Origin of the sequence: Cryobacterium sp., from assembly GCF_026786305.1 — a bacterium.
In the GTDB taxonomy this organism is placed as follows: Bacteria; Actinomycetota; Actinomycetes; order Actinomycetales; family Microbacteriaceae; genus Cryobacterium.
Map to the genome: position 1 here is coordinate 1 of NZ_JAJAYI010000057.1, position 48,856 is coordinate 48,856.

The following is a 48,856-nucleotide window of genomic DNA, read 5'->3' on the forward strand; positions in this document are numbered from 1 at the left end:
CGCCGCGGGGGCCCGGCGGCGGCGGGGGGCGGGCGGGCGGCCGGTAGACCCGAACGCGGCCCCCCGCCGGGTGCGTGGCCTGCGCCGCGACGAGGTCGCGGCGTTCGCCGGGGTGAGCGTGGATTACTACGCTCGCATGGAGCAGGGTCGTGTGACGCAGGCATCCGATGCCGTGGTGAACGCGCTCGCCGAGGTGCTGCACCTGAATGAGTCGGAGCGCGCCTACTTGTTTGCCCTGTTGTCGGCATCGACCGGTGGGCGCGCGCAGCAGCGACGGCGCACGCACACCGTTCGGCCGTCGGTGCGCACCGTCATGGACTCGCTCACCGCGCAGCCCGCATTCGTACTCGGCGTGGGGATGGACGTGCTCGCCATGAACGATCTCGCGAAACTGCTGCTCAAGGACTTCACGCAGGGCGCAGGACTCCAGCGCAGCTTGGCCAGGTGGACCTTCCTCGACCCGGCGGCGCGCACCCTCTACCTGGACTGGGAGGACGTAGCCTGCGACGTGGCGGCTATGCTGCGCCACGACGCGCATACCCACGCCAACGACCGGGCGCTCAACGAGCAAATCGACGAGCTGACCGTGAAGAGCGACGAATTTCGCGCCTGGTGGAGCCAGCACCGGGTCTGGGAGTGCACGTTCGGACTCCAGCGCTTCATGCACCCGATCGTCGGTCGCATCGACGTGGACTACGAGACCTTCCCGGTGCCCGGCGAACCCGATCAACGGCTGTTCGTCTACAGCACTCAACAGGGGTCCGCCTCGAACGACGCCCTGCGCATCCTGGCCTCCTGGCGCACGGATCAGACGGATGACGCCGCCCTCCGCCTGCGCGTACAGGGTCTGTCCAAACAGGTCCGTCTCTGTGCGAGCGGTCGTCTCATCCCAGTCGCGAGTGAGCTTTCCGCGCGCGAGCGGGCTCCACGAGCGGGCTCCACGAACGGGTCAAAGCGATGCACGATGTAGAGGTCCACGTAATCCAGATCGAGGCGACGCAGGCTGTTGTCTATTTCCTGCAGAACAGCCTTGCGTGAGAGGCCGCTCTGGTTGGGGCCATCGCCGACGGACCCATGTACCTTGGTCGCTACGACGACCTCGTCACGGTGGGCGTACTCCCGGAGAGCGCGGCCGAGGATCTCCGCGCTGGAGCCGGCCGAGTAAATGTTGGCCGTGTCAAAGAAGTTGATGCCGGCCTCGAGAGCCCGCCGGATGAAAGGCCGACTGATCTCCTCGTTCAGGGTCCAGGCATGGTTGCCACGCTCCGGCTCGCCGTGACTCATGCAACCCAGGGCGGTTCGTGCCTGGTCTTTATCGACTTGCGGCGCGGACCGCGAGCGTCAGAGCGTCCTACGCGTTGGCGCGGGTCTCATTTGCGAACGTGGCGACGTCGATGACGAAGCGGTAGCGCACGTCACTGCGGATGACCCGCTCGTATGCCTCGTTCACCTGATCGACGGAGATGACCTCGATATCGGCGCCGATACCGTGGGTGGCACAGAAGTCGAGCATCTCCTGGGTCTGGCGGATGCCGCCGATCTTCGAGGCGGCGATGGAGCGACGCTGGGCGGCGAGCCAGAACATCTTGATCTGGTCGGGCTCGGTCGGGATGCCCACGTGAACGAGCGTGCCGTCGAGTGCGAGCAGCTGCAGGTAGCGCTCCATGTCGAGGTTTGCGGCCACGGTGTTCACGATGAGGTCGAAGTGGTTCTCGAGCTCGGTGAACGTGGTCGGGTCGCTCGTGGCGTAATAGTGGTCTGCGCCGAAGCGCAGGCCATCGGCCTGCTTACTCAGGGTCTGGCTGAGCACGGTGACCTCCGCGCCAAGCGCGTGGGCGATCTTCACGCCCATGTGCCCAAGGCCACCCATGCCGAGGATGGCGACCTTCTTGCCGGGGCCGGCCTTCCAGTTCTTGAGCGGGGAGTAGAGGGTGATACCGGCGCAGAGCAGGGGAGCGGCCTCGGAGAGTTCGATACCCTCGGGAATGCCGAGCACAAAGTTCTCGTCGACAACGACGGCGGTACTGTAGCCACCATTGGTTGCCGTACCGTCGTAGAAGCGGTCGTTGTAGGTGCCGACCTCGCCCTTCAGGCAGTACTGCTCCTCGCCGGCCAGGCAGTTGGTGCACTTACGGCAGGAGTCTACGAAGCACCCCACGCCGACGCGGTCGCCCACGCGGTAACGGGTGACGTCGCTGCCGACGGCAGACACGATGCCGGCAATCTCGTGGCCGGGAACCATTGGGAACAGTCCCACGGCCCACTCGTCACGGGCCTGGTGGATGTCGGAGTGGCAGATGCCCGCGAACTTGATGTCGATTGCCACGTCGTGGGCGCCGGGAGTGCGCACCTCGACCGTGGAGCGTACGAGAGGCTGGCCGGCCGCGGGGGCGGCGAGGGCGGGAACGGTGGTTGTCATAAGAAACTCTTCCAGTACCGGTGATGGATGGCGGGGGGAACCCCGTGCCGAGGCACGTGTCGACGGTGACATCCGCTTGCTCAACGCTACGCCGTTACAGCTGCATTGTCAGGAGCCAAGGGTGGCACTGATTGACCCACCCACGGCCTCCGCTTGTCGCAGCGGTCGTGTGATCAGCGTGAGACAGCTACGTGAAATACGGCGACCCGATGACACTGGGGCAGATTGACAAGCTGCTCACCGTGGTGAGGGCCTGATCGTTTCGCGTCACTCACATCGCTCTCGAGCATTCTCGGGTAAGGCCTGTTTTAAAGCGTACGCTGTGCCGCATGAGAGCTGCCGTGTACCGCCACTACGGACCACCGAGCTTTGTGCACGTCGAGGATGCGTCGCCTCCGGTGCCCGAAACCGGCGAGCTGCTCGTGCGGGTATTCGCCAGCACGGTGAACCGTACGGACTGCGGGTTTCTGAGCGGCAAGCCGCGCCTGGTGCGGCTGTTCAGCGGGCTACTGGCCCCACGGGCGACCATTCTGGGTTGTGAATTCGCCGGTGAAGTCGCCGATATCGGTGCCGGGGTTGGTTCTTTCACGGTCGGCCAACGTGTCTTCGGTTATAACGGCGTCAAATTTGGTGGTCACGCTCAATACCTGACCATTTCCGAAACGGGCCTGGTGGCAGAGCTGCCGCCGCGGTTGTCGTACGACGAGGCCGCACCGATCGTGGAGGGTGCCCACTACGCGCTCGCTATGATCCGCGGGGCAAAGGTCACGGTCGGGCAGAGAGTTCTGGTCAACGGCGCGACGGGTGCAATCGGTTCGGCCGCCGTGCAGCTGCTCGTGCACCTCGGGGCTCGCGTCACGGCGGTGTGCGCCGGCGCGCACCGCGCACTGGTGGAATCGTTCGGCGTAGACCGTGTCGTGGATTACACCCACGAGGACTTCACCGCACTCGACGACACGTTCGACGTCGTGCTCGACGCGGTCGGTAAGAGTTCTTTCGGTCGCTGCCGTCGGCTGCTTTCACCGGGCGGAATCTATGTTTCCTCGGAACTCGGCGCTCTGTGGCAGAACCCGGTGCTGGCGCTGATCACGCCGCTGCTGCGCAAGAAACGGGTGCTCTTTCCCATTCCCAAGGACACGCGAGCTGACGTGCTGTTCCTTCAGGGTCTGGTCGAATCGGGCGAGTTTCGGCCGGTGATTGACCGAAGCTACCCACTCGAGCAGATTCGCGAGGCGTACGAGTATGTGGCGGTCGGTCAGAAGATCGGCAACGTCGTCATTCGCGTGCGCGAAGTGACGTAAGTTACGGGCGGGCGTTCCAAAAACCGGCGTGCACTTCGGCGGCCTCAGCGAGCAGGGCGGGGCCAGCCACGGTGACACTGTTGCCGCCGCGGGCAAATACCTCGCGGCACGGCAGGTCCAAGGTTGCTTCGCCATCTTGCCGGGGAACCATCGCGGCAAGCTGTTCTTCCGGTAGCGCGTAGACGACGCGACCGATACCGGCCCAGTAGATCGCTCCGGCACACATCGCGCAGGGTTCCGTGCTGGTGTACAGCGTGCTCGAATGCAGGGCGTCCCGGGCCAGGAGTGTTGCGGCGATGCGCACCAGATTGGTCTCCGCATGCCCGGTGGGGTCACCGAGGGTGACGACCGTGTTCTGACCCTCGATGATGATGTCTTCGCCGGTCACGAGAACCGCTCCGAAGGGATGGTTGCCGACCTCACGCGAGGCGCGGGCCGCCTCGATCGCGTGCCGCAGGTGAGTTTCATCGGTGCGTGAGACAGTGGTGAGGTCAGGCATGATCGTCGCTTTCTCAATGGGGGAAAGATTCAAGCCTAACCGCCCCGTGTTATCGGTCGGCGGACTGGCGCTCCCGGAAGGCGATCATGTTCACGCGGTTGCCACAGCGCACACTGCAGAAACGCTTGGACCCGTTGCGGGACAGGTCAAGAACCAGGCCGGTGCAGGTATTCGCTTCGCAGATTCTCAGGCGCCCCATTTCGTCGCTGCGGATCACGTCGATCAAGGCCAGGGCCGCTTCGACACGCATGCGCTCGCCGAGTGGCGCCTCGGACACAGTCGCGTGCAGATGCCAGTCCGACACGTCGTGGCGCGCGAGCTGGGGCAGCGCTTTGGCGTCGCGCAATATGCGATTGACCTCAACCACGGCGTCGTCGCGGCCCAGGGTCCAGACCCGGCGCAGCAGGGCTCGGGTCTGCTGCACGTCTCGCAACTCGGCATCATCGCCATCGATGCGTCCAGTGAACGGGATCGGAGCGAGGAGTGCCGCGAGGTCGGCAAGCGTTTCGAGTTCGTCACGGCCACTGCGCGAGGCCCCGGGGTCGGTATCGCCGAGCGCCACCACGAATTCAAGCGCCCCCTCGGTGTCAGGGGCAAAATGCAAGTTGACTCCTTGCGAGTTCGGTCGTACTGTCAGTGGCATAGGCCAGTTTAGACCATCACAGGCCCAACCGAAGGGGTCACCATGAAGATGGTATCGATGCCGGGTGGCCTGGTCGTAGCCGTGATCGCGGCGGTCTCATTTGGCACCTCGGGCGCGCTGGTCAAACCGATGCTGGAGGCCGGCTGGTCGCCGACGGCCGCCGTCACCGCCCGCGCCCTCACCGCAGGATTTGTCTTGCTGCCGCTTGCGCTGATCTCGCTGCGCGGACGCTGGGCCGTGCTCTGGCTGGGCCGCTGGCGGGTGCTCGGCATGGGGTTGGTGGGCGTGGCGTGCACGCAGCTGGCGTATTTTGCCGCGCTGCAGACCATTCCGGTTTCTACCGCACTTTTGATTGAATTTCTTGCCCCGCTGATTCTGGTCGCCTTCGTCTGGGTGACGACGAAACGGATGCCGCGACGCACGGTTCTGATCGGCTCGACTCTCGCCGTCGCTGGCCTCGTGCTCGTGATCGGTCCCGGAGCGCTTCAAGCGGTCGACCCGGTCGGTGTTGTGTTCGCCTTTGCCGCCGCTATCGCCTGCGCGGTGTTCTTTGTCGTAGCGGCACGCCCGGCGCAGGGACTGCCGCCGATTGCGCTCGCGGCTTTCGGACTGCTGGTCGGGGGCGCCGCTCTGGGTTTGCTCGGCTCGACCGGTTTGCTGGCGTTCACGGCATCCTTCACGGACTTATCGTTGCTCGGAGCGCAAGTGTCCTGGTGGGTGCCATTGCTGGCGCTCGCAATCATCAGCACCGCGATCGCCTATGCGGCCGGCATCACCGCGGCTGGCGCTCTGGGGTCGAGACTGGCGTCATTCCTGGGGCTGCTCGAGGTGATCTTCGCGTCGCTATTTGCCTGGCTGCTGCTCGGCGAGTTGCTGACACCACTGCAATTGCTCGGTGGTCTACTCATCCTGGGTGGCATTGCAGCCGTGGGAGAAGAGCGGGTGGAGCTGGCCGTCGAGTCGTTGCTCCCGGACGAGCCCCTCGTGCACGAAGCACGAGCGCACGAGCCCCAGCCGACCGAGACATAACTTTGCTGTACAGCGGCCAGACTTCTAAACTTGCAGGCCTGAGCCTCTAGTGAAGGGTTGCTCGTGCCCGACACCGTTGGATCGCCCGCGAAGTCACGCCGCAACCGGTTTCGCGGGGTGTTCGCCTCCCGGGGGCTGCTGCTGGTGGCATTCGCCTTCTCTGTGATGGCAGACCCCGTGTCGTCGGTCGCCTACGCGGTTGAGGCGGCGCTGCGCGCGCTCGGTGGTGATCTCTCGCTGCTGCTGGCGACGATGGGCCTCGTGATGGCGATCATCGCGCTCGTGATCGTAAATTACCGCCAGCTGATCAATCGCTACCCCAAGGGCGGCGGTGCGTCGGCCGCCGTGGGTGAAGCGTTTGGAGACGGTTGGTCCTTCATTCCCATCGGTGCTCTTGTCGTGGACTTCGTACTGACGATCGCCGTGAGCGTTTCGGCTGGAGCATCGGCTGCTATCGCCTACTTTCCTTCGCTTGCTCCGTGGCGAGTCGGCATAGCTATCGCTTTGTTGCTCCTGGTTGCCGGGGTCACGCTGGTCGGGCATCTCGGTCGCGTTATCTTCGCCGGAATGACACTTACCTTCATCGTGCTGGCCGCACTCGTGTTGATTTATGGTCTGGGCGTGGATCCCCAAGACAGCGGAATGATCGCCGACACTGCTCCGCATATGCCGATCCTGGCCGTGCTTCTTGCCTTCCCGGTCGCCATGGCCCTGGCCACCGGGGTGGAGGCACCGTCCACGGCCATCGCCGAGCTCGGCCAACTCGACGATGCCGGCCGGCGGCGGTTCGGAAGGCTCACGCTCTGGCTCACGCTGGGCGTGGTCGGCACCATCACAATAGGGCTCGCCCTGGAGCTGGTTCACCTCCAGATCGGCGTTCCCGGGCCGGACACAACGCAAATCGCTGAACTGGCCCGGGTGGCGGCACCCGCGCCGGTCTTTGCGGCCTTCCAGTTGGCCACCGCCCTGCTCCTGCTCGCTGCGGCGAGTTCCTCCTTTCAGGCTGGGCCGGGGATGCTCAAGGCACTTGCTCGGCATGCCGGAGCGGACGGTGAGCTCGTCGGCATCCTCCCGGCAGCCCTGGCGCGCACCAATGGCCGGCATGCACCGGTGTGGGGAGTGGTGCTCTTTACCGTGTTGGCGGTGATTATCACGATCATTGCCGGCGCAAACGATCAAAATCTGGTTTTGTACTATGCCGTGGCCGTGTTCTTGAGCTTTCTGGGTGGGCTGCTGGCCATGGCCAGGTTTTCATTTCAGGAGGGCCACCGAGCCTCCCTGGTATTGAACCTCGTGGGGGCCGTCGTCGTGCTGTTCACGCTGATCATGAATCTGTCGCGCGGCTTGCCGCTGCTTAGTCTCGGGGCATCCTTGCTGGTCTCGCTCATTGTGCACCAAATTTGGGTGCGGGCGGGAAAGCCCGAGGGCGCGCGCAGCGTTCAGGCATCGAGCAGCCTTAAGCCCTAGATGCGCCAGACTGGGTGCATGCCCGATCTCACTCTGCACGGCGGCGATGGCAGTCGCGTTGATGCCGAAATTGAGGTCAAACGGTCTCGGTTTCTGTGCCGCCTGGTCAGAACAGCGACCGAGGATGCCGCGCGCGCCGTGATCGACGACGCGCGCAAGGACCACTGGAATGCCCGCCACCATTGCTCGGCGTTCGTGCTCGGGCCCTCAGCAGCCCCCGATCAGGTGCGTCGCTCGAATGACGACGGTGAACCGTCGGGCACAGCGGGCCGACCCATGCTTGAGGCGCTGGCCGGACGCGGCTTCGTCGATTGCGTGGCCGTCGTCACCCGCTACTTCGGAGGCACACTCCTCGGTGCCGGAGGCCTCGTGCGCGCTTACTCGGAGGCTGTCCTGACCACGATCGACGAGGCACAAACCCGCGGGCTCGTCGTGGCGCGCGAACGCCGCGAGCTGTTCACGCTCGCGCTCTCCCACACGGATGCCGGACGCATCGAGGCCGAGCTGCGCCAGCGCGGGGTGCTCATCCTGGGTACAGATTACGGGCGCGATGCAGTGCTTCACATTGCAGACGACGACGCCGAGCGGCTGGCCGCGATGGTTGCTCAGGTCACTGCTGGAGGCGCTGTTCTGGCAGCGCTCGGCCACGAATGGGTCGATGTCAAAGCGTAGTACCGTTCTTCCCGACGAGACGGTTGTCGACATCCACTCGATTCCAGAGCCACGAAAAGGGGACCTCGATTCGCGGCAGCCTCGAAGCTACGAGTGAACGCACCGCGCCAAAGTTGGTGGAAACATTTCGGCGCCTCAGGCGTTAGGTCTCACATGAAAACCATTGTGTACCGAGAGACCGGCGACCCGTCCGTACTGCAACTCGTTGATCGGCCGGTGACTGATCCCGGTACCGGCGAGGTGCGCGTGTGCATCGTCGTGAGCGGGGTGAACCCGACCGACTGGAAGTCGCGCCGAGGCTCCGCGCCGGGGGAGGCGCTCCCGTTCGCCGACGTCGTACCGAACCAGGATGGTGCGGGGATCATCGATGCTGTCGGCACCGGAGTCTCGAACGTGGCCGTCGGTGACCGCGTCTGGCTGGCACTCGCCGCGTATCAGTTGGCGCACGGTGGTACCGCCCAGGAGTTCGCGGTGCTCCCGGCAGAACGTGTCTTTCTGCTGCCCTCCGCCGCGAGCTTCGACCAGGGGGCCAGCCTGGGCGTGCCAGCGATCACCGCCTACCGTGCGCTGACGGTGGCTGAGGACGGGCCGCGCCGGTTACATCCGGGGGCTCTGGACGGCAAGTTCGTGCTCGTCGCGGGCGGAGCCGGTGCCGTCGGTCACGCAGCCATTCAATTGGCCCGCTGGGCAGGGGCCACCGTGATCACGACCGTGAGCGGTCCTCAGAAAGCAGCGCTGGCGACGAACGCTGGCGCCCATCACGTGTTCATCTACACCGACTCCGATGTCGTCGCTGAGATTCGACGCATCGCACCGGGCGGCGTGGATCTCATCGTGGAGGTCGCTCCCGCCCAGAACTCGACTCTCGACCTCTCGGTTATTCGCAATCGCGGATCGATCGCGGTCTATGCCAATAACGGCGGCGACCAGATGACGCTTGACGTTCGCAAGCACTTCAGCCTCAACGTGCGGTACCAGTTTGTGCTGCTGTACACGGTGGGCAACGAAGTGGTGCGGCAGGCCGCCGCCAGCATCAATGAAGCGCTCGTGGACGGCGCGCTGGCGGTCGGTGACGATGCGGGACTGCCGCTCCACCGCTTCGATCTCGCTCACACCGGAGATGCCCACGCGGCCGTCGAAAGTGGCGTCACCGGCAAGGTGCTCATCGACGTATCCGCCGGCTGACGAGATGCCAGAGAACACCCCCGTCAGAAAAGACGGGGATGTTCTCTAGCCTGCGGTTCTAGTACTCGCGGCGCGGCGCGCGCGGCGGGCGATCGCCCTGATCGGCGGAGCGCGAGGCGCCGCCCTTGTCGGCGCGCAGTTCGATGAGCTTGCCGCTGATGCGGGTGTTCTCCAGCTTGGAGAACACGTCGCGCGACAGATCAGCGGGCAGTTCGACCAGTGAGAACTCCGGCAGAATCTTGATATGGCCGAAGTCGTCGCGGCTCAGCCCACCCTCATTCGCCAGGGCGCCGACGATCTGGCGGGGCTCCACCTTGTGACGCTTGCCGACCTCGATGCGATACTGCGCCATCGGCTTGCCGCTCGAACGCACCGGGCGTTCGCTGCGCACCGGCCGGTCGTCGCGGGCGCCGTAGCTGCCCCGGTCATCGCGGCTGCCCCGGTCATCGCGCCCAAAGCGCTCTGGGCGGTCCGGGCGGTCTGAACGCCCGCCACGTTCGGGGCGATCGCCGCGCTGCTCCGAACGTTCGACCCGCTCGTCACGTTCGATGCGCTGCTGTGCCCGAACATCCTCGGCGGAGAGCAGTAGGGGAGTCTCGCCCTGGGAAACCACGGCGAGTGCCGCCGCCACATCAACCTCGGGCACGTCGTGGTGGGACACGTAGTGCGCGATGATGTCGCGGAATTTGCTGATGCGATCGGTCTCGTCGAGTGCAGCGGTGATGGCATCGTCGAAACGGGTCAGGCGCGTCACGTTGACGTCTTCCACGCTGGGCAGCTGCATCTGGGTGAGTGGCTGGCGGGTGGCTTTTTCGATCGCGGTGAGCAGGCGACGCTCTCGCGGGGTGACGAAGCTGATCGCTGCGCCGCTTCGGCCGGCGCGGCCGGTGCGGCCGATGCGGTGCACGTAGGACTCGGTGTCGATGGGAATGTCGTAGTTGACCACGTGGCTGATGCGCTCCACGTCGAGGCCGCGAGCGGCGACGTCCGTTGCAACGAGAATGTCGAGCTTGCCGCTCTTGAGCTGGTTGACCGTGCGCTCGCGCTGCACCTGCTGCACGTCGCCGTTGATCGCCATCGCGGAATAGCCGCGCGCACGCAGCTTCTCGGCGAGCAGCTCGGTCTCGTTCTTGGTGCGGGCAAAGATGATCATGCCCTCGAAGTTCTCGACCTCGAGAATGCGGGTGAGGGCGTCGAGCTTCTGAGGGTACGAGACCATCAGGTAGCGCTGGGTCGTGTTCGACGAGGTCGTGGTCTTGGTCTTGACCGTGATCTCGGCGGGGTCGTGCAGGTATTTCTGGGAGATTCGGCGAATCTGCGCCGGCATCGTGGCCGAGAACAGGGCGACCTGCTTGTCGTCGGGGGTGTCGGCGAGAATGGTCTCAACGTCTTCGGCGAAGCCCATTTTGAGCATCTCGTCGGCCTCGTCGAGCACCAGGTACTTGAGCTCCGAGAGGTCGAGGGTTCCCTTTTCGAGGTGGTCCATGATGCGGCCGGGAGTACCGACGACGATGTGCACCCCGCGGCGCAGGGCCGACAGCTGCACGCCGTAACCCTGTCCACCGTAAACCGGCAGCACGTGCACGCCTCGAATGTGTGCGCCGTACTTCTCGAACGCCTCACAGACCTGCAGAGCGAGCTCGCGGGTGGGAGCGAGCACGAGTGCCTGCGGGTTCTTCTGCGACAGGTCGAGACGGTTCAGAATGGGCAGCGCGAACGCGGCCGTCTTGCCGGTACCGGTCTGGGCGAGTCCGACAACGTCGCGACCTTCCAGCAGCGGGGGAATAGTGGCGGCCTGAATGGCCGAGGGGGTTTCGTAGCCGACGACTTTAAGGGCCTTGAGCATGGCGTCATTGAGCCCGAGATCGGCGAATGTCTTGGTTGCAGTGGCATTTTCTGCCTCGTTCTGCGCAGTGGTGTCTGGTGCGGTCATAGTTCAACGGTAGTCGAAGAGTTCGCAGCCGGCGTAAAGGCGCGTTCGGCGACCTTCACAGCGGATGCCTCGGCGATCGTCGCCCGGGCGTGGCGGGTAACGGAAACGACAGACCTGCTCGCGCGCATACATCTTTCACGGACACGTCACCGACCGAAGCGGCGTCATCTTGGGGTCGCGCGCAATCCGGGTTGGCATGACGACGACGGAACCGTTTCGCTCGGCTGACGCCGGGCAACTACGCCTTCAGGAATGCGATCGCCGCTTCTCGGAACGGCCGCGACGTCGGCGCGTTGAAGTGGTTGCGGCTGGGAATCTCGAAGAAACTACCGTTCGGCGTCGCCTCGGCGAGGGCCCGGGACGCGTCGAGAATGCTGTCCTCGCTTCCGGTCGCGAAGAGCAGCGGCTGGGTCGGCGCATTGGCGGCACCGGGCTGTGGGCCGCCGCGCATGCCTTCGACCAGGGCGACGAGCGCCGAGAGGTCGTTGCCCGGCAGTGCCCTGGCCATCTCGAGGTAGACGCCGGTGAAGCGGTCGGTGACGTCGGCGCCGTGCTCGAGGTGGGCGCGGGCATCCGCTATCTGAAAACTTTTGAGCGGATCGCCGTCGGGGATGCCGCCGAGTACCGCCTGCGTGATGCGGCCGCCAAGTTCGCGGGCGGCCTGCCAGCCCACCCGGGCACCGAGTGAGTAGCCGACGTAGCGCACCTCGGTGAGCAGGTAGGCGTCGAGCACCGACTCGACGTCGGCGATGAGCAGTTCCATCGTGTATGCCTCGCCCACGTGCGGTTTGTCGCTCGCGCCGTGGCCGCGCTGGTCGATACCGATCACGTGAAAGCCGGCCCGGGTCAGGTCGCGGGTCCATCCGGTGGCGTGCCAGTTCGCGATCGCGCTCGAGGCGAAGCCGTGCACCACGAAAACGGTCGGATGCTCCGGGTCGCCGAGCTCGTAGGTGGCGAGTTGTACGCCGTCGAGGGACGGGACAAAACGGTGCTCGGGAGCGCTACGGTGCAACATTCACCCATTTCACCACGGATGCCGACCCCCGCCTCGGCGCGCACAGTGGCGCAGCCATCGCCGACCAGTTCGGTCTGCCGCGCATGCGCGAGATCGTCGAGTCCTACCCGCGCGCCTGATACCCAAGAAGGGCGCCTCCCGAGTGGGAGGCGCCCCAGCTTTTCGCCGGACTGGTTAGCGGCCGAGTCCGACGCCACCGAGAGCATCGTTGACGATCGAGTCGACGTGATCGTCTTCATGAGAGCTCCTATCCGTTGTTTTGTTCCGGGCCGATGTTTACCCGGGCCGATGTTTACCCGGGCCGATGTTTACCCGGGCCGCACTGATGCTCCGGAGCCCTGGCCTGTCCGGTTTGGTAGGACTGCCCCCGATGGGTGTCGAAGGAGGTTGTGGGCGCGGATCGCGCTCGTGGCGCCGCGCGCAGATCACCGCTGTGCGGGGTTTCCACCGGTTGCCAGGTCTAAACCTGAGAAGAGACGGGCAACCCGTGCTCGATGGCACCCGGGCACGCTGAGTCAGACCAGAAGGCTCACGACACGGTCGCGCAGCACATTACTGCGCTCGGTGAAACCGCGCTGGCGACGCACATACTCGGCCTTGCCGGCGGGAGTCTCGATCTCAACCGGCGCGTAGCCCCAGTCACTCAGGTCGTAGGGGGAGGCCTCCATGTCGAGCCGGCGAATGTCGCGTGCGAGCTCGAAGGCGTCGAGCATAACCTCGCCGGGAACCAGCGGGCCGAGCTTGATCACCCACTTGTAGATGTCCATGCCGGCGTGCAGGCAGCCGGGCTGCTCCAGCATCGGCTGATTCTCCCGGGAAGGGTGCAGCTGGTTCAGCCCAATCGCTGCCGGGGTAAAGAATCGAAACGCGTCGAAGTGGCTGCAGGCTATGCGGTTACCGTCGACGACGGCGTCGGTATCAAGCTGGCCGAGCCGCAGCGGCGCGACGTGACGGTGCTCACCCTGGCGGTAGACCATTGCCCACTCGTGCAGTCCGAAGCAGCCGAAATGGGCGGGTCGTTGCCGGGTCGAAGACAGCAGTGAACCGATAAAGCGCAGGAGGCGCTCATTCTTTTCGGAGAAGGCGGCGGCATCCACTTGGCTGTCGCTGCCCACGGTGCGGTACCACTTCCAGCTTGCGCGGGGGTAGTCGGCGGCGCCCTGCAACCGTACGCCGGCGCCGGGATGCCAGCGGCGCAACAGCCCGGGACGAAACGGATAATAGGTGAACAGAAAATCGTCAACCGGATGCGTCAGTCCGGTTGCCGCGCGCTGCCGGCGGCCACGGGTAAACGTATCGGCGCGGTGTTCATGGGCCTGCTCGAGGCGCCGCCATTCGGTGGCCCCGAGCACCCGGGTCTGCTGGGTAAGGTGCACCCAACGAGGATACCCGCGCACACCGCCGTGACGATTCTCCACACGCCGTGCACTGTGAACGGCGGGGGTGACGACAAGCGCCGACAGGTGAGCACAATGCTCAACGCCAAGCGGTCCGGTTGCGCAGACCGGTAATCAATGTTGCACTTTCACGTGTGCGATGTGCGCCGCCGCCCACCGTCACGTTTCGAGGGAGAAACTATGGAACCGGTCGACCAGCTCCAGTTCGACCCGGAGATCGCCTACGGTGACCCCCAGCTCGACACGCTTGCCGCGGTCGAGAAACGGGTGCTCTGGCTGGCCACCTCCATCGTGCACCACGCGAACCGCGTGCGCACCAACAGCTCGGGCATCAAGGTCGGTGGCCACCAGGCTTCCAGCGCGTCCATTGTCACGATCATGACCTCCCTCTGGTTCGGCCAGCTGCGCGCCGAAGACCGGGTGTCGGTCAAGCCGCACGCCTCGCCCGTTCTGCACGGCATCAACTACCTGCTGGGCAGTCTCGACCAGAAATACCTCACCACGCTCCGCGAATTCGGCGGTTTGCAAAGCTACCCCAGCCGTTCCAAAGATCCTGACCCGGTCGACTACTCCACCGGATCGGTGGGCATCGGCGCGACAGCCCCGATCTGGGGTGCCATCTCCCGCCGCTACACCGAGAGCCTGACCGGTGTGCTCAACCGTGGCCGCCAATACTCCCTGGTCGGTGACGCGGAACTCGACGAGGGCGCCGTCTGGGAGGCCGTGATCGATTCGAGCGTCGCCGATCTGGGCGAAATTGTCTGGATCGTCGACCTGAACCGGCAGTCTCTCGATCGGGTCGTGCCCAACATCGCCGCCGGCAAGATCGAGGCTCTGTTCGCCGCGGCCGGCTGGCAGGTCATCGTGGTTCGGTTCGGGCGACTGCTCGAGAGTCTGATGGAGCGCGCCGGCGGTGACGTGCTGCGCCGGCGCATCCTGGATATGTCGAATCCGGAGTATCAGCGTCTGATTCGCTGCTCGGCCGTCGAATTGCGCGAACGGCTTCCCGGCGACGGCGAAAGCCGCCAGGCGATCGTTGATATTCTCACGGCCGTCGATGACCACACGCTGGTGCAGGCGATCAAAAACCTCGGCGGGCACGACCTCGGCGCCCTGCGCGCGGCGTACGCGCAAATCGACGACACCAAACCCACCGTCATCATCGCCTACACGGTGAAGGGACACGGGCTGCCAACCGAGGGGCACCCACAGAACCACTCGTCCCTGCTCACGATCGACCAGTACCGCGACCTCGCGGCGCGTATGGGCGAGAATCCGGATGCCCCCTGGCAGCGTTTCGACGCGACCAGCGACGCCGGTCGGCTCTGCACCAGTACGGCGCGAAGCCTTCGCCGGGAGCCTATCGAGGCCGTCGCTCCGCCGGCCATTCCCACGGATTTTGGCCGCACACCGTCTGGAACGGCCACCACGCAGGCCGCCCTCGGCCGGGCCCTGCTCGATCTGACCAGGGCTGCTCCGCAGGCGGCCCGCCGCGTCGTCACGGTCAGTCCCGACGTGAGCTCCAGCACGAACCTGGGTGGGTGGCTCAATAAAGTGGGGGTCTGGTCGACCGAGGAACGCCACGACTGGTTCGGCGATGACGCCGAGACGATCATGCACTGGCGGGAAAACCCCACCGGGCAACACCTTGAGCTCGGCATTGCGGAGGTAAACCTGGTCGGTCTGATCAGCGAACTCGGCGCCACCTGGAGTCGGTGGGGACAGCCGTTATTTCCCATCGGCGTACTCTACGACCCGTTCGTCGAGCGGGCACTCGAGCCATGGTCCTACGGCATCTATGCGGGCGGGCAATCGATTCTGGTCGGCACACCGTCGGGCGTTACGCTCGCACCGGAGGGCGGCGCCCACCAGTCGATCAAAACGCCGTCGATCGGTCTTGAACAGCCCGGCTGCACGAGTTACGAGCCGGCGTTCGCGATTGACGTGGAGTGGACGCTGCTCGCGTCGATGGCGCAAATGGGCCGGGAAGGCGGCAAATCGGCCTACCTTCGGCTGTCGACCAAGCCAATCGACCAGCTGCTGGCGGCGGTTCCCATCGACCCGGCCGCTCGGGAACGTCGTCGTCGCCAGACCGTCGCCGGCGGGTACCTGCTCGCCACAGCCCTACAAGCGGATGCCGTGATCGTCACGATGGGCGCCATGGTGCCCGACGCGCTCGCCGCCGCCGATCGGCTGGCCGCGCTCGGAACGCACGTCGACGTGCTGTGCGTCACGAGCGCCGGCCTGCTCTTTGAGGCTCTGCAGAGCCGGAACGGCCAGGACGATGCGCCCACCTGGATCCTCGACCAGATTCTGCCGGCGGGGCGTGCCGTGCCGATGGTCACCGTTCTCGACGGACACCCGCACACCCTGGCCTTTCTCGCCGGGGTGAACCAGGTGAAAAGCCGCCATCTGGGGGTGAGTCGGTTCGGCCAGGCCGGTGACGTTGAGGACGTCTATCGCTACCACGGCATCGACGTGGACAGCATCATGCGTGCTGTGCTGGACCTGACGGCCTAATCGCCTGCCGGATGGCCCAGCCCGACGGCGGGCAGCACGACCCCGTCGATCAGCCGAATAAAGAAGTCCCGGTTGACTGGTTTCTGCAGCACGAACACCCGGTAGATGGCCATCGACTGGCTCAGCATCGCCAGGTTGTCGATGTCGCAGTCCGCCGAAATCTCACCACGGTCAACGGCCCTCTGCAGCAGAATACGATTAGCGGATGCCCGCGGCTCCACGATCACCGCGCGCGCCGCCTCGGCCAGTTCCGGGTTGCGGGAGATCATCGACATGAGCCCGGCCATGATGCGCATCTTGCGGGCGCCATCTTCAATGGCGTGCGGTTTGATCATGGCCACGAGGTCGCCGCGTAACGTTCCGGTGTCGGGAAGGTGGTCGCGGTCGAAGTCGCCGCGTTTCATGTTGGCGACGGCGTCGATGACGAGTTCGCCCTTCGACGGCCAGCGGCGATAGAGGGTGGCTTTGCCCGCCTTCGCACGGGCAGCCACCATCTCCATGGTCATTCCGTCATAGCCGGTTTCGGCGAGCACTTCGAGGGCGGCGTCGAGAATCTCGGGGTCGCGGGTGTGGTCGCGTTTGCGACCCAGTTTTGGGCTCACTTCAGTGATCGTGTCGAGCTGGCTCGCGTTGAGCGTCATCGCTGGGCCCTTCGGTTCGCGTTTGTGAAATCATCGCATATTCAGGAACTGTTAATATCCGGAACTGTTTAGTTTCGTATAGAGTATCCGACATGTCACAGACCTCCTCCGTCTTGTCGCCCGTGGTCGTCGCTGCACCGCCGACCTCGCGCCGCTGGTGGACCCTCAGCGTCGTCGCCCTCGCCCAACTCATGGTCGTGCTCGATTCGACCGTCGTCAACATCGCCCTGCCGTCGGCTCAGGCCGACCTTGGCTTCTCGAACGGCGACCGCCAGTGGATCGTCACCGCCTACTCGCTCGCTTTCGGCAGCCTGCTTCTGCTGGGCGGTCGTCTCTCCGACCTGATCGGCCGCAAGCGCACCTTTATCATCGGTCTGGTCGGGTTCGCGGCAGCCTCCGCTCTCGGTGGAGCGGCCGACAGCTTCGGTATGCTCGTCGGTGCCCGCGCCCTGCAGGGTGCGTTCGGTGCACTGCTCGCGCCAACCGCACTCGCGGTACTCACGACCACCTTCGTCATTCCGAAGGAACGGGCCCGAGCCTTCGGGGTGTTCGGCGCGATCGCCGGCGCCGGCGGCGCCGTCGGCCTGCTCCTTGGCGGGTACCTCACGGAGAACTTTGACTGGCGCTGGAACCTCGATATCAACGTCGTCATCGCCGTTGTTGCGATCGTCGGCGCGGCGATCTTCGTCAGTCACACCACCCGCACCGGTCCTCGCCCCAAGCTCGACATTCCGGGCACCCTGCTGGTCTCCGGCGCCCTGTTCGGTCTGGTCTACGGATTCTCCACCGCCGAGACCGACGGCTGGGACTCCATTTTGACCTGGGGTTCTCTCTCGGTCGCCGGCATTCTGCTGGTCGCCTTCGTGCTCTGGCAACGCAAGGCGGCGCATCCGCTTCTGCCGTTGGCCATCGTGCTGGATCGTAACCGTGCGGCCGCCTACGTGTCGATTCTCATTGCCGGCGCTGGCATGTTCGGCATTTTTCTGTTCGTGACCTACTACCTGCAGACCTCCCTGCAGTACTCGCCGATGCAAACCGGTGTGTCCTTCTTGCCGATGATCGCCATGCTCGTGCTGGCGGCCCAGCTGTCAACGAACATTTTTGTGCCCCGCTTCGGACCCAAAATTCTGGTACCCCTCGGAATGAGCCTCGGCGCGATCGGCATGATCTATCTCACGCACCTCGATCTGAACAGCGTCTACGTGCTCGACGTGCTACCGCCCCTGATGATTCTCGGGTTGGCGATGGGAACGATCATGCCCGCATCGATGCAGACCGCCACGCTCGGCGTCGACGGCCAATTCGCCGGCGTCGCCTCGGCCATGGTCAACACCAGCCAGCAGGTTGGCGGGTCCATCGGTACCGCGCTGCTCAACACCCTCGCGGCCACCGCGGCAACCAACTATGTCACCGCCCATCTGCCGGCCACGGCAGCGGTCGCCGCCCAGGCCGCCGTGCAGAGTTATGCGGTCGCTTACTGGTGGGGAGCAGGGTTCTTCGTCGTCGGAGCCATTGTGGCCGCGTTCCTGTTTCGCCGCATCGGGCACGGAATCTCGCTCGCGCACTAACCGCCTCAGCAAGCGGATGCCGTCCTCAGCCGTCGAGGCCCAGCTCGTGCAGGGCCGCCTCGAGTTCGCTGCGGGAGACAGGGTCTAGGCCGAGCAGCGGGAGTGGCAGGTTGGGCGACGCCACGAGGTTGAGCGCCTCGGCGGCGGCGGACATGACACGGAGGCTGCCGTGCCGGCGATAGAGCGCCCAGAGCGGCTCGAGCCGGTCGGAGGCTTCGACGGCCGCCGCCGTGTCGCCGACCTGGGCCGCGCGGGTAATCGCCAGGGCGGTCTCGGGAAAAAGCCCGCCGAGCACGCTGTACCAGGCGTCGGCGCCGCCGGTCAGGGCGCCGGCGGCCAGCCAGTCCCCGGAAACGCCGATCGTGACGTGCGCGGGAACGAGTGCGCGGAGGGCGGCGACTCTTGCCGGGGCAGCATCGGCGGCCATGCCCGGAATCTTGATCGAGCCGATGTTCGGCAGCGCGGCAATTCGGCCGTGTAACTCGTCGCTGAACGTGACGTGCGTGGTGCCCGGGTTGTCGTAGACGACGAGCGGAATCGCCAGCTCGGCGGTGACGTCTTCGTAGAGTCCGAAGACTTCATCGTCGGTGAGTGGCTGATAGGTCATGGGCGCGAGCAGCACCGCGGCGGCGCCGGCGGCGTGGGCATCCGCTGCCAGGTGGAGTACCTGCCGGGTGCGGAGCGCGCCGATGCCCACGATGACCGGGGTCGTACCGGCCGCCTCGACCGCGGCCCGTGCCGCCCAGGCACGCTGCTCACGGCTGAGGTAGGCATACCCGCCGGTCGAGCCGAGGGCGCCGATCGAGTCGACACCGGCCGCGGCGAGCCGGGAGACCAGACGCACGAAAGCACGTTCGTCGATGCCGGTCTCGTCGGTCGGGGTGAGGGGAAATGCGCTGAGCCCCGTGAACATGGCTGTGCCCCTTCGTCGGTGAGCGCGCGCATGCGGCGCTCCCACCATCCTCGCGCACGCTGCGACGCCAGAGGGCACCCGGCCGCACGACCCGCAGAGCATACGCGATCGAAGTTGCCAATTCCGCTCACCCGGTGGGGCAGCTACGCAGCCAGGGGAGTGGCGCCGGTTGTCCACCGGATGGCGCGCACGCCGGTCCGGGTGCCGTGTGTGTCGTCATCGTGGCCACGCAGGCGGCGGCATTGAACGAGGTCCTCATTCGGCGTGATGTGCGGGTCACGGCATGCGCTGGCGTAGTCGGTGTAGTCGATTTCAAGTAGGAGTTCGTCGTCGGTCATAGGTGTTGTTCCACTTCAGCCGGAGCACCTCGAGGTGAAATGTCCTGGCGAACGCACGTGCCGGATCACAGTGCTTGCCCCGAATCGATCGTGCGCGAATTGGTACGGCGCGATCTGGTTCGAAGCCCGATGTCACTCTCCGGCGGCGTCGGCGGAGCTGGTCTGTGCCTAAGAGCGTAGGTCGAGGGTTGGCGAAATGCACGATTAAAGCGAAAATGTTTCATTGTGTTACACGGTGGTGATCTGCGGTTGACCGGCGTTGGTCTTCCTGCCGCATGGGTTGCGCGGTTCGGGCGCTTCGTGCCCGGAGTCGGCCGACTGGCTGAACCGGCTGCAGCGCACATCTGAGTTGATCCGCTGAGTTCCTTTCGGGCGCCGGGTAACGATTTGCGCGCGCGTGTGTTGGCCCCAGTATGACTATGCCGCTCTCCATTCTTGACCTCGCCCCGATTGCACCCGGGCAGACCGCCCGGGAGAGTTTCGCGGCGAGTGTCGCGCTCGCGCAGACCGCCGAAAAACACGGGTACGAGCGCGTCTGGTATGCCGAGCACCACAACATGCCCACCATCGGTTCGTCGGCGACGAGCATTCTGATCGGCCACGTCGCCGGGCAGACCAGCACCATTCGGCTCGGTTCCGGCGGCGTCATGCTTCCCAACCACTCGCCGCTGGCGATAGCCGAGCAATACGGCACGCTGGCGGAGCTCTACCCCAACCGCATCGACCTGGGCCTCGGCCGCGCGCCCGGCAGCGATCAGAACACGGCCCGGGCTATGCGCCGTGACCCACGCGCTTCCGACCAGTTTCCGCAGGACGTCATGGAACTGCAGGCCTACCTGCGTGGCCAGTCGATCGTGCCCGGCGTACAGGCCGTGCCCGGTGCAGGCACTGATGTGCCGCTGTACATTCTCGGATCTTCGCTGTTCGGCGCCGGGCTCGCCGCTGCGCTCGGCCTGCCGTACGCCTTTGCGTCGCACTTCGCGCCCGACGCGCTGCACGAAGCCATCGCACTGTACCGCCGCGAATTCACGCCGTCCAAGCAGCTCGATGCGCCGCACCTTATCGTTGCCGCCAATGTGATCGCGGCCGATGAGAAAGCGGACGCCGTGCACCAGTTTGCGACGACCCGCCGCACCCGGGTGCGCGGTATGCTCTCCCGCGGGCCGGCCACCCCCGAGTACAGCGACGACCAAATCGACGTCTTTCTGTCCACGCTGGAGGGCCGTAACATCGCCAACATGATGCGGTATTCGGCGGTCGGTACGGCCGACGAGGTGCGCGACTACCTCGACGAGTTCGCCGCCGCAACCGAGGCCGACGAGCTCATTCTCGCCCACCAGTCACCGTTCATCGAGGGCCGTTTGCGTTCGGTCGAGCTCACGGCCGAGGCGATGAACCTCGTCGCGGCCTAGGTCGGTCAAAGACCCCGCTGGTCGAAACTAGCAACGCTCCCTGCTGCGAACAATCAGTTGTCGAGCGGTTCGCCCAGGGGATCGGCGGCACTGAGGTCGGCGAGGGCCATTCCGCCCACCGGCAGGCCAGCCCAGGACAGCAGGGTCCAGCCCTCCTCGGGGGAACCAATGAGTTCGACCACGCCGGTATTGTCGAGTTCGTTCTCGCCCGCAAAGGTCGCCGGCACGTTCTGCGCGCGCGCCGCCGTCCATATCCGAATGGCCGCACCGTGGCTGAACACCGCAGCGACCTCAGAGCCCGCAGCTGCGACTGCGATGTCGGCGTCGAACCGCCGGAAGAAGTCGTGACCGTCGTGAGCACCCGGCATCCTCTTCTCGAGGTCGCCGGAGCCCCAGGCCACGACAGTCTCCAGGTAGGTGCGAACGGATGCCCGATCGCGCAGCCCCTCGAGCGACCCGGCTTCGATCTCGTGCAACCCGGTCGCGACCTGCAACTCGAGGCCGCGATCGGCGGCGAGCGGATGCGCCGTCAGTTGGGTGCGCAGCAGCGTCGACACGAAGATGGCGTCGATCGGGTCGGAGCGCAGGGCATCGGGAATGGCGGTGGCCTGGCGCAGGCCGAGATGGGTCAGGCCCGGACCGGGATGCGCGGTGTCGAGCCGCCCGAGAACGTTGCCGGGAGTCTGGCCATGGCGGATCAAGAGAAGTCGCATATCCCCTCCAGCATAGGGAACGCGGCCGGGCAACGGGAGAGCGATGCGCCGACCGCGCTGCGGCATTGTGCGGCGGAATGAATGATGGCGCGGCCATGCAGCAGACAGTGGCAGCATGGAGGATATACCTACCTGCGTTCGAACAGAAAGAAGCCCCATGACGATCATTAAAATCAACGCCATCACCGTGCCGAGCGACGGCGGCGACGAGCTGGCCCGCCGGTTCGCCGCCCGCGCCGGCGCCGTCGACGACCGCCCCGGTTTCGAGGGGTTCGAGCTGCTCAAGCCGACCGATGACCGCCTGATCTGGCTCGTCGTGACCCGCTGGGCCGACGAGGAATCGTTCCAGGCGTGGCTGAGCTCCCCGTCCTTCTCTCACGGGCACCGCAGCGAGGCGCCGAAGGAAGGCGAGCCAGCCGCGCGCCCGGTCGGTGTGGGCAGCGAGTTGTGGTCGTACGCGATCGCCGGCGGTACTGCTAGCTAAGCCGAAGTGACGACGGGGTTTGAACCGGTTCGCTGTTGTGATGGGCTCTTCTGGAAGTGTGGTGTGAGCGGTCATGGTCGGTGACCGCACGCACATCCTCGAGTCCAACCGGCCCCCGAACACCACGCGGAAGACGACCCGCAGCTTTCCCGGAACGATTACTCACCCTCGACCTCGATGGTCTCGTCGGAGCTCGGTCGAGCCCCCCGTGGAGGTCGACCAGAAGGTCATCGACCGATTCGATACCCACCGACCGGCGCAGCAATCCCGCGGTGATGCCGAGGCGTTTGTTGAGATCGGGGGCAAACGACGCGTGGGTGGTGGTGTGGGGATGCAGCACCATCGAGCGAGTGTCGACGATGCCGGTCATGCGGCTGAACACCCGCAGACCGTTCGTGACGGCGCGGGCATCCTCGGTGCCGCCCGTTACGGTGATGGCGCAGACCGATCCGGTGTGCCCGTTGTAATATTATTTGCGCGATCGCGTTGTCGACGTGGCGTTCCATGCGCAGCCACCCTGGAGGGACGCAAGCCGCCACTCGGCGACCGCTTTGGTGGGGTTGCTTTGCCGGGAGTAGATGTGTTCGCGTGACCCGCCGTTGAACCGGGCGGCCCCGTCGTCGAAGGAGTCGAAGACGTACCCGGCGCTCAGGGTGAGCGGCGGAATGCGCGCGCCGCGGTTCTCATCGGTGTATTCGCCCACGTGCACCTGCGGGAAGCGAAGCTGACGCCGTTCCGGTCGGTGATCGGCGCCACGACGTCGCGAGCGTCAGCACTGCGCGACGAGCGCCTCGATGCGAATGACGGCATCGCGCAGGGTGTCGGGCGAGCAGGCCAGGTTGAGGCGGGCGAAGCCCCGGCCGCCGAGGCCGAGGCACTCGCCGTTGTTGAGGGCGACGCGGGCGTCGTCGAGAATGCGCTGGTACGGGCTCTCGCCGAGACCCAAATGGCGCAGGTCCAACCAGGCGAGGTAGCTGGCGTGCGGCCGGTGGTAAATCACGGCGGGCAGGTGTTCGCAGGGTAGGGAATGCAACAGAGAATCGTTGTCGACAATTTGGTCGATTGTCTTGTCGAGCCAGTCGGTACACGAGAACGCGGCGATGTTCGCGTGCAGGCCGAGGATGCTGGTGCGACAGGCGACCTCGTCCGGCAGCCGGCCCAGCAGCTCATTGGTGGCATCATCGGCGGCGATGACCAGCGCACACCTGAGCCCGGCCACGTTCCAGCCCTTGCTCGCCGAGGTGACGGTGACCGCGCGGGCGCCGGCGGCCAGGGCCAGCGGTGCGAACGGCGTGAACGCAACGCCCGGGTAGGTGAGCGGCGCGTGGATCTCGTCGGAAATCACGAACACGTCGTACTGCGCGGCGAGGCGGGCGAGCGTCTCGAGCGTCAACGTATCCCAGACGATGCCGTGCAGGTTGTGCGGGTTGCAGAGCAGAAAAGCGTCGATGCCGCGGGCAAAGCTGATCTCGAGCGCGGCGAGGTGATCGCCACCCGACCAGTGGTCGGCACGGCCAGGCGGAGCGCTTCGACGATACCGACGCTCACGTCGGTCGCGAGGTGTACATGGCGCGGCTCGACATGCCAGCCCCACCGGCTCAGCGCAAACTGCGCGACGGCTGGAGCGAGCGGGCCGGGGCCGTCCAGATAGCCGGTGTCGGAGGCCTGCACGCGCTCCCCGAGGGTGGCGACGATGGCCGGAGCGAGGGGGTAGTCCATCTCGGCGACAAACAAGGGAAGTACGTCGGCAAGAAAGCGAGTCCACGTGATGCTGCTGCGCTCGCGCCGGATATGCTCCAGCGGCGCGACCTTGATCACTGACATGACCACAGCTTGTTCCCGCCGCCGATAGTAAGCGAACACGTGCGAAAATATTCGACACGTTCGGTACCCGAGCGGATGCGAACGCACAGCAACGCCCACACTGACCGCGACTAAACTAGGGGCTTCGGTTTAAGGGGTGCGTGCGTGATCGACCAGGAGCTTGTTCGGGAACAGAACTATGTCCGGGCGCTGTATGCGCGGCTGGACGCGCTGGCGGAAGAGGCCGAATATCAGCTGATTGCGGTGCGCCGCCTCGACGTCGGCGGCAACCACCAGTCCCGCAGCGAACGCGACACCTTCGCTCGCCTCTATGAGGACCGCATCGTGCAACTGCGCGAAGTCGACGACCGGCTCGCCTTCGGTCGGCTCGAAACCGTGCCCGATGACTCCGGCGACTCGGTCTACCGTTATATCGGCCGGGTCGGCCTGCGCGATGAGGACCACAAGCCGCTGCTGCTGGACTGGCGGGTGCCCCAGGCGAGCGCCTTCTACCAGGCCACCGCCGCCACGCCGCTCGGTGCCCGGGCTCGCCGCCACCTGCTCTCCAAAGGGCGCAGCATCATCCGCATCGAAGACGAGATCCTCGACGCGTCCCTGCTTTCTGAACCGAATGCGATTAAGCACCAGGGCGAGGGCGCCCTGCTCGCAGCGCTCACGGCGCAACGCACGGGGCATATGTCCGACATCGTGTCAACCATTCAGGCGGAGCAGGACCGCATCATCCGCTCTGAGCTGGCCGGTGTTCTCGTCGTGCAGGGCGGCCCCGGCACCGGCAAAACCGCCGTGGCGCTGCACCGCGCCGCCTACCTCCTCTATACCCACCGGGATCGGCTGCGGGACAGTGGCGTGCTCATCATCGGCCCGTCGCGCTCGTTTCTGCAGTACATCGAGGCGGTGCTGCCCTCTCTCGGTGAGACCGGCGTGGTGCTCGCTTCGGTCGGGCAGCTCTTTCCCGGCGTCGAAGCGACTCGAGAGGATGCCCCCGCGGTCGCGGCACTGAAGGGCCAGGCGTTCATGGCCGACGTGATCAAGCGGGCCGTGCATTCCCGGCAGCGCACCCCGGCCGCCCCTAAGCAGCTGGTGGTCAACGGCGACCGCATCGTGTTGCAGCCCGAGCTCGTGTCGCAAGCGATCGCGCGCGCCCGCAGCACCGGTAAAACGCACAACGAGGCCCGGGTCACCTTCGTGAAGACCGCCATCAACGCGCTCTCCCGGGTCTGGCTCGAGCAGCTGCAGAAGCAGGGCCGGTCGATGGACGACACCGACCTGCCGATGCTGTGCGAAGACCTGCGCCTGGCCGACGATGTGCGGGTCGCGCTCAACACCGCCTGGCTGCCGCTTACTCCCGAGAAACTGTTGCAAGACCTGTACGCGCGGCCGCAGTGGTTGGCCGAGCTGACCCCGCGCTGGCGGTATGCCCAACGCAAGCTGCTGGCGCGCCCGCGGACGGCCGAGTTCACGATTGCCGACATTCCGCTGCTCGATGAGGCGGCCGAGCTGCTCGGGGAGTACAACGCGGTCGACCAGGCGAAGAAGCGCGCGCTCAAAGAACAGCGCAAACGCGATGTGGAGAACGCCGAAACGGCCATTGAAAACATGCAGGTGAAGGGCCTCGTCAACGCGAAAGACCTCGCCGCAAGTTTCGCCGAACTCGACGAACGGTCCACGACCAGTGAGCGCGCCGCGAGGGACCGTAGCTGGACCTACGGCCACGTCGTCGTCGACGAAGCGCAGGAGCTGTCCCCGATGCAGTGGCGGCTGGTGTTGCGGCGCGGTCCGCGCCGATCGTTCACGATCGTCGGCGACATTGCGCAGGCGGCGAGCGCTGCAGCATCGGCTAGTTGGAAAGAGGCGTTGCAACCGGTCCTTGACGGCTCGCCCGAAGCCGGTCGCTGGCGCCTTGAAGAGCTCACCGTGAACTATCGCACGCCGAGCCAGATCGCCACGGCGGCCGAGACGGTCGCGATGTCGCACCGCTTGCCGATCACGCGGTCCCGCACGGTGCGGTCGAGTGAATGGCCGGTCGACACGGTAGCGGATGCCGCGGTGGCGGTTCGCCGCGACCGCGCGCTCGGAGTCGGCGGCACCCTCGCCGTGATCGTCGTCGACACCGGCCTCGACGACCTCGAAACCAGACTGCGCGCCGAATTCGGCGACCTGCTCGGTGTCGGAGCGCTCGGCCTCAGCCGCCAGATTGCCCTGCTCACGCCGCAGGACGCCAAGGGACTCGAGTTTGACGCGGTCATCGTCGTTGACCCGACGGCCATTCTCGCGGCCTCCGAGCACGGCGCCGGGGCGCTCTATGTCGCCATGACCCGGGCCACGCAGCGGCTCTACTTGGTCGGAGACGCGCCGCTCGGGGACGCGCTGACCTGACGCTTCGGGTCGGCGCGTACGGGCTGTTTTGCGTGACTGTGGAAACCTTCGCCGTCGCTCCGAATTGACTCTGGAAATGACTGCGCTATTGCGCGGGGATTCAGCCGGGGTCGATGACCTCGTTCAATGTGCCGGTGGCAACATCGAAGACGAAACCACGCACCGAATCCTTCAGCGGAATGAAGGGGCTCGCCTTGATGCGCCGAATGGACTGCGCGACATCGGCGGCCGGGTCGGTGAAGGCCTCGGCGGCCCACGGCGGGCGAATGCCGGTGTCGGCCACGATGGATTCCTTGAAGACATCGTCGGTGAAGGTGAGCATGCCGCAGTCGGTGTGGTGGATCAGGATGATCTCGGTCGTGCCGAGTAGACGTTGGCTGATCGCGAGCGATCGGATCTCATCTTCGGTGATGACGCCGCCGGCGTTTCGAATCACGTGGGATTCCCCCTCGCCGAGACCGAGCACCCGGTAGACGTCGAGCCGGGCATCCATGCAGGCGACGACCGCGAGATGCTTCGACGGCGGAAGCGACAGCGGGCCGTGAAAGGTCGCCGCGTAGACGGCATTGTTCTTCAGAAGCTCATCGGTGACAGACATTGTTTACCTTGGGTCGATTGGTCAGGGAACCTGCATGCAGCCAGCGTGCCACGACTTACTCCTGCTATCCAGGGTTGCGTCATCCGTTGTCACATTCGTCCCTGGCTGCCGCCGGGGCCTGAACAGGGAATCCGTCGGTTGCCGTGTCCCGGCCACAGTGCAGTGCGGCGCGCGAACGCTGGCCCTCCGGATCCCCAAAATAGCCGGGGGCGACAGAGTTCCCCGGAGTGCGCACCCCGGTCGGCTAGCGTGGAACCATGACATCGGAGTCGCACCCCACACCCTTTTCCAGCCTCGACGACTACATCGCGCTGCCCCGCGTAGAAAATCTCGCGCTCTCGCCCGACGCTCGACGGGTTGTGCTCACCGTCGCCACCCTCACCCGGGATCGCACCACGTATGAGCGGGCACTCTGGTCGGTGGCCGCCGACGGTACGGGCGTTCCGACCCGCCTGACCCGGTCGGCGATGGGCGAATCCAAAGCGGCCTTCACGGCCGCCGGCGACGTTCTGTTCGTGTCGTCCCGTCCCGACGCCGCTGCCGGCAGGGGCGTCGACAAGGGCGCTGACAAGGACGCCGAAGTCGCCCAACTCTGGCTGCTTCCCGCCGCCGGCGGCGAGGCTCGCGCGATCACTCGCCTCAGTGGGGGAGTATCCGGCATCGCCGCGGTGGCCGCCGCCGCCAACTCGCTCGTGATCAGCGCCGATCTGCTGCCGAGCGCCGCCGACCTCGAAGCGGAAGGCTCGGTCCGCAAGGAGCGCGCCGACAAGAAAGTCGCGGCCATTCTGCACGAGAGCTACCCGGTGCGTTTCTGGGACCACGACCTCGGCCCGGCCGAGCCGCACCTGCTGGCACTCGACCTCGCCGACCTGCACGACACGATTGCCGACCGGAGGGCCGAATCTACTGCCCCATCCACAACGGATACCCCCGCTCCCTACCCCGCCGATCTCCCGCGTCCCCGAGACCTCACGCCGACGCCCGGCCGCACCATGGATACGGCCGGGCAGGCCTTGACTCCCGACGGATCCACGCTGATCGCCGCGCTGCGGGTCGCCGAGCAACGGTCCGGCCGCTACGTTCTGGTGTCGATCGATGTCATGACCGGCAGGCAGACCATCCTGTTCGACGAATCGAAGGTCGACTTCGAGTCGCCGGCGGTGAGCCTCGACGGCCGACAGATCGCCTTCGTGCGCTCCTTCGTCAGTACCCCGGAGGGTCCGGCCGACCAGGAAATCTGGGTCGCCGACCTCGACGGCGGCCACCCGCGTCGTCTTGCCGCCGATTGGGACCGCTGGCCGTCGAGCCTGGTCTTCGACTCCCCGCGCGCTGGCGGCACGAACGCGCTCATCGTCACCGCCGACCACGACGGCCGCGGGCCGATCTTTCGTGTGCCACTCGACGGCGGGGCCCCCGAACAGCTCACCACCGACGACTTCAGTTACACCAACGTCTGTGTCGACGCCCTAACCGGTGACCTCGTGGCGTTGCGCTCCTCCTGGATCGCGCCGGCGCATCCGGTGCGCATCAGTCACACCGGCTCGAGCGTGACAACCCCGCTCGCCTCGCCGGCCGCGCTGCCCGATGTTCCCGGCACGATCACGGAGGTCGAGACCCGGGCCGAGGACGGAGCGCGGGTGCGTGCCTGGCTGCTGCTGCCTGCGGGAGCCTCGGCAGAGCATCCGGCCCCGTTGTTGCTGTGGATTCACGGCGGCCCGCTGAACAGCTGGAACGCCTGGAGCTGGCGGTGGAGCCCGCTGCTCGCCGTGGCCCGCGGCTACGCGGTGCTGCTGCCCGACCCCGCGCTGTCGACCGGCTACGGCCTTGATTTCATCGCGCGCGGCTGGAACGCCTGGGGGGCCAAACCGTACACCGACCTGCTCACGATCACCGATGCCGCCGAAGCCCGCCCCGAGATCGACGAGACCCGTTCCGCGGCGATGGGCGGATCCTTCGGCGGCTACATGGCCAACTGGGTCGCCGGGCACACCGACCGGTTCCGCGCCATCGTCAGCCACGCGAGCCTGTGGTCGCTCGACCAGTTCAACGGAACGACCGACAACTCCCACTACTGGCAGAGCATTTTCTCGAAACAGGGCATGATCGACAATTCGCCGCACCAGGCAGTGCGCAACATCGTCACGCCGATGCTCGTCATTCACGGTGACCACGACTACCGGGTGCCGATCGGTGAGAGCCTGCGACTGTGGTCGGAGCTCGCTGAACACCACGCCACTGCCGACGGAAGCACCCAGCACAAGTTCCTCTTCTTTCCCGATGAGAACCACTGGATACTCAAGCCGCAGCACGCGGTGCTCTGGTACCAGACCGTGTTCGCTTTTCTCGACCAGCACGTGCACGGCACCGACTGGAAGCGGCCGCGCCTGCTCGGCTGAGCGCGCTCGGGTCACGGGCGGCCCGCGCAGTCCGTTAAAGTGGAGAGCTGGAGAGGAACCAGCGAGTGAGTGATATTGCGGGCGAATTGGCGTGGGTGCGCGAAGCCTTCGACAAACCCACCCTGCGCCTGCTCGACCGCAAATGGGCGCCGTTCGTGCTCGCGGTGTTCAAGAGCTCGTTCAGCCGGGACCGCCGCAGTGTTCCCTGCGAATTGCTGCACACCCAAGTGGATGCCTACCTCGCCGACCTGCGCAGCACCGGCATCGACGCCCCCGAGAAAACCGGCCGGGCCCTCTGCGTGCAGTGGATGAACGATCTCTGGCTGTACCGGGAGATTCGCGACGCTGGCGACGGCAACGAGGAGCACTACTCGCTCACCAGCCACGCGCTCGAAGCGCTGCTGCTCGTCGACGGTCTCGCCCGCGATCGGGCGCTGATCAGCGAATCCCGGCTCAGTACGATCGTCGACACCGTGCGCCACCGGGCGACCGAAGCCAACCCCGATCGTGAGGAGCGGGTGCGCCGCCTCAACCAGCAGATAAGCGAGCTGACCAGTGAACGAGACCGGCTCGCCGGTGGGGGCGACATCGAACCCGCCTCGAACGAGCAGATGCACGAGGGCTACGCGAACCTCACCGACCTCATCCAGCAGCTGCCGAGCGACTTCAAACGGGTCGAAGAGTCGGTCGCGGCCATGCACCGGCAGATCATCAACGACTTTCGCGGCGAGGAACGCCCGATCAGCGAGGTTCTCGACGATTACCTGGCCAAAACGGATGCCCTCATGTCGTCGACCGCAGAGGGTCGCGCCTTCGAGGGGGCGTTCACCCTGCTGCGAAACGACGCGCTCATGCAGGGGCTGAAGGCCGACCTGGAGACGATTCTGCTGCATCCGTTCGCCCTCGAACTGAGCCTGAACGAACGCCGGAGCTTTATGAGCACGGTGACCCTGCTGCGCAAGGGTATCGACGACGTGCTCACCCAGCGCAAGGGGCTCACGACCACCCTGCGCGAGCACATCGTCAACCACGACGTCGTGAAAGACCGCGAGTTGGAGCGGGTACTACGCGACGTCAACCGCGAACTCGCGACTTGGATGCAGACCGCAAGGCCCCGCTCCACGGTTACCGCCGAGCTCATGCCCGGCACCCTCGAGGTGGAACATCTGCGCGAGCGCTTTTACGACCCGGTCGCTCACACGGGGCCGCCCGCGCTGGCCGACGTCTCCGGCGCCGCACCGGCAGCCCCGAGCCTCGGCGACCTGCGCCAACAGGGTGGGCCGCTGCTCGAAGAGCTGCGCGACGCCCTCGTGGCGGCTTTCGGGGCGGGGGAGGCGGCATCCGTTGGCGTCGCGTTCAATGGTTTCGACGCGAGCCTGCGCCGGCCGGTGGAGATTCTCGGCCTCCTGCAGCTCGCCGCCCAGCTGAGCACACCGATCGGCCCGATTGGTCTGGAAAGCTTCACAACGGTGCGACCGGATGGCTCGGTGCGGCTTTTCGACGTGCCGCGCCGCATTCTGACCGACGACGACACGGCGGCCCTGGCCGCCCAGGATTTGGGTTCCCAGCATGATTGACGACGTGACCGACGACCTCCCCGCCGACGATACGGCTATCGACAGCGACCCGGCAAGCCTCTCGCTGTTCGAGGGCGATGAGGGCGGGCTCAGCGTGGAGCAGCGTCGCACCCTCGTGCTGCTGCTGAAGCACCGCTATATCTCGGCGGCCCTGCAGCCGGCGGAATGGCGGACCCTGCTCACGTCGCAGGGCCTGCTCAAATCGCGCCTCAACGATGTCTTTCTCGACCTGCACGTTGACCTGCACTACGAGGTCGCCTTCAAAAGGCAGGCCCTCGCCGAGGGCGGCGAACGGTTTCCCACGCTGCTGCACGACGTCGCCTACACCCGCGAAGAGACCATTCTGCTGGTGCTGCTGCGCCAACGCTTTCGCAGCGAACGGGCCAATGGACAGGACATCGTGCTCGTCGATCGCGACAATCTGGTCGAGAACGTCGCGCACTTTCGTCCGGAGCACGCCACCGACCTCTCCGGCGACGCTCGCAAGGCGGCGGCCGCCGTCGACAGCCTCGCCAAGGCGCGGGTGCTTCTCAAAACCAGCGACCCCGACCGCTTTCGCATCTCGGCGGTGATCGAGGTGATGTTATCGGTCGAACGCCTCGGCGAACTGCTCGACTGGCTGCGCGAAGAAAACAGTGAACCGCTCGCCGCCTCGCACCTGGAGCCCCTCGTATGAAAGATTCCCCGCTGTTCTACATCGACGGCGCCACCGAGGGGACCACCCAGTGGCGCGCCGAATCGATGCAGCTGGTCAACTGGGGCGGTTTTCACGGCCACCACGAGATCAACTTTGCCGCGGCGGCCACGCTCGTCTCCGGCGCGTCGGGCACCGGCAAGAGCAGCCTGCTCGACGCCTACCTCGCATTGATGATGCCCTCCGACACCCCGTTCAACGGCGCCTCGAACGACGCCGGCTCCGGCCGGGCCCGCAGCGTCGACCAGCGCAACCTGATGACCTACCTGCGCGGCAAGACCGACGCCAACCGGGAGGCCGGCACCGGGGAATTGACCGATCAGGTTCTGCGCGGCGCGCACGAGGCCACCTGGGGCGCCATCGCCATGACCTTCATCGACGACAACCAGCGCCGGTTCACCGTGCTGCGGGCCTACTTCGTGCCGCGCGGCGCCCACAGGTTCGTCGACGTCAGCATGAAAATGGCCACGACCGACGGGTGCCTTGACCTGCGCGACCTCGCCTCCTGTGCTGACAGCCGGTTCGACAAGCGCGCTCTCAAAGCCCGCTTCGTCGATCTCGATGTGTTCGACACCTACGCGGCGTTCGCCCAAACGCTGTACACCCGCCTTGGGATCGGCGCCAACGGCGAGGGCGGCAAGGCCCTGCGACTGCTGGCCCGCATCCAGGCCGGCCAGCAGGTGAAAACGGTCGACGGACTGTACAAGTCCATGGTCCTCGAAGAACCCGCCACCTTCGCCGCCGCCGACAAAGCGGTCGACCACTTCGAAGACCTCGAACGCTCCTACGGCGCCATGGTCACCGAGGCGCAGAAGGCCCAGGTGCTTGAACGCCTGCCCGATCTGAACGAGGCGTACGAGACCGCGACCGCCACGGCCGACCTGGTCGACACCTTCGGGGTGCACCGGACCGGGGACACCCCGTTCGTGCTCTGGCAGCTGGGCACCGAGCAAGCCCTGCTCGAGCGCGCCGACGACACGAACCGGGCCGCCCGCCGTGCCAACCAGACCGCTGTGACGCAGGCGCGCGACGAGGAAACCGCCCTGAGAATCCGCGTCGCCCAGCTGCAACAGCAGCAGCGCAACAACGGCGGTGACGTGCTCGAACGGCTGCACAACGAACTCGTCCAGCTCGGCGACCAGCACGACGATGTGGCTCGTGAGCGCGCAAACTTCGACAGTCGGGTGCAGACTCTGGCCGCGCCGATCGATTCCGCCGCGTCCTTTTCGGCCGCCCAGCGCGACGCTGATCGCTTTGCAGCCGGGTTCGACGCCGCCGAGATAGCCCTGGAGGGGACCCGCTCGGCACTGCAGCGTGAGTCGTACCCGGTGGAGGAGAGCATCCGCTCACTCAAACAGGAACGCGCGTTCCTGACCGGGCGCGAGAGTCTGGTGCCGCAGCCCCTGCACAATGCCCGGCTGCTGATCGCCGAGGCCGCGGGAATTCCGGCCGAAGAATTGCCGTTCGTGGCCGAACTCATCGACCTCGCCGCCGGTGAAGAACGCTGGAGGCAGGCCGCCGAGGTGACTCTCTCGTCGGTCGTGCGGGTTCTGCTCGTCGACCAGACCAGGCTCGCCCACCTGAGCGCGGCGATCGACCCGTTACAACTGCCCGTGCGCATTCACTTTGAAGGTGTGGCGCTCCAATTGCACCAGGACCTGGCCGGTGACCCCCACTACGTGTCGGGCAAGCTCGACGTGAAGAACTCGCCGTTCAGCAGCTGGGTGCAGGCACGCCTCAGGGCCTCAAACCTCGACGCGCTGTGCGTGGCTACCCCGTCCGAGCTGGTGGGTGACGGTGCACGGGTGACGCCGAGCGGGCAGACCCGTAATGGTTCCCGCGGCGCTCACGGTTGGAACTCCGGCCAGAAGTCGATCATTGGGTTTTCCAGCAGCGCTCGGCTCGGTGACATCACGGCGGAGCTGGCCGTGCAGGGGCGGGTGGCCGACGCGATCGCGGGGCGGGCATCCGCTATCGCAGACAGCCTCACCCAGCTGCGCGAGAAACAGGCCGTTCACCAGCACATTCTTGACACGGACTGGTCGACCATCGACGTCGCCGCGACCGTGACGCGCATTCTGGAGAAGAAATCCGAGCAAGAACGGATGCTGGCCGGCAGCGACATTCTGCGCGCCCTCAGCGACGAGGAGGGCCGGCTCACCCTCGAACTCGACGCAGCGCAAAGGCTCAGGCACACCGCCGACCAGACCGGTGCCGTGCTCGCCGAGGAGCAGGGCAGCATCGTCGACGCGCAAGACACGGTGAATACTCGGCTTGACCAGATCGAACGGGGTGAGGGTCTGACCCTGTCGGAGGAGCATGTTGCACACCTCTCCGAGCAGTTCGCGCTCGTCACCGACCAGAACGACCTCGCCGGCTTCGCCGGAGGCTTGAAACGCCTGCGCGAGCGTCTGATCGCCCGGTCGGCGCAGGATCGCGACAGCGCCGCCCGCGATCGCGCCACCATGATCGGCATCTTCGAGACCTACCAGGGACGCTGGCCCGACCCCAACATCGGCGTCGGGCTCGAGTCGGTCACGAGCTACACCGACATTCTCGACGCAATCCGCACCCTCGGCCTCTCCGAGCGGCGTCAGGAATGGAAACGTCGGCTATCGGCGTGGAGTGGGCAAGACCTCGTGCCGCTGACCGGCGCGTTCAACACGGCGATCGAAGAAATCGAAGACCGACTGCGGCCGATCAACGAGATTCTCGCGACCTTGCCGTTCGGCGCGACCCGCGACCGCCTGCAGATTGCCCTGCGCCGCCTGCACCGCGACGACGCGACGGCGTTTCGCAAAGAGCTCAAGGTGCTCTCCTCGGGTGCAACGGAGCACTTCAGTGATGACGAAACCGAAGACCGCTTCACCCGGCTGCAGCAGTTCATGAGCCTGATCCGCCGGCCCGACGGCACCAACAAATCGCAGCGCGACCTACTGCTCGACGTACGAGCGCACGTCGAGATCACCGCCGTGCGCGTCACGCAGGAGGGCGTCGAAGTCAGTACGTACTCCTCGCTCGGCGGCAAAAGCGGTGGCGAGTCGCAGGAACTCGTGGCCTTCGTCGTCGGTGCCGCCCTGCGTTTTCAGCTCGGCGACGAAAGCCGCACACGGCCGCGCTTCGCCCCGGTCTTCCTCGACGAGGGCTTCGTGAAATCCGACGCGGAGTTCGCCGGCCGGGCGGTCGCCGCGTGGAGGGGCCTCGGCTTTCAGCTCGTCGTTGGCGCCCCGCTCGACAAGGTCACCGCCCTCGAACCGAACATGCAGCTCGTGCTGTCGATCACCAAGAACATCGCCACCGGCTACTCCTACATCACGCCGTTAGCGTCTCCGGAGGCCGGCGCTACTGCGGAATCAGCCGCCTAGTTCACCGAAACGGATGCCGCGCGGTCACTCAGCGAGCGTGCGGTACCGCGGGGACACCACCCCATCGCCGAACCGGCACCGGTCGACCAGGTGTAGACGTACCCCGCTCGACTCTTCCAGGGCATTGGCGAAGGCGTGCACCTCGTCGGTGAGATAGTCGTCGAGCGGCGTGATTCCGGTTCAGATCAGCTGGTCCGTATCAAAAACCATACCGGGCGGCCGCTAACAGTGGTTTGCCGGTGCGTGAGAGTCGGCCGTGCCTTCGCCTCGGGTTGGGCGTAGCATGACTAGAATGATCGTCTTTTGTCCTTCCGAGCAAGCCGGAACGCGCCGGTCGACCGGCCCCGCCGGCTGGCGCTGAGACGTGACCAGAATGCGGCGTCGTCTTCGCAATCCCAGCTTTCGTAACCCGACGTTTTTTTCGACCTGGCTGCTGTGGCTGGTCGGAATTCTTGCTTTTCCGATCGCGGGCCTGGCCGGTACCGCGGTGGGTGGGCGGGTCAGCAACCCGGTGTCGGCCCTCATCGGCGGGGCGGTCTGCGGCGTCGTCATCGGCCTCGGCCAGGTACTGGTCAGCCGGCGACGCCTCGATCCGCTGATGTGGATCCCGTTGTCGGCGATTGGAATGGGTCTGGGGCTGCTCCTGGGCTCGACCGCTGTCAACTACCGAACGACGCTTGGCGAACTGGCCCTGATGGGAGCGATCACCGGGCTCGTGCTCGGCGCGGCGCAGGCCGTCGCGCTGCCGCCGCGCGCCCGGCGACGCTGGCTGTGGGCCCTCGGTGTGGCCGCTTTCTGGGCGCTCGGCTGGACCCTGACGACCCTGGCCGGAGTCAATGTCGAGGCGCAGTTCACGAACTTTGGCGCCATCGGCGCGGTGACGTTCACCGCGTTGTCCGGGCTCCTGCTGCACCTCCTGCTGCCGTTTCACCCCAGGTCGGGCATGTGGTTGCGGTCTCGACCCGTCAGTACGTCGCCGTAGTGTGCGACACCCATCACACGTGCGCTTGCCGCCCAGCGGGACAGCGGCCGTGCGGGACGCAATAGGCTCGAAACAGCGGATGTCCCGAATCAGTGTCGGTATCGGCACGACCAATACGGGTGGCCCGGCGTCGCCAGATCGGAACCACCTGTGGAATTCTCCGCCATGCTCGCCGCAACGACAGGGCTGAAATCTGACATCGTCAGAAATGTCGCTGCGGTCGCCGATGATGTTCTTCAGTTGAGCCGGGCGATCCACGCCGACCCGGAACTGTCCTTTCAGGAGTACCGCGCATCCGCTCTGATTACCACCCGGCTGCACCGGGCAGGATTCACCCTGGAACAACCGGTGGCCGATCTGCCGACAGCCTTCGTGGCGACCGCCGGGACCGGGCCATTGACGGTTGCCATCTGCGTTGAATACGACTCGTTGCCGAACATCGGCCATGCCTGCGGTCACAACATCATCGCCGGCGCGAGTGTCGCGGCCGCCCTCGGCCTGCTTCCGCTTGTCGACGCCCTCGGCATCACGCTCAAGGTGATCGGGACTCCAGCCGAGGAACACGGCGGCGGGAAGGTCCTGCTCATGGAACGCGGCGTGTTCGACGGCGTTGGGGTTGCCCTGATGACCCATCCCGTTCAGGACGGAATGTCCTACAACCCGGCCGGAACAACCTGCCAGGCCGTCGGTCGGTACCGGGCGACGTTCCGGGGAACGGCCGCGCACGCGGCGGCGGCGCCCCATCTCGGTGTCAACGCAGCGGATGCCGCGGTGTTGTCGCAGGTCGCCGTGGGGTTGCTGCGGCAGCAGATTCCTGGAGACCACCGAATTGCCCTGTATGTGTCAGAGGCGGGCTTCGCCACGAACATCATTCCCGACACAGCCGTGGTGGAATTCGAATGCCGCGCCTTTACCCTGCCAAAGTACGAGGCCTTGCTGGTACGGGTGCGTCGGTGTTTTGAGGCCGGCGCGCTGGCGACGGGAACCACGCTGGAGATCGAGCAGACCGAGCCCCTGTACGAGCCGCTGCTGCAGAACGAGGCGTTGTCTGCCCATTGGAACGCCGGCATGGCGTTCTTCGGCCGCAATGTGGCACGTTCGACTGGACTGAGCGGCGGCTCAACGGACATGGGCAACGTCTCCCAGATCATCCCCAGCATTCACCCGTGGGTGGGGATCCCCGGGGCTCACGTTCCCATTCATTCCCACGGCTTTGCGGCCGTCGCCGATACCCCGGAGGCCCACCAGATCATGTTCGAGTCTGCCCTCGCGATGGCGTGGACCGTGCTCGGCGTGACCACCGATGACAACGAGCGGCAGTCATTCATCGACGCCGCGCAGCTGCGCGTGATGTCTGAGGCCACCGGGGCGCCCCAGTGAAGACCAGCGTCACCGCCACCGCGACCAACAGCCGGCCGGCATCCGTTCGCCTGAAACAGGCCGGTCCAATCATCGCGCTGGCGTTCGTCATCGCCGTGGGCTGTCAGGCGATTGGGTCGCTGACCATCGATCTGGGCGTCGGAACGATCATTATTTTCCCGATGGTCTGGGCTATTCTCATCGGTGCCGTTGTGTCGGTGCAGAGGATCAAACCGCTCGGGTTGAACCTGCAAAAGATCGCCAATGCCTTTGTGGGCATCGCCGTGATGTTGCTCGTGGCCCGCCTGGCGTTCTCCATCGGCCCGAGCCTGCCGCTATTGCTCGATGCCGGCCCGGCCCTGCTGGTGCAGGAGATCGGGCACCTACTCGGCACGGTCGCCCTTGCGCTGCCGCTCGCCGTGTTGCTGCGCATGGGTAAGTCCACCGTGGGTGCCACATTCTCGCTCGATCGCGAACCGGCCTTCGCCATGGTCAGTGAGAAGTACGGTCCCGATTCCGACCAATACCGCGGAGTGCTCGCGATGTACGTGTTCGGCACACTTTTCGGTGCGGTCTACATCAGCTTGCTGGCGTCGCTTCTCACCTCGGCCAATATCTTCGACCCGCTTGCCCTTGCCATGGGGGCCGGCGTGGGGTCGGGGTCGATGATGGCCGCCGCCGCAGCGAGTATCGTGGCGCAGTTTCCCGCCCAGGCCGAGCAGATCCTCGCCATGGCGGCGGTGTCCAACCTCATCACGACCGTGCTGGGCGTCTATGTCGGCATCTATATTGCCCTGCCGCTCGCCGACCGGTTCTACCGACTGCTGACCCGCCGCCAGATCGACAAGAAGCCTGCACCGGATGCCGCCACCCTCGACGAAAATCGCCGGTTCCGAGAAGCCACGACGGAGGCCGCAGCCCCGGTGAAACTGCCGATCTGGATGGCGATGTGCGTGCTCTCCGCCATCGGCATCGCGACGGCCTCGGTCGCGGCAAAGTCCTTTTCGTGGGGCATCGTGGGCGGGTACGCCATCATGGTCGCCCTCATCCTGGTGAGTATGTTCCTGGCGAAGGTGTCGCGCAAGATCTCGGCCATTGTCTGGGCAACAACCATCGGCGCGCTTATCTCCAGCCCGTGGTCACCGATCGGGGAGTCGCTGACGGCCCTTGTGACCAGCATCGACTTTCTCTCGCTGGCGACCGTTGTCCTGGTCAGCGCGGGGCTGAGCCTCGGCAAGGATATGCCACTTCTCAAGCGCATCGGGTGGAAGATTATTCCGGTGGGTTTGGTCGCGATCACAGCCTCGTTCGTGCTCGCCACCGTCTTCGCGGAGTTCTCCTTGGGCCTCTGGTAGCTTCTGGTAGCTTCTCTTTACGCCGACCGCCGACTGTGCGCCTCAAACCGTCACCGCGCCAAGTGTCGGTGGGCGCGCCCGTTACCGGTGGGCGCGCCAGCCATAGTGGGCGCGCCGACCGGTAGTGGGCGCGCCGATGACCAGGCCGGCGGCTTAGGTGCGCTGCAGCACCTTTTCGAGCACCTCGAGGTGCAGGTCATCGCGCTTGGGTACACCGAAACGCGTGTCGAAGTGAAAGGGTTTCTGTACTCCCGTTCGCTGATAGCCGCGACGTTCATAGAACGCGATGAGGGAGTCGCGCACGCTGATGACCGTCATCACCATTGCGGTCGAACGCCATTCGGAGACGGCCTGTCGTTCGGCCTCGGCCAGAATACGCTTGCCGTCACCCTGGCTCTGGCCGATCGGACGCACGGCGAACATGCCGAAATAGGCGGTATCACCCACGTCCTTCTCGATGTGGGCGCACCCGACCAGATCGACCCCACGTTCACCAAGAATGACGAAGCTGTGGGCCCGATCGAGGTCGGCACGCAGGATATCGGCGTCGAGGCGCTGGCCGTCGATGAGGTCGGCCTCCGTGGTCCAGCCCTGTCGGCTCGCCTCGCCGCGATAGGCGCTCGTCACCAACTCCAGCAGGGCCGGAACATCGTCGGTGGTCGCGCGGCGGAACGTCAGGGTGTCCATTTTCCCTACGACGTACGCTCGGCCGGAACACGGGTGCGCCAGGCCCGCCACGCACCCGTGGCCCACAGCACCCACAGTACGAGCAGAGGTTGAAAGGCCAAGCGGATACCCCGAGACAGATCCGAATTCAGCCCAAACGAGTCGGTTGCCGTGACGAACTGTGAGATGTTGCCGGGAAAGATCGCCACGAAGAACGCGGCGACAATCCAGCCGACCGGCACCCGCCACCGGTGCAGTGCGAGCAGCGCGATTCCGAGCATGATTTCGACGATTCCCGATAGCACCACGACCGTGTCGGTGCCCAAGGGAACCCAGGCCGGAACCTGCGCCTGAAATGCTTCCCGATTGACGGTGAGATGGCTGATTCCAGCCAGCAGCAGAAAGGCGCCGAGAATCAGCTGGCCGATTAGCCGGGGCAGCGAACGGTGCGAGCGTGCCGCACTTTCACGAGGTGTAGATTCAGCCATTTGTGCTGAGTCTAATGCTGGCAGGGTGCAGTTTTGTGACGGTTTCAGCCGGGTAGACGGCGTGCTGCGAGCACGACTGACCGAGCGTCGAGCAGGTCCACGGCTAACGACCGAGGAGCCGCGCGAAGAACCCGCCCGTGGATTTCTGCCTCACGTGGCCCTCGCAGCGCTGGTTGCGCGGCACATTCTTCATGACCTGATCAACGTGCTGGCCGCACCCGGCCCAGGTGGTCTTCTGACAGGTCTTGCAGGTGACTGCTCTGCACATGGTCGGTGCCTTTCGGTAGGGAATTATCTCAGAGTATACCCGTGGGGGTATCACACAAATTCGTACCCCGTGAACGGATGCTCGCGCCCCAGTGGGTGTATCGTGCCAGCGATGAGCGCTCGGTCGGCCACACGACCCCGGGACTCAGGAACTACAAGGAGAGCGGTGCCGCATGAGCAGTGAAACCCCGATCGACGACGTTACCGACGACGACATCGAGGTCACGCACTCCAAAGCCTGGGCCGCCGGTGTACCGGGCGTGCTGCATTCCATGCAACCGGCGATCACCCAGATGGGCGCCCGGCGAGGAATGCGTGCGCTCCTGGCCATGAACCAGAAAGACGGTTTCGACTGCTTGAGCTGCGCCTGGCCCGACCCGGCACACCGCAAGGCGTTCGAGTTCTGTGAAAACGGCGCCAAGGCCGTGACCTGGGAGGCCACCCCGATCACCATCCCGACGAGTTTCTGGGCCGATCATTCGCTGCACGACCTGCGCGAGAAGAGCGAATACTGGCTCGGCATGCAGGGCCGGCTAGTCGAACCCGTCTACAAGCCGGCCGGCAGCGACCACTACCGCCCGGTCAGCTGGCCCGAGGCCATTCGGGTGATCGCCGCCAAGCTCAACGCCCTCGACTCACCCGACCAGGCCGCCTTCTACACGAGCGGACGCGCTTCCAACGAGGCCGCCTTCGTCTACCAGCTCTTCGCGCGGGCCTACGGCACCAATAACCTGCCGGACTGTTCCAATATGTGCCATGAATCCACGGGCTGGGCCATGGGGCAGACCGTCGGCATCGGCAAGAGCACGATCAGCTACGACGATTTTGCGAAAGCCGACCTGATCATCATCATGGGTCAAAACCCCGGCACGAACCATCCGCGCATGCTCACCGCGCTCGAAGGGGCCAAGGATGCCGGCGCCCAGATCGTCGCCATCAACCCGCTGCCTGAGGCAGGTCTGCGCCGCTACAAGAACCCGCAACGGGTGCGCGGGATCATCGGCCACGGCACCGACATCGCCGACCAATTTCTGCAAATTCGCATCGGGGGCGACATGGCTCTGCTGCAGGCCGTCTCGAAGCGGGTGCTGGACGCCGAAGATGCCGCGCCAGGAACCGCGCTGGATCAATCCTTTCTCGACGAACACTGTCACGGCCTGGCCGAGCTGCGGCAGCATCTCTCCCAGCTCGACGAGCGCGTGGTGCTGGCCGCGACGGGCCTGCGCGCGGCACAAATCGACGAACTCACGCAGCGGTACCTCAAATCTGATCGAGTGATCATCACCTGGGCCATGGGGCTGACGCAGCAGAAGAAGGGCGTCGAGACGATCAAGGAAATCATCAACCTGCTGCTGCTGCGCGGCAATATCGGCAAACCCGGTGCCGGGGCCTCACCGATCCGCGGCCACAGCAACGTACAGGGAGACCGCACCATGGGCATCTGGGAGCAGATGCCGCCGGCCTTCCTCGACGCCCTGCAGCGGGAGTTCGGCTTCGACCCGCCACGAGCGCACGGCGTTGATTCCGTCGACGGGGTGCGCGCCATGCGCGACGGAAGGATGAAGGTGTGGATGGGTCTCGGCGGCAATTTCGTCGCCGCCATGTCCGACACGGGCATTGCCGAGGCCGCAATGCAGCGCACCGAGATGAGCGTTCAGATCTCCACGAAACTCAACCGTTCGCACGCCGTGACGGGCGAGGAGGCCCTAATCCTGCCGACCAGGGGGCGCACTGAAATTGATGAGCAGGCCAGTGGGGTGCAGTTTGTCTCCGTCGAGGATTCGGTCTGCGCTGTGCACCCGTCCTGGGGCAATCTCAAGCCGGTGTCACCGAATCTGCTGTCCGAGGTGGCGATCATTTCGCGACTGGCCAGCGCCGTGCTCAAAAGCACAGTCGCGGTCGACTGGGCCGGTTTCGAGGCCGACTACGACCGCATCCGCGACCACATCGCCCACGTGGTCGACGGGTGCGAAAATTATAACGGGCGCATCCGGGAGGAGGGCGGGTTCGTGCTGGCGAACGGCCCCCGCGATTCACGCACCTTCAACACCCCGATCGGCAAAGCCATGCTGACGACGAACACGCTTGAGCACCTCGAGGTGCCGCCCGGGCGCCTGGTACTGCAGACGCTGCGCAGCCACGATCAGTTCAACACCACCATCTACGGCCTCGATGACCGCTATCGCGGCATTAAAAAGGGTCGGCACGTGGTCTTCATCAACAAGAAAGACCTGATTAACCTCGGTTTCGCCGACGGAGACCTGGTCGATGTGCACAGCGAGTTCAGCGACAATGTCGACCGGGTGCTGCGCGGCTACCGGTTGGTCGCCTACCCGACACCGCGCGGCTGCGCCGCCGCGTACTATCCAGAAGCGAACGTGCTCGTGCCGCTCGACAGCGTCGCCGACGGCAGCAACACGCCGGTGTCGAAGGCCGTCATCATCCGGCTGGAGCGTGCAACGCCCTGATTGAGAAAGCTACTGCGCCGTGTTCACCCAGCCGGTTTCGTTGGGATTCTCACCCGCGGGCTGCTGGCAGACGGCGATGACGACATCCGCTGCCCGAGCGATGGCCGCGTGCGACGCCGTAGCCGAATTGGCTGCGGCCAAGCCGGCGGCATAGCCGACGACGAACGTTGTGATGGGTGCGGCCATCGGACTGATCGCACGAGCGGCCTCATCGGCGACGTTCAGCATGAGGTGGTTGTCCACCTCCAGATCCAAAATTTGGAGGGCCTGGCTGAGGCGGCGGGTCCACTGCTTCAGAATCTCTTCGTCCACGTCGTTGTGTGTCACAGCAACTCCTTCAGTTGTCGGTTAGAACGGATGCCCGGCGACGTTGACGGTACCCTGACGCGAGAAATCGCGTGCAACAAAATGGCTCCGAATTGTTACCAACCCATAGTGCCCGCGGCGCCCTTGAACGGCCCGACAATTTTCTCGGTGATCCAGCCGCCGTAGTAGTCGCCGTCCTGCGCACGCACCGTTTCACCGTCGACGGTGCAGCGCTGCATTGCTCCCGGATAAATGGCGACGCGGTCGGCCAGCGTCTCATACCCCGATGTCGGCGTGGGGTAGAACCAGGCGGCCCGGGCGCTTGAGCCGACGGAGAGGTAGCCGGCTACGCCCTTGTACTCGCAGTAGCTCTGGCCCGGGGCCGGTTGCAGAATTTCCGGGGCGAAGGCGCTCCGCGGCAAGTAGTACACCGGTGGATGGCTGGTCTCGAGCACCCGCACGACGTCGCGCGTGTCGGCGATGGTCACGCCGTCGAGTTCGATGGTGACGTGTTCCTGGGTGTGTTCGACGCGGGGCGGTCTGGGGTAATCCCAAACGGATTCCTGGCCGGGGCGGACGGGGTCGCGGTTCGCTCGCTCAATCATGAACCGATGCTAGGACAGCAACCTGCGAAGAACCGTGATGTTTGCGTCAGCCGGCCCGGCGCGGTTGCAAAAGGGCAACGGTGAGCGCGGCGGCCACCACGGCAAGCCCGGCAACCATGCCGACCATGCCGACCCACCCCCACTGCACAAAGAACACACCACCGAGCCAGCCGAACAGGCTCGACCCGGTATGGTGCGAGAGGTTGTACAGCGAGGATGCCTGGGCCCGACCGACCTGGGCCTCGGCCCCGGTCCAGCCGGACGCCACGGCGTGTGCGGCAAAGAAGCCCGCCGTGGCCAGCAATACGCCGAGCAGAACGATTGCGAGCACGGTCGACAGGGTCAGCAGCACCCCCGCCGTCATGCAAGCGAGCGAGCTCAGCAGTACCGACCAGCGACCGAATCGGGCGGTGAGAATGCCGGCTTGAGCCGATGACCATGTGCCGGCCACATACGCCACGAAGACGAGACTGATCAGGGCCTGCGGTAGGTTGAACGGGTCGTGGGCCAGCCGAAAACCGAGGTAGTTGTACAGGGCGACGAAACCGCCCATGAGCAGAAACCCCTGCGCATAGAGCGCGAGCAGGCGCGGCGACGTGAGATTGGCCCGCAGCAGCATGACCAGGCTCAGATCGGTGCCGAGCTCGTGCGCCCCGCGTTTGTGACCGACCCGCGGCACGAACGGGCGGGGTACAAAGCCGCGCGGCGCCGGAATCAGCGTAATGAACAGCACGGCCGCGACGGCGCAGAGCGCTCCGACCGTCAAGACGCCGACCCGCCAGTTGGCGAGTTCGGTGATCGGCCCCGCCACGAGACGCCCGAGCAGGCCGCCGATCGAGGTGCCGGCGACGTAGGTGCCGGCCGCACGGGCGGCATGTCGGGGCTCGATCTCCTCACTCAGGTAAGCGATCGCGATCGCCGGAACGCCGCCGAGCATCAGCCCTTCGACCAACCGCCCGGTGAGCAGCAGCGAGAAGGTGGGGGCAAACGGCACGAGCAGTCCGAACACCGTCGCCGCGATCACGGCAATTGACATGGCCCGCACCCGGCCGAGCCGGTCGGCCATGATCGACCAGGGAATCACACCGACGGCTAGGCCGAGCGTCGATGCAGAGATGACGAGGGCGGCATCCGCTGCGCTGACACCGACGTCGTCGGCGATCTGGGCGAGTACTGCCTGAGGCGAGTACAGCTGGGCGAACGTGGCGATGCCAGCGAAGAACAGACCGGCGAGCAGTTTGCGATAGTCGGAACTGCCGTGCGAGTGCCCGCTCCAGCCAGCGGATGCCACCACCCGGCCCGGGTTCGCGATCGTCTTCACGCGGCAATCTCGACTCGGGGCACTCGTTCAGCGCACGCGTTCCGGGCCCTACACCCACCCGTGACGAATCTGGCTACAGTGTGCGCATGAGCTCTGATGCGCAGGTTTTGACGGTGGATGGCCCACACGGCGCGCATGACGTGCGCCTGTCGAGCCCGAGCCGGGTGCTCTGGCCCGAACTGGGAATCACCAAACGTGACCTCGCCCAGTACCTGATTGACGTCGGTGAAGCGTTCGTGCGGGCCAACGGTGATCGCCCGGTATCGTTGCAACGGTTCAGCGGCGGAATCGACGGTGAGCAGTTCTTCTCAAAGAACCCGCCCAGGGGCGCGCCCGACTATGTGCGGGCCGTGCCCGTGGTCTACCCGAGCGGGCGTACGCATCCGCAGCTCGTGATCGACGAACCGGCCGCCGCGGTGTGGGCGGTGCAGATGAACACGATCGTGTTCCACCCGTGGCCGTCCAGGGCCGAGCTCTCGGACAATCCCGATGAACTGCGCATCGACCTGGATCCGCAGCCCGGCACGAACTTCGCCGACACCATTCCCGTCGCCGTGGAGCTGAGAGAGCTGCTCGCCGAAGCCGGCCTCGTGGCGTTCGTGAAGACCTCCGGAAATCGGGGGCTGCACGTGTTCGCGCCGATCACCCCGACCCGGGAATTTCTCGACGTGCGGCACGCGGTCATCGCCGCGGCGCGCGAGCTGGAACGACGGATGCCCACCCGGGTGACCACGAACTGGTGGAAGGAAGAGCGCGGCGAGCGCGTCTTCGTCGACTACAACCAGGCCAACCGCGACCGCACCATGGCCGGTGCCTACAGCCCGAGGCCGCTGCCGCACGCCCCGGTCTCCTGCCCGCTGGAGTGGAGCGAACTGGCGCAGGCCAACCCGCGCGCGTTCACGATCCTCACCGTGCCGGATCGGTTACAGAAGCAAGGCGACCCGTGGGCGTCGATGCACGAACAGCCCGGCTCGATCGACGCCCTGTATTCCTGGTGGGAACGCGATCTCGAGGGCGGGCTCGGCGAGTTGCCGTTTCCGCCGGACTTTCCCAAGATGCCAGGGGAGCCGCCGCGCGTGCAGCCCAGCCGCGCCCGCCGTCCGGAGTAGGCCGCGTCGACTAGCCGCGTCGACCGATCAGTTCACGATGCGCTCGGCGGGCACGGGCGCTTCCGGCGGGGTGCCGGTGCCGAATGGACGGCCGCCGAGCTCGGCGCGAGAATGCGGGGCCAGCCAGGTGGCAGCATCCGGCCCCTTCGGCACAATGCCACTGGGATTGATATCGACGTGGGTCACGTAATAGTGCTTCTTGATCTGGCCGAAGTCGATCGTGTCACCAAAACCGGGCGTCTGAAAAAGGTCACGGGCATAGGCCCACAGCACCGGCATCTCGCACAGCTTGTTGCGATTGCATTTGAAGTGACTGTGATACACCGCATCGAAGCGGGCGAGGGTGGTGAACAAGCGGATGTCCGCCTCGGTAATCGTGTCGCCCACAAGATACCGTTGGCCCGCCAAGCGCTCTTCGAGCCAGTCCAGCCGGTCGAACAGGGCGTCGTAGGCCCGTTCATAGGATTTCTGGCTTCCAGCAAAGCCGCACTTGTAGACGCCGTTGTTCACGTCGTGAAAGATCAGTTCGGCCACCTCGTCGATCTCGGCCCGCAAGGTTTTGGGGTAGAGATCAGGGGCACCGGCTCGGTGATACGCGGTCCACTCGGTCTCAAGATCCAGGGTGATCTGCGGGTAATTATTGGTAACGACCTGGCCGGTGGGTACATCGATGATTGCCGGCACGGTGATGCCGCGCGGGTAGTCGGGAAATCGGGCAAAGAAGGCCTGCTGCAGGCGTTCAATACCGAGGACCGGGTCGAGCCCGTCCGGGTCGAGGTCGAAGGTCCAGCTGTTCTTGTCGTGCGTGGGGCCGGGTAGGCCCAGCGAGATAACGCCCTCAAGGCCGAGCAGGCGACGCACAATTGTGGTGCGGTTTGCCCACGGGCAGGCTCGGGCCGCGACCAATCGATAGCGGCCCGGTTCCACCGGCCAGCCATCCCGGGCGTCTCGCGTAATGCGATCTTCGATGTAGTTGGTGTCGCGGTTGAAGTCCTGGCCGGGCTGAATGTAACTGGGGTCGAGGCTCATGCCCTTACGCTACCGGACACGGCCGACACGGGCTTGGGTGGTTCTAGGCTGCGCCGCCGAGTTCGGCGGTGAGTTCGGCGGTGAGCTCGGCGTCGGTACGGGCATCGATGATGCCCCACATCATATGGGTGGGGCCGCTGCTGTCGCCCGGCTCCACCCGCGGCCGACTGGCCCAGCCGCGGGCGACGGCGGCCGCCCCGAGCTGCGCCAGCGAATCACTTATGCGCGTTTTGCGAATCTTGCCGGCCAGCACGCTGCCGTCGGGCGCCTGGCGCCAGCCGCGCTTGTGGGCGATCACCCGACCAATCTCCTCGTCGGTCAACCAGCGCGAAAAACTGCGGGTAGGCGGGTCAATGGCGATCAGCTTCATGCGAATACTGTACTCGCCACCGGTCGGCCCTGGCTCACCGCCCGGTGCTGGATCCTGGTGACTCATGCGAACGACTGATCGGGACGATAATCACTGCACAAACCCGACAAAGAAGGAGATCCAATCATGAGTAGCCGTCTCAATCCGTACCTCGGCTTTCGCGGCAACGCCCGGGAGGCGATGGACTTTTACCAGAGAGTCTTCGGAGGTGAGGTGACCCGCAGCACCTTCGGGGAGTCCAACGCGAGTGACGATCCGGCCGATAAAGACAAGATCATGCACTCGGAACTGACCACCGCGAGCGGATTTTCTCTGATGGCCTCCGATGCGCCGAGCAGTATGCAGGTCGCCACCGGCAGCAGCATCTCGGTCTCCCTCAGCGGTGACGACGAGGCCGAATTGACCGGGTATTGGGAGAAGCTGGTGGAGGGAGGCTCCGTCGCAATGCCGCTGAGCAAGGCACCCTGGGGCGACAGCTTCGGCATGGTGACCGACAAGTTCGGCACGGCCTGGATAATCAATATTGCTGGCACGCCCGGCTGAAGAAGTTCCTGAGCGCGACGGGGTGCGTTGTCCTATGATGGGCCCGTGATAAATGCATCGGCGACACACATCGCTCACGAAGCGAGTAACAGCTCGACTCTGCAACTGCTGGCACGGCTCGGCTTTGCCGTCAATGGACTGCTGCACATTCTCATCGGGTCAATCGCGATCACCGTCGCGGTCGGCGCGGGCGGTGGATCCGCCGATCAGAGCGGTGCGCTCGGCCAACTCGGGTCCAGCCCCGGCGGGGTGTTTCTGCTCTGGACGGTCGTCGTCGGCATGTTCGCACTCGGGCTATGGCTTCTAGTCTCGGCATTCGTGATGCAGGGTGACCCTAAACGCAAGTGGTCGCGTCGTTTTGCAAACCTGGCCAAAGCCGTCGTTTACTTTGCCCTCGGCGTTACCGCGCTCACCTTCGCCCGTGGCGGCTCGGCCAGTTCGGCTAGCAGCACGCAGAGCGCCAGCTCGTCGTTGCTGGCATCGCCCGGTGGCATCATCGTGCTCTTTTTGCTCGGTGTGGCCGTGTTGGGCGTCGCTGGCTACTTTGTCTATAAGGGTGCAGCTCAGAAATTTCGGTCAGACCTCGCCGTGCCGAGCGGAACGGTCGGCCGTGTGGTCATCGCCCTCGGCGTCGTCGGTTACATCGCCAAGGGCGTCGCGCTCGGCGTGGTGGCGATCCTCATCGGGGTCGCTGCGCTCACCCGCGATGCCAGCAAATCCACCGGGCTCGACGGGGCGCTCAAAGCGCTCGCCGCCCTGCCCTTCGGAACGCTCGCTCTGCTCCTGATCGGCAGCGGGCTCATCGCCTATGGCATTTACTGCTTCGTGCGCGCCCGGCGCGCCCAGTTGTAGCACGCGGAGCGAACAGATTGCGACGGCGTTAGTCGACCGCGATGTCGCCTGGAGCCTTGTCCGGGTGCCAGCCCCGCCGAGATGGCTGGCGCAGCCGACCCGTCGCGGTCCACCCGTCGCGGTCCACTCAGCGAATTCCACTCAGCGAATTCCACTC

The 48,856-nt window shown here is 65.7% G+C and carries 44 protein-coding genes and 2 pseudogenes; 22 read left to right on the forward strand and 24 right to left on the reverse strand.

Features of this window, described 5'->3' with window-relative positions:
* Positions 1 to 118: 118 nt before the first annotated feature.
* Positions 119 to 730 (forward strand): annotated as a pseudogene (locus LH475_RS05760) (helix-turn-helix transcriptional regulator); the annotation flags it as partial.
* A 105-nt stretch (positions 731 to 835) separates the two neighbouring features.
* On the opposite strand, the pseudogene LH475_RS05765 reads toward LH475_RS05760, so the two are convergent.
* Positions 836 to 1,284 (reverse strand): annotated as a pseudogene (locus LH475_RS05765) (aldo/keto reductase); the annotation flags it as partial.
* A 67-nt stretch (positions 1,285 to 1,351) separates the two neighbouring features.
* On the reverse strand, positions 1,352 to 2,419 hold the full coding sequence (locus LH475_RS05770) for an NAD(P)-dependent alcohol dehydrogenase (protein WP_196844096.1): 1,068 nt from the start codon (positions 2,417 to 2,419) through the stop codon (positions 1,352 to 1,354).
* Between the two features lie 329 nt (positions 2,420 to 2,748).
* Between LH475_RS05770 and LH475_RS05775 the strand changes: the two genes are divergently transcribed.
* Positions 2,749 to 3,720, forward strand: coding sequence for an NAD(P)-dependent alcohol dehydrogenase (locus LH475_RS05775; RefSeq protein WP_297413090.1), 972 nt, complete (start codon positions 2,749 to 2,751; stop codon positions 3,718 to 3,720).
* Between the two features lies 1 nt (position 3,721).
* On the opposite strand, the gene LH475_RS05780 is transcribed toward LH475_RS05775, so the two are convergent.
* The gene (locus LH475_RS05780) at positions 3,722 to 4,219 is read right to left on the reverse strand and encodes a nucleoside deaminase (RefSeq protein WP_196844094.1); all 498 of its coding nucleotides are present in this window, start codon (positions 4,217 to 4,219) and stop codon (positions 3,722 to 3,724) included.
* A gap of 49 nt (positions 4,220 to 4,268) precedes the next feature.
* The gene (locus LH475_RS05785) at positions 4,269 to 4,823 is read right to left on the reverse strand and encodes a CGNR zinc finger domain-containing protein (protein WP_297413091.1); all 555 of its coding nucleotides are present in this window, start codon (positions 4,821 to 4,823) and stop codon (positions 4,269 to 4,271) included.
* An 81-nt stretch (positions 4,824 to 4,904) separates the two neighbouring features.
* On the opposite strand from LH475_RS05785, the gene LH475_RS05790 reads away from it, so the two are divergent.
* The 4 genes from LH475_RS05790 to LH475_RS05805 all read left to right on the forward strand — a co-directional run bounded on the left by LH475_RS05790 (position 4,905) and on the right by LH475_RS05805 (position 9,215).
* Positions 4,905 to 5,891 (forward strand): DMT family transporter, encoded by a 987-nt coding sequence (locus LH475_RS05790; protein ID WP_196844092.1) that lies wholly within the window; start codon positions 4,905 to 4,907, stop codon positions 5,889 to 5,891.
* Between the two features lie 63 nt (positions 5,892 to 5,954).
* Complete coding sequence (locus tag LH475_RS05795; RefSeq protein WP_196844091.1) at positions 5,955 to 7,358, forward strand: amino acid permease; 1,404 nt, start codon at positions 5,955 to 5,957, stop codon at positions 7,356 to 7,358.
* Between the two features lie 18 nt (positions 7,359 to 7,376).
* A complete protein-coding gene (locus tag LH475_RS05800; RefSeq protein ID WP_196844090.1) occupies positions 7,377 to 8,030 on the forward strand; it encodes a YigZ family protein in 654 nt (217 codons plus the stop codon).
* A 153-nt stretch (positions 8,031 to 8,183) separates the two neighbouring features.
* The gene (locus LH475_RS05805) at positions 8,184 to 9,215 is read left to right on the forward strand and encodes an NADPH:quinone reductase (protein WP_196844089.1); all 1,032 of its coding nucleotides are present in this window, start codon (positions 8,184 to 8,186) and stop codon (positions 9,213 to 9,215) included.
* Between the two features lie 58 nt (positions 9,216 to 9,273).
* Here LH475_RS05805 and LH475_RS05810 read toward each other — a convergent pair whose 3' ends face one another.
* The 3 genes from LH475_RS05810 to LH475_RS05820 form a co-directional block, all read right to left on the reverse strand.
* Positions 9,274 to 11,148 (reverse strand): DEAD/DEAH box helicase, encoded by a 1,875-nt coding sequence (locus LH475_RS05810; protein ID WP_196844088.1) that lies wholly within the window; start codon positions 11,146 to 11,148, stop codon positions 9,274 to 9,276.
* A 238-nt stretch (positions 11,149 to 11,386) separates the two neighbouring features.
* Positions 11,387 to 12,163, reverse strand: coding sequence for an alpha/beta fold hydrolase (locus LH475_RS05815; protein ID WP_297413092.1), 777 nt, complete (start codon positions 12,161 to 12,163; stop codon positions 11,387 to 11,389).
* A 515-nt stretch (positions 12,164 to 12,678) separates the two neighbouring features.
* Complete coding sequence (locus LH475_RS05820) at positions 12,679 to 13,539, reverse strand: 3-methyladenine DNA glycosylase (protein WP_297413093.1); 861 nt, start codon at positions 13,537 to 13,539, stop codon at positions 12,679 to 12,681.
* A 201-nt stretch (positions 13,540 to 13,740) separates the two neighbouring features.
* Here LH475_RS05820 and LH475_RS05825 point away from each other — a divergent pair, with 201 nt between their 5' ends.
* Complete coding sequence (locus LH475_RS05825) at positions 13,741 to 16,080, forward strand: pyruvate dehydrogenase (protein WP_196844086.1); 2,340 nt, start codon at positions 13,741 to 13,743, stop codon at positions 16,078 to 16,080.
* On the opposite strand, the gene LH475_RS05830 is transcribed toward LH475_RS05825, so the two are convergent.
* Positions 16,077 to 16,721 (reverse strand): TetR/AcrR family transcriptional regulator, encoded by a 645-nt coding sequence (locus LH475_RS05830; RefSeq protein ID WP_196844085.1) that lies wholly within the window; start codon positions 16,719 to 16,721, stop codon positions 16,077 to 16,079. The genes LH475_RS05825 and LH475_RS05830 overlap by 4 nt on opposite strands.
* Positions 16,722 to 16,813: 92 nt before the next feature.
* Here LH475_RS05830 and LH475_RS05835 point away from each other — a divergent pair, with 92 nt between their 5' ends.
* Complete coding sequence (locus LH475_RS05835; protein ID WP_196844084.1) at positions 16,814 to 18,289, forward strand: MFS transporter; 1,476 nt, start codon at positions 16,814 to 16,816, stop codon at positions 18,287 to 18,289.
* Positions 18,290 to 18,314: 25 nt separating this feature from the next.
* Here LH475_RS05835 and LH475_RS05840 read toward each other — a convergent pair whose 3' ends face one another.
* Together LH475_RS05840 and LH475_RS05845 are read right to left on the reverse strand one after the other, a co-directional pair.
* Positions 18,315 to 19,202: a dihydrodipicolinate synthase family protein gene (locus LH475_RS05840; protein WP_297413094.1), complete on the reverse strand. Its 888-nt coding sequence runs from the start codon at positions 19,200 to 19,202 to the stop codon at positions 18,315 to 18,317.
* A 143-nt stretch (positions 19,203 to 19,345) separates the two neighbouring features.
* Entirely contained in the window at positions 19,346 to 19,540 is a 195-nt protein-coding gene (locus LH475_RS05845) for a hypothetical protein (RefSeq protein ID WP_196844082.1), read from the reverse strand.
* Between the two features lie 413 nt (positions 19,541 to 19,953).
* Here LH475_RS05845 and LH475_RS05850 point away from each other — a divergent pair, with 413 nt between their 5' ends.
* Complete coding sequence (locus tag LH475_RS05850; RefSeq protein ID WP_196844081.1) at positions 19,954 to 20,952, forward strand: LLM class flavin-dependent oxidoreductase; 999 nt, start codon at positions 19,954 to 19,956, stop codon at positions 20,950 to 20,952.
* A gap of 53 nt (positions 20,953 to 21,005) precedes the next feature.
* Here LH475_RS05850 and LH475_RS05855 read toward each other — a convergent pair whose 3' ends face one another.
* Positions 21,006 to 21,665 (reverse strand): histidine phosphatase family protein, encoded by a 660-nt coding sequence (locus LH475_RS05855; RefSeq protein WP_196844080.1) that lies wholly within the window; start codon positions 21,663 to 21,665, stop codon positions 21,006 to 21,008.
* Between the two features lie 157 nt (positions 21,666 to 21,822).
* Here LH475_RS05855 and LH475_RS05860 point away from each other — a divergent pair, with 157 nt between their 5' ends.
* On the forward strand, positions 21,823 to 22,149 hold the full coding sequence (locus LH475_RS05860; protein WP_196844079.1) for an antibiotic biosynthesis monooxygenase family protein: 327 nt from the start codon (positions 21,823 to 21,825) through the stop codon (positions 22,147 to 22,149).
* Here LH475_RS05860 and LH475_RS05865 read toward each other — a convergent pair.
* The 4 genes from LH475_RS05865 to LH475_RS05880 all read right to left on the reverse strand — a co-directional run bounded on the left by LH475_RS05865 (position 22,142) and on the right by LH475_RS05880 (position 23,973).
* Positions 22,142 to 22,585 (reverse strand): PLP-dependent transferase, encoded by a 444-nt coding sequence (locus LH475_RS05865; RefSeq protein ID WP_297413108.1) that lies wholly within the window; start codon positions 22,583 to 22,585, stop codon positions 22,142 to 22,144. The two genes, LH475_RS05860 and LH475_RS05865, sit on opposite strands and share 8 nt — an antisense overlap.
* Positions 22,586 to 22,618: 33 nt before the next feature.
* Positions 22,619 to 22,852, reverse strand: a complete 234-nt coding sequence (locus LH475_RS05870) for a PLP-dependent transferase (protein WP_196844078.1) — start codon at positions 22,850 to 22,852, stop codon at positions 22,619 to 22,621.
* 66 nt (positions 22,853 to 22,918) lie between these two features.
* On the reverse strand, positions 22,919 to 23,542 hold the full coding sequence (locus LH475_RS05875) for an aminotransferase class I/II-fold pyridoxal phosphate-dependent enzyme (RefSeq protein ID WP_297413095.1): 624 nt from the start codon (positions 23,540 to 23,542) through the stop codon (positions 22,919 to 22,921).
* Entirely contained in the window at positions 23,539 to 23,973 is a 435-nt protein-coding gene (locus LH475_RS05880) for a hypothetical protein (RefSeq protein ID WP_297413096.1), read from the reverse strand. Before LH475_RS05880 ends, LH475_RS05875 begins: the two co-directional genes overlap by 4 nt.
* Positions 23,974 to 24,117: 144 nt before the next feature.
* Between LH475_RS05880 and LH475_RS05885 the strand changes: the two genes are divergently transcribed.
* Complete coding sequence (locus LH475_RS05885; RefSeq protein WP_297413097.1) at positions 24,118 to 26,349, forward strand: UvrD-helicase domain-containing protein; 2,232 nt, start codon at positions 24,118 to 24,120, stop codon at positions 26,347 to 26,349.
* Positions 26,350 to 26,449: 100 nt separating this feature from the next.
* Here the strand turns inward: LH475_RS05885 and LH475_RS05890 are convergent, their stop codons facing one another.
* The gene (locus tag LH475_RS05890; RefSeq protein ID WP_297413098.1) at positions 26,450 to 26,947 is read right to left on the reverse strand and encodes a carbonic anhydrase; all 498 of its coding nucleotides are present in this window, start codon (positions 26,945 to 26,947) and stop codon (positions 26,450 to 26,452) included.
* A gap of 257 nt (positions 26,948 to 27,204) precedes the next feature.
* Here LH475_RS05890 and LH475_RS05895 point away from each other — a divergent pair, with 257 nt between their 5' ends.
* From LH475_RS05895 to LH475_RS05910, 4 genes are all read left to right on the forward strand, one after another.
* A complete protein-coding gene (locus LH475_RS05895; RefSeq protein WP_297413099.1) occupies positions 27,205 to 29,343 on the forward strand; it encodes a prolyl oligopeptidase family serine peptidase in 2,139 nt (712 codons plus the stop codon).
* Positions 29,344 to 29,408: 65 nt separating this feature from the next.
* The gene (locus LH475_RS05900) at positions 29,409 to 30,920 is read left to right on the forward strand and encodes a DUF3375 domain-containing protein (protein WP_196844074.1); all 1,512 of its coding nucleotides are present in this window, start codon (positions 29,409 to 29,411) and stop codon (positions 30,918 to 30,920) included.
* Positions 30,913 to 31,596, forward strand: coding sequence for a DUF4194 domain-containing protein (locus LH475_RS05905; protein WP_297413100.1), 684 nt, complete (start codon positions 30,913 to 30,915; stop codon positions 31,594 to 31,596). Before LH475_RS05900 ends, LH475_RS05905 begins: the two co-directional genes overlap by 8 nt.
* The gene (locus tag LH475_RS05910) at positions 31,593 to 34,979 is read left to right on the forward strand and encodes an SbcC/MukB-like Walker B domain-containing protein (protein WP_196844072.1); all 3,387 of its coding nucleotides are present in this window, start codon (positions 31,593 to 31,595) and stop codon (positions 34,977 to 34,979) included. Before LH475_RS05905 ends, LH475_RS05910 begins: the two co-directional genes overlap by 4 nt.
* Here LH475_RS05910 and LH475_RS05915 read toward each other — a convergent pair.
* A complete protein-coding gene (locus tag LH475_RS05915; protein WP_297413101.1) occupies positions 34,976 to 35,104 on the reverse strand; it encodes a hypothetical protein in 129 nt (42 codons plus the stop codon). The genes LH475_RS05910 and LH475_RS05915 overlap by 4 nt on opposite strands.
* Before the next feature lie 248 nt (positions 35,105 to 35,352).
* Between LH475_RS05915 and LH475_RS05920 the strand changes: the two genes are divergently transcribed.
* The 3 genes from LH475_RS05920 (at position 35,353) to LH475_RS05930 (ending at position 38,675) form a co-directional block, all read left to right on the forward strand.
* Positions 35,353 to 35,961, forward strand: coding sequence for a hypothetical protein (locus LH475_RS05920; RefSeq protein WP_196844070.1), 609 nt, complete (start codon positions 35,353 to 35,355; stop codon positions 35,959 to 35,961).
* A gap of 150 nt (positions 35,962 to 36,111) precedes the next feature.
* Positions 36,112 to 37,341, forward strand: a complete 1,230-nt coding sequence (locus tag LH475_RS05925; protein ID WP_297413102.1) for a M20 family metallopeptidase — start codon at positions 36,112 to 36,114, stop codon at positions 37,339 to 37,341.
* Between the two features lie 50 nt (positions 37,342 to 37,391).
* Positions 37,392 to 38,675 (forward strand): DUF3100 domain-containing protein, encoded by a 1,284-nt coding sequence (locus tag LH475_RS05930; protein WP_196844131.1) that lies wholly within the window; start codon positions 37,392 to 37,394, stop codon positions 38,673 to 38,675.
* 153 nt (positions 38,676 to 38,828) lie between these two features.
* Here the strand turns inward: LH475_RS05930 and LH475_RS05935 are convergent, their stop codons facing one another.
* Together LH475_RS05935 and LH475_RS05940 are read right to left on the reverse strand one after the other, a co-directional pair.
* Positions 38,829 to 39,362, reverse strand: coding sequence for a GNAT family N-acetyltransferase (locus tag LH475_RS05935; RefSeq protein WP_196844069.1), 534 nt, complete (start codon positions 39,360 to 39,362; stop codon positions 38,829 to 38,831).
* A gap of 5 nt (positions 39,363 to 39,367) precedes the next feature.
* The gene (locus tag LH475_RS05940; protein ID WP_196844068.1) at positions 39,368 to 39,829 is read right to left on the reverse strand and encodes a hypothetical protein; all 462 of its coding nucleotides are present in this window, start codon (positions 39,827 to 39,829) and stop codon (positions 39,368 to 39,370) included.
* 440 nt (positions 39,830 to 40,269) lie between these two features.
* On the opposite strand from LH475_RS05940, the gene LH475_RS05945 reads away from it, so the two are divergent.
* Positions 40,270 to 42,564, forward strand: coding sequence for an FdhF/YdeP family oxidoreductase (locus LH475_RS05945; RefSeq protein WP_297413103.1), 2,295 nt, complete (start codon positions 40,270 to 40,272; stop codon positions 42,562 to 42,564).
* A 9-nt stretch (positions 42,565 to 42,573) separates the two neighbouring features.
* Here the strand turns inward: LH475_RS05945 and LH475_RS05950 are convergent, their stop codons facing one another.
* The 3 genes from LH475_RS05950 to LH475_RS05960 all read right to left on the reverse strand — a co-directional run bounded on the left by LH475_RS05950 (position 42,574) and on the right by LH475_RS05960 (position 44,796).
* On the reverse strand, positions 42,574 to 42,891 hold the full coding sequence (locus LH475_RS05950) for a DUF6457 domain-containing protein (RefSeq protein ID WP_196844066.1): 318 nt from the start codon (positions 42,889 to 42,891) through the stop codon (positions 42,574 to 42,576).
* Positions 42,892 to 42,986: 95 nt separating this feature from the next.
* Complete coding sequence (locus LH475_RS05955) at positions 42,987 to 43,475, reverse strand: DUF427 domain-containing protein (protein WP_196844065.1); 489 nt, start codon at positions 43,473 to 43,475, stop codon at positions 42,987 to 42,989.
* A 46-nt stretch (positions 43,476 to 43,521) separates the two neighbouring features.
* On the reverse strand, positions 43,522 to 44,796 hold the full coding sequence (locus LH475_RS05960; protein ID WP_297413104.1) for an MFS transporter: 1,275 nt from the start codon (positions 44,794 to 44,796) through the stop codon (positions 43,522 to 43,524).
* Positions 44,797 to 44,882: 86 nt separating this feature from the next.
* Between LH475_RS05960 and ligD the strand changes: the two genes are divergently transcribed.
* Positions 44,883 to 45,905, forward strand: coding sequence for a non-homologous end-joining DNA ligase (gene ligD / locus LH475_RS05965; protein ID WP_196844064.1), 1,023 nt, complete (start codon positions 44,883 to 44,885; stop codon positions 45,903 to 45,905).
* A 27-nt stretch (positions 45,906 to 45,932) separates the two neighbouring features.
* Here ligD and LH475_RS05970 read toward each other — a convergent pair whose 3' ends face one another.
* Positions 45,933 to 46,934 carry a glutathione S-transferase C-terminal domain-containing protein gene (locus LH475_RS05970; protein ID WP_297413105.1) on the reverse strand — a complete coding sequence of 334 codons (1,002 nt, stop codon included), beginning with the start codon at positions 46,932 to 46,934 and terminating at the stop codon, positions 45,933 to 45,935.
* Positions 46,935 to 46,977: 43 nt separating this feature from the next.
* The gene (locus LH475_RS05975) at positions 46,978 to 47,304 is read right to left on the reverse strand and encodes a hypothetical protein (protein ID WP_196844063.1); all 327 of its coding nucleotides are present in this window, start codon (positions 47,302 to 47,304) and stop codon (positions 46,978 to 46,980) included.
* 126 nt (positions 47,305 to 47,430) lie between these two features.
* Between LH475_RS05975 and LH475_RS05980 the strand changes: the two genes are divergently transcribed.
* Both LH475_RS05980 and LH475_RS05985 read left to right on the forward strand, forming a co-directional pair.
* Entirely contained in the window at positions 47,431 to 47,847 is a 417-nt protein-coding gene (locus tag LH475_RS05980; protein WP_297413106.1) for a VOC family protein, read from the forward strand.
* Between the two features lie 45 nt (positions 47,848 to 47,892).
* Complete coding sequence (locus LH475_RS05985; protein WP_297413107.1) at positions 47,893 to 48,699, forward strand: DUF1206 domain-containing protein; 807 nt, start codon at positions 47,893 to 47,895, stop codon at positions 48,697 to 48,699.
* Positions 48,700 to 48,856: the final 157 nt, after the last annotated feature.

Excerpts from the sequence above, each read along its gene's own strand:
- LH475_RS05770 (WP_196844096.1), bottom strand. The coding sequence starts at position 2,419 with ATGACAACCACCGTTCCCGCCCTCGCCGCCCCCGCGGCCGGCCAGCCT.
- LH475_RS05775 (WP_297413090.1), top strand. The coding sequence starts at position 2,749 with ATGAGAGCTGCCGTGTACCGCCACTACGGACCACCGAGCTTTGTGCAC.
- LH475_RS05780 (WP_196844094.1), bottom strand. The coding sequence starts at position 4,219 with ATGCCTGACCTCACCACTGTCTCACGCACCGATGAAACTCACCTGCGG.
- LH475_RS05790 (WP_196844092.1), top strand. The coding sequence starts at position 4,905 with ATGAAGATGGTATCGATGCCGGGTGGCCTGGTCGTAGCCGTGATCGCG.
- LH475_RS05800 (WP_196844090.1), top strand. The coding sequence starts at position 7,377 with ATGCCCGATCTCACTCTGCACGGCGGCGATGGCAGTCGCGTTGATGCC.
- LH475_RS05805 (WP_196844089.1), top strand. The coding sequence starts at position 8,184 with ATGAAAACCATTGTGTACCGAGAGACCGGCGACCCGTCCGTACTGCAA.
- LH475_RS05810 (WP_196844088.1), bottom strand. The coding sequence starts at position 11,148 with ATGACCGCACCAGACACCACTGCGCAGAACGAGGCAGAAAATGCCACT.
- LH475_RS05815 (WP_297413092.1), bottom strand. The coding sequence starts at position 12,163 with ATGTTGCACCGTAGCGCTCCCGAGCACCGTTTTGTCCCGTCCCTCGAC.
- LH475_RS05825 (WP_196844086.1), top strand. The coding sequence starts at position 13,741 with ATGGAACCGGTCGACCAGCTCCAGTTCGACCCGGAGATCGCCTACGGT.
- LH475_RS05830 (WP_196844085.1), bottom strand. The coding sequence starts at position 16,721 with ATGACGCTCAACGCGAGCCAGCTCGACACGATCACTGAAGTGAGCCCA.
- LH475_RS05835 (WP_196844084.1), top strand. The coding sequence starts at position 16,814 with ATGTCACAGACCTCCTCCGTCTTGTCGCCCGTGGTCGTCGCTGCACCG.
- LH475_RS05840 (WP_297413094.1), bottom strand. The coding sequence starts at position 19,202 with ATGTTCACGGGGCTCAGCGCATTTCCCCTCACCCCGACCGACGAGACC.
- LH475_RS05845 (WP_196844082.1), bottom strand. The coding sequence starts at position 19,540 with ATGACCGACGACGAACTCCTACTTGAAATCGACTACACCGACTACGCC.
- LH475_RS05850 (WP_196844081.1), top strand. The coding sequence starts at position 19,954 with ATGACTATGCCGCTCTCCATTCTTGACCTCGCCCCGATTGCACCCGGG.
- LH475_RS05855 (WP_196844080.1), bottom strand. The coding sequence starts at position 21,665 with ATGCGACTTCTCTTGATCCGCCATGGCCAGACTCCCGGCAACGTTCTC.
- LH475_RS05860 (WP_196844079.1), top strand. The coding sequence starts at position 21,823 with ATGACGATCATTAAAATCAACGCCATCACCGTGCCGAGCGACGGCGGC.
- LH475_RS05880 (WP_297413096.1), bottom strand. The coding sequence starts at position 23,973 with ATGTCAGTGATCAAGGTCGCGCCGCTGGAGCATATCCGGCGCGAGCGC.
- LH475_RS05890 (WP_297413098.1), bottom strand. The coding sequence starts at position 26,947 with ATGTCTGTCACCGATGAGCTTCTGAAGAACAATGCCGTCTACGCGGCG.
- LH475_RS05895 (WP_297413099.1), top strand. The coding sequence starts at position 27,205 with ATGACATCGGAGTCGCACCCCACACCCTTTTCCAGCCTCGACGACTAC.
- LH475_RS05905 (WP_297413100.1), top strand. The coding sequence starts at position 30,913 with ATGATTGACGACGTGACCGACGACCTCCCCGCCGACGATACGGCTATC.
- LH475_RS05910 (WP_196844072.1), top strand. The coding sequence starts at position 31,593 with ATGAAAGATTCCCCGCTGTTCTACATCGACGGCGCCACCGAGGGGACC.
- LH475_RS05915 (WP_297413101.1), bottom strand. The coding sequence starts at position 35,104 with ATGCCCTGGAAGAGTCGAGCGGGGTACGTCTACACCTGGTCGACCGGT.
- LH475_RS05920 (WP_196844070.1), top strand. The coding sequence starts at position 35,353 with ATGCGGCGTCGTCTTCGCAATCCCAGCTTTCGTAACCCGACGTTTTTT.
- LH475_RS05935 (WP_196844069.1), bottom strand. The coding sequence starts at position 39,362 with ATGGACACCCTGACGTTCCGCCGCGCGACCACCGACGATGTTCCGGCC.
- LH475_RS05940 (WP_196844068.1), bottom strand. The coding sequence starts at position 39,829 with ATGGCTGAATCTACACCTCGTGAAAGTGCGGCACGCTCGCACCGTTCG.
- LH475_RS05945 (WP_297413103.1), top strand. The coding sequence starts at position 40,270 with ATGAGCAGTGAAACCCCGATCGACGACGTTACCGACGACGACATCGAG.
- LH475_RS05955 (WP_196844065.1), bottom strand. The coding sequence starts at position 43,475 with ATGATTGAGCGAGCGAACCGCGACCCCGTCCGCCCCGGCCAGGAATCC.
- ligD (WP_196844064.1), top strand. The coding sequence starts at position 44,883 with ATGAGCTCTGATGCGCAGGTTTTGACGGTGGATGGCCCACACGGCGCG.
- LH475_RS05970 (WP_297413105.1), bottom strand. The coding sequence starts at position 46,934 with ATGAGCCTCGACCCCAGTTACATTCAGCCCGGCCAGGACTTCAACCGC.
- LH475_RS05975 (WP_196844063.1), bottom strand. The coding sequence starts at position 47,304 with ATGAAGCTGATCGCCATTGACCCGCCTACCCGCAGTTTTTCGCGCTGG.
- LH475_RS05980 (WP_297413106.1), top strand. The coding sequence starts at position 47,431 with ATGAGTAGCCGTCTCAATCCGTACCTCGGCTTTCGCGGCAACGCCCGG.